Here is a 55,577-nt window from a genome sequence, read left to right on the forward strand (position 1 = left end):
CACCGACCAGCTCGCCGTCTCGGTCCTGCCGAACATCAGCATGGGTTCGAACAAGAAGGACCCCTGCAGCATCGCGAAGAAGTTCGCCACCGCGATGATCGGACATCTCCAGGGGGCGTCGTGATCGGCACTCGACCTCTGCGCGGGCTCAGGCGGGAAGCTCAGCTTGTCTTGTCCATGTCGTGGCCGGAGGGGATCCAGCGGTTACGCCTTCCGCTCGGCGGCGTCCGGCTTCTGGTTGCCCCGATGCGCTGATTCGACCAGCCCGATTGCCAATCCAGCCCTGTTACGCGCTGGGCGGCTTCGGGTACGAGGAGCGCGGATGCCCGCGTTCGCCTCCGCTGATGCGAGAGCGGGGAAGCTGGCTCTTGTCGTCGGAGCGGGCTGGCCCAATGTGGTTGGCGGCTAGGCGGCTTCGTCCGTTGCGGTGGTCTTTGTGGACGGTCGGTACGACGGCGTTATCGGCTGGCGGGCGCGATCGATGCCGAGGGTGAGTTGCCCGGGTGACCGGCGTAGTCTGGTCGGTTGGTCCGGCACCTCGGCGGCGCGCTGGTTCGCGGCTGGTCGCGGGGTGCTCGCGGTCAGTGATCGTGGGTGACGGGCGAGGTAGTGGAGTTTGCGGAGGTTTCGCTGGACGAGCCCGGCGCGGCGCGCTTCCTCGAAGAGAACTCGGGCTGCTCGGTTCCGCGTTCGCCGGCTGGGACTGGGACGGTCGGACATAGGGGTTCCTGGCGTGGGTGAGCTGGCTGAGGGCAAGATCACGAGTGCGGCTCAACCTGATTGAGGCGTCGTGATGCCGAGTGGCGGCGGGGTGCTTCTGGACGGGCGGGAGTGCCGACTCGGGGCAATGCCTTGCCGGAGACGTCGGATGCGCTTCGACCGCGTCCGGCAAAGGTATGGGCCGGCTGATTTCCGGCCTTCGGCCGGGCCTGGCCAGGGATTCCCCTGACCAGGCCGTTTGTGCCCCCGGCAGGACTCGAACCTGCGACCTAGAGATTAGAAGGCTCTTGCTCTATCCAGCTGAGCTACGAGGGCCCGGGTGGCTGACAGCTGCTGACCTCCAGCATGGGCAGCTTAGTCATCGCCAATCTCTCGATCGTTCGACACCGTCGAATCGTTTCAGCTTCCGTTCGTCGGATTTGCGGGTCTTCGGGGGCGGAATGCCACAGCGTGCGACGGTTCCGGTACGCACTGCGCGGGGGAGCGGCCCGCTGCTGCGGCTGGACTGGGGTTTGTGCAGCTTGTGCACCTGGATCTCCTGAGCGGGGCGGCGGGACGGGGTTCGGGGGCGGGCGGTGCGGCTGGGCAGACTGTGGCGATCTTGTGATGTACGGCGTCTGACCCGAGCGGGGGCGATTGGGCGGTTCGGCGGTTGCGGTGGGGCTCCAGGGTGTTCGAGCGGGGCTGGACCACCTCGGCTCGGCAGGTGGGGGCGCACGAACTCGGGCATCACGTCCGCGCACGTCAGGTCGGTGTGTGAGCTCCTGCCGTCAGGTTCCGCGCGGGGATCCTGGCGTCAGGTCGGAGCGCGAACGTTGCTGCCAGGTCCGGGCGACAGGCGGGTCCTGCTGAGAGCAGCGGCAGCCGCAGAGCACAGCAGACCTGCACCCGAACGGCACCGAACCTCCTGGGCCGCGGTGGAGGACAGGGAGCCTCGCCTCCCGCCCCCGGGTCGGGGGCCGGGAGCGGGAGGCGAGGGGCCCGTGGGCGCGATGGTTCCGGGCTGCGCGCCCACGGGCCTGGGGCCGCTCGGGGGTGCGGCCCCCGGGACAGGCGGCACTAAGGCTGCGAGTCGACTCGGCCTGGAGCTGCCTCGTTCGCCTGGCCCGGTCTCGGGAGGGCGGGGCTTATTCCCACACTTTCAGGGCACGCACCGCGAACGGGGACTGCGGGACGTACGTGCCACCGCCCGGATAGGTGATGAAATCGCCTTCGGTGGAACAGTCCGCTCCTTGGTAGATGGTGACGTCGCGGGTCATCCGGTTGACGAAGGAATGGCCTGAGAATCCCTCGGGCAGGGGAATGCAATCACCCGGATTTGCTGTGCGCAGGTCATAACTCTGCACGCCCCCGGAATAGGTTTCGGTGTCCCACAGGCAGAACTCGCCCGCACCGCAGGCGGGAGCGGGCGGAACGGCCGGGGCGGCTTGGGCCAGGCCGGAAGTGGTCAGGAGACCGGCGGTGACCAGCAGCAATACCCCGGGCAGGCGGGACGCGGCGGCGGGCCGGGAGCGGCGGCCGGGGAACGGCAGGGACGGCAGCAAACGGCGGAACATCGTGGGAACTCCCCCTCAATCGAAGCGATGCCGGGCGAAGGAGCCGGCGGGTATCCCGGGAAACCGGGCATGTCTCCACCTTGGCGGGTTCCCCGCGATTTGTCTGCCCGCATTCCTACGTCTGTGGACAAGTAGTTTCGCGTCACCCGGACGAGACCTAGTTGTCCACAGATCGCCGAGCGGTCTTGCTAAATCGCGGCCGTGCTTTCCCGGACGGCCAGCGAGACCGGTAGCTCGACAGGCGGCGGAACCGGGGCGGCGGCGAGGAGGTCCATCACCAGTTCTCCGGCCACCCGGCCCTTGCCTGCCAGGTCTTGCCGCACGGTGGTGAGGGGTGGTTCAGACCACGCGGCTTGCGGGGTGTCGTCGAAGCCGACGATCGAGATGTCGGCAGGCACCCGCAGGCCCAGCCGGTGGGCGGCGGCGATCGCGGCGAAGGCCAGCTGGTCGGACATGCACAGCAAGGCTGTCGGACGCAGGGAAGCGGTGAGCAGGTCCGTCGCGGCGGCGCGGGCGGTCGAGGCGGAGAGCCAGGGGGCCTCGGTGATGGTGACGTCGGTGATTCCGGCGGCGGCCAGCGTGTCGAGGTATCCGGCGAGGCGTTCGCGGGTGCCGTGGAAAGGGCTGGTCACCGCGGAAAGGCGCGGGGCGGCCAGGATTCCGAAGCGGCGATGCCCTAGCTCCACTAAATGGCGGGCGGCCAACGAAGCGCCGCCGCGGTCGTCGCAGCCGACTCGGGCCGTGTCGGGGAGGGGCGGCTGGTCGATGACCACCAGCGGCAAACCCCGGGTCCGCACGGCTTCCAGCGCGGGAGTGCCGTCGGCGAGGGAGTACGCCACGGCGATATCCGCTTGTGCGGCCAGCACTCGCGACGCGAGCGGGCCTTCCTGGGCCTCGCGGCCGGGCAGCAGCAACAGCGCGTTCCCGGTGGGTTCCACGGTTTTCGCGAGCGCGTCCAGGGTGATCGACAGCGCGGGGTCGGAGAAGGCCGCCGACAGCGACGAATCCAGCAGGAAAGCGATCGCGCCGGTGCGGCTCGTGGCGAGGCTGCGGGCGGTCGGGTTCGGGCCGGGGTAACCGAGTTCACCCGCCACCCGCAGAATCTGCTCCCGCAACTGCGCCGACAGCTGGTCAGGCCGGTTGTAGGCGTTCGACACAGTGGCGCGCGACACCCCGACCGCCTCCGCGACGTCGTCCAGCGTCGGGCGGCGGCGACGGCTGCTGGTCATCGGCGGAGCATAGAGGAAAGCGTTGCCGTGCACCGGATTCCGTCCGGCAACCCGCCTCGACCAGCGCAAACACCGCAAGCGAGCGTTCCGGCGCGAAACCCGGCGAGCGTCCCGCCCCGCGCACCGCCGCGTGCGCGACCGGCCTACTCTCGTACCGTGAGCTCGGAACCTGTGACGAAACCCGCCCCGAACCGCGGCCGCAAGACGAGCGTGCTCCCGCTGCTTTCGGTCGGAGTCGTGCTCGGCGCGGTCGTCGCGGTCGGGCTCGTCGCGCTCACCGGCGGCGCGGGCTACGTCATCGCCGGGCTGCCGGACCCGGGGCTCGTCACCCGTTATGGCGTCACGGTCGTCCGAGTGCTCGCCGAAGCGGCGTCGGTCGTGTGCGTCGGCGGGCTGCTGCTGGCCGCTTTCCTCGTGCCGCCCCAGAAATCCGGCACGCTCGCGCCCGAGGGGTACGCCGCGGTCCGCACCGCCGGGATCGCCGCGTGGGTATGGTTCGCCGCCTCGATCCTGTCCGTCGCCTTCACTGCCGCGGACAGCGCGGGCAAGCCGTTCGGCGACGTCCTGTCCCCGGACACCCTGCTGAGCCTCGTCGGCGCGATCGAACAGCCCAAGGCGTGGCTGTGGACGGCGCTGATCGCGATCCTGCTCGCCCTCGGCTGCCGCCTGGTGCTCAGCTGGGGCTGGACGGCGGTGCTGTTCTTCCTGTCCGTCGCCGGGCTCGTCCCGGTCGCGGTCACCGGGCACTCGGCCAGCGGCGGCTCGCACGACCTGGCCACCAACAGCCTCCTGTTCCACCTCGTCGCGGCCGCGCTGTGGGTCGGCGGGCTGCTCGCCGTGCTCGCGCTCGGCTGGCGCCGCGGCAGGAACCTCAGCCTCGCCGCGCAGCGGTTCTCCAAGCTCGCGCTGGTCTGCTGGGTCGTGATGGCGGTGTCCGGCATCGTCAACGCGCTGGTCCGGATCAACCTCGGCGACCTCTTCACCACCGACTACGGCCTGCTCGTCGTCGCCAAGATCGTCGCGCTGCTGCTGCTCGGCGTCTTCGGCCAGCAGCAGCGCAGCCGCGGCGTGGCCAACCTCGTCGACGGCAAGGGCGGCAGCCAGTTGCTGCGGCTCGCCGCCGTCGAGGTGCTGATCATGTTCGTCACCATCGGCATCGCCTCCGGCCTCGCCCGCACGCCGCCGCCGGCCGACGCGGTCACCCAGCCGGGCACTGTCGAACTCCTCATCGGCTACGACCTCCAGGGCCCGCCGACGTTCTGGCGGCTGCTCACCGACTGGCGGTTCGACCTGATCTACGGCACCCTCGCGATCGTTCTCGCCGGGCTCTACCTGGCCGGCGTGCGGCGGCTGCGCAAGCGCGGCGACACCTGGCCGGTCGGCCGGACCGTCGCGTGGCTCGCCGGCTGCCTGGTGATCCTGCTGGCCACCTCGTCGGGCATCGGCCGGTACGCGCCCGCGATGTTCAGCGTGCACATGGGCACGCACATGCTGATGTCGATGGTCGCGCCGGTCCTGCTGGTGCTCGGCGGTCCGGTCACGCTCGCCCTGCGCGCGCTCCCGCCGGCCGGCCGCGAAGCCCCTCCCGGACCGCGCGAATGGCTGCTGGCCGCCGTCCATTCGCCGGTTTCGCGGTTCCTGACCAACCCGATCGTCGCCCTGCTGCTCTTCGTCGGGTCGTTCTACGCGCTGTACTTCTCCGGCCTCTTCGACAGCGCGCTCAACTACCACTGGGCGCACCTGGCGATGAACGCGCACTTCCTGCTCGTCGGCTACGTCTTCTACTGGCCGGTGATCGGCGTCGACCCTTCGCCGCGGCGGCTGCCGCCGATCGGGAAGCTCGGGATGATGTTCGGCGCCATGCCGTTCCACGCGTTCTTCGGCGTGATCCTGATGAACATGCAGACCGTGATCGGCCGCGAGTTCTACACGGCGCTGAAGCTGCCGTGGGTCGGCGACCTGCTGACCGACCAGCGCCTCGGCGGCGGCATCGCGTGGGCTTCGGGCGAGGTGCCGGTGCTGCTCGTGCTGATCGCGCTGCTGGTGCAGTGGGCCCGCCAGGACGAGCGCGAGGCGAAGCGGCGCGACCGGCGCGAGGAGACCACCGGCGGCGAAGAACTCGCCGCCTACAACGCGATGCTGAAGAACCTCGCCGAGGGCAAACGGGCGGAATGACTCCCCGGATTTGATATCGCCGGAGTGAGGACGACCTGACCCTCGGTAGCGCGGTGGTAACCGCCGTCAGGCCGCCGGAGGAGCCACTCTACGATCGGTGGCATGGCCGAGTTCATCTACACCATGAAGAAGGTGCGCAAGACCGTCGGGGACAAGGTGATCCTCGACGACGTGAGCACCGCGTTCTACCCCGGAGCCAAGATCGGCGTCGTGGGCCCGAACGGCGCCGGCAAGTCGACCGTTCTCAAGATCATGGCGGGGATCGAGCAGGCCAGCAACGGCGAGGCTTTCCTGCAGCCGGGCGCGAGCGTCGGCATCCTCATGCAGGAGCCGGAGCTGAACGAGGAGAAGACCGTCCGGCAGAACGTCGAGGAGGGCCTCGGCGAGACCAAGCAGAAGCTCGACCGCTACAACGAGATCGCCGAGCTGATGGCGACCGACTACAGCGACGCGCTGATGGAGGAGATGGGCCAGCTCCAGGAGGAGCTGGACCACGCCGACGCGTGGGAGCTCGACTCGACCGTCGAGCAGGCGATGGACGCGCTGCGCTGCCCGCCGCCGGACGAGCCGGTCACCCACCTCTCCGGCGGCGAGCGCCGCCGCGTCGCGCTGTGCAAGCTGCTGCTCTCCGCGCCCGACCTGCTGCTGCTCGACGAGCCCACCAACCACCTGGACGCCGAAAGCGTGCTGTGGCTGGAGCAGTTCCTGGCCACCTACAAGGGCGCCGTCCTCGCCGTCACCCACGACCGGTACTTCCTGGACAACGTCGCCGAGTGGATCATGGAGCTCGACCGCGGCCGCGTCGTCGGCTACGAGGGCAACTACTCCACCTACCTGGAGAAGAAGCGCGAGCGGCTCGAGGTCCAGGGCAAGAAGGACGCCAAGCTGGCCAAGCGGCTCAAGAGCGAGCTGGAATGGGTGCGGTCCAACGCCAAGGCGCGCCAGACCAAGTCCCGTTCCCGGCTCGACCGCTACGAGGAGATGGCCGCGGAGGCGGACAAGCACCGCAAGCTCGACTTCGAGGAGATCCAGATCCCGCCGGGCCCGCGGCTGGGCAGCGTCGTGGTCGAGGTCGAGAAGCTGCGCAAGGGCTTCGACGACCGGGTCCTCATCGACGGGCTCTCCTTCGACCTGCCGCGCAACGGCATCGTCGGCGTGATCGGCCCGAACGGCGTCGGCAAGACCACCCTGTTCAAGACCATCGTCGGGCTCGAGGAGCCGGACGGCGGCTCGGTCAAGATCGGCGAGACGGTCAAACTGTCCTATGTGGACCAGAGCCGCGGCGGGATCGACCCGAAGAAGACCGTGTGGGAGGTCGTGTCGGACAAGCTCGACTACATCCACGTCGGGCAGACCGAAATGCCCTCGCGCGCTTACGTGAGCGCGTTCGGCTTCAAGGGCCCGGACCAGCAGAAGCCGGCCGGCGTGCTGTCCGGCGGCGAGCGCAACCGGCTCAACCTCGCGCTGACGCTCAAAGAGGGCGGGAACCTGATCCTGCTGGACGAGCCGACGAACGACCTGGACGTCGAAACGCTGGGCTCGCTGGAGAACGCGCTCGAGCAGTTCCCCGGCTGCGCCGTCGTGATCTCCCACGACCGGTGGTTCCTCGACCGGGTCGCGACGCACATCCTCGCCTGGGAAGGCACCGACGAGGACCCGGCGAAGTGGTTCTGGTTCGAGGGCAACTTCGAGGGCTACGAGAAGAACAAGGTCGAGCGCCTCGGCGCCGAAGCGGCTCGTCCGCACCGGGTCACCCACCGCAAGTTGAAGCGCGACTGACCGGCGCGGGGGTCCCGAGTGGAAACCAGCAGGCACAACCGGCCCAGCCCGTTCGCGACCGCGGACGGGCGGCCCGCCGTTGCCAGTGGCGGGACCCTCGCCGACCTCGGTCGGCTCATCGACCGGGCGGAATCGCTCCGCTTCCGGGCGCCCGAGCTTTCGCTGGTCCTCGGCGAACGCTCGGCCGCGCTCGCGGAGGCGGCGGGCGCGGACGGGCACTGGATCCGGGCGGAAGCGCTCGTGGTGTCCGCGCGCGTGCGGACCGGGGCGCGGACGTCCACGGTCGGCCGCGCGGTCGCGGCTTTGCGCGCGGCCGAGCACGCCGGATACGCCACGACGGCGGCGCGGCTGCGCGTCGACCTCGCGGTGTGCTCGCGCAGCCTCGGCGTTCCGCTGATGGGGCTGGCCGCGCTGCGGCCGGTGCTGTCCGAGGACGTGCCGCCGTCGCTGCGCGCGGAAGCGCTGTGCCATCTCGTCGGGTGCCTCGCCCCGTTCGGCCGCAAGGCGGAACTGGACCGCGTGCTCGTCGAGGCGGACCGGCTGCTGGTGGCCGACGATTCGCTCGACGCGGACGACCGGCTGCTGATGCGGGCGTTGCTGCGCAACGGGACCGCGGCGCACCGGCGCCGGCACGGCGACCTCACCGCGGCCGCGGACGCCGCGCGGACCGGGCTCGGGTTCCTGGAGAAGATGGACCGGCCCGGCGACGACGGCGGTCTCGTCCGGATCCGGCTCGTGCTGCAGCTGGTCAGCACGCTGCTCGACCGCGGCGACGCGGACATGGCTTACGACATCGCCGAACCCGTGCTGCGGGAGCCGGTCCGGGCCGCCGGGGTCGCGCCCGCGGCGTGGCTGCGGCTGGCGGTGGCGACGCGCATTCATCTGCCTTCCGGCGCCGGTGACGCCGCCGCCGAGCTGGTGGGGGAGGCCGTCGCGGCCACCGACCGGCACGGGCTCGCGGCGGTCACCGCGCGGCTGTGGCTGGAACTGGCGCAGATCGAGGAACGGTTCGGCAGCGCGGAAGAGGCCATCGGATGCCTGCACCGCGCGCGGGCCGCGGAACACGTGCACGCGCGGGCCCGGCGCCAGGCGTGCGGGCTGATCGCGGGCGAGCTGGGCGCCGAGTCGGTCGCGTCGATGGACCTCGACGACGTCCTCGCCGCATCCGCCCCGCGCGACGGCCGCCCGGTGTCGATGGAGGTCGAGCCGAGGGTCGCGGCCGAGGAGACCTCGGTGATGCCGGCGATCCGGGACGTCCCCGCCGAGCGGCCGGACCCGGTCGCGGCTCCGTTGCCGGTCGTTCCGGCGCAGGTCGAGGTGCCCGCGGCGCCGGTTTCGGCCGCGGCGTGGGTCGAGGCGGCGGAGAAGAAGCCGGCGTGGTCGTTCCGGCGGGCCGCGGCGGAGACGGAGGTCGAGCAGACCTCGGTGCTCCCGGCGATCCGGGAAGAGGCCGAGGAGGCTCCGCGGACCGGCGGACGGCGGCGGGCCGAGGACCGCAAGTCGCCGGTGCTGCCGGGATGGGCGCGGCCGTTCGGGCGGAAGAGCGCCGACGCGCCCGCGCCGCGGAAGCGGGCGGCTGCGGAGCCGGTCAGCCGGACGGAGGCTTCGCGAGCGGCGTCGGGACGTCCGGCGCAGGTCGCCGAGAGCGCTGGGGCACGGCCTGCCGAGGTCGCTGAGGCCACGCCGGGTCGTCGCCGGGCGGAGACGGCGCAGCCTGCCGAGGAAACGGCGGTGCGCTGGCCGGAGAAGCCGCCTGCCGCGCGTCGGTCGGCGGAGGACGCGCCCGCTCGTCGGGAAGAGAAGACGAAGTCCGAGGAGCCGGTGCGGGCGGCTGCTGAAACGCGGCCCGAGACTCCTCGGCGCGCGGCGGAAGCGCAGGCTCCGGCCGAGGAGGCGCCGCGGTTCTCGCTGCGGATGCCGGATCTGTCGGACATCCTGCCGGAGCTTCCGCTCGCCCCGGCTCCCGCGGACGAGCCCGCCGCGCCGTTGTGGGAAAGCGCCGAGTGGGCCAAGGAGGAAGCGGCCCGCCGCGACACCCGCGGCCGCAAGACCCGGCACGACGCCGAACACGGCTCGGTCGCCGCGAAGTCCGTGCTGGACCGGCTGGGCATCACCGCGAGCGGCGGAGGCGGCGGACGGCGCCGGGCCGACGAGCCCGGACGTTCCGAATCCGCCGAGGCGGAACCGGAACCCGCGGCGAAGGACAAGGCGAAGGACAAGCCGGAGCTGGCCCCCGCGCCGCGTCCGGAGGAACCGGAGCCTGCCGAGGAGCCCTGGCTGCCGCGGCTGCGGATGCCGCCGGCGCTGGACCCGCTGTCCGACATCGACGCGTGGACGCCGTCGGAGCAGCCGTTCCCGGAGGGCTACGCGCGAGCCATCGCGGAGGACGAACCGCCGCCGGACGCCGGACTCGCCGAACTGCTCGCCCGCGCCCTCGCCGAACACCAGGCGGGCACCGCGAGCGCGGCCGCGCTGGTGAAACGCCTCGGCCCGAACGACGAGCCGAAGCCGATCAACGGCCGCGCGACCGCGGACCGCCACCGCAACAACGGCGACTGACGCGCGCCGGAAAGTTCTTGCACCGCACGGGAAACGCTGGCCCGGCCGGGCAGATTCCGCAGCGGGACAACGATTCACGCGGACGCGACCTCGAGTGGTCCGTGAAGGACTCCTTGGGGGAATCAGATTCCCTCAAGGAGTCTTTCACGGACCGCTGCGGGAGGGCAGCCTGCTGGCGGAAAACCTCGCCGACGCGGAGAATCCCGCGGCTTCGGCATCGAGAGGTACGTGAGGGCCACCCTCACGTACCTCTGCGGGAGTGCACCGCGCCGGAGCGGAAGATCGTCCCGTTTCCGCGCTGCGCCAAGCGGTTTTCCCACTCACTGGTTGGACGCGCCGCGACGAAGCAGCACAAGCCACTCCGTCCGCCGATCTGCGGACACCTCGCGGGCGCCTCATCCTGAAACCCCGGCTCCCTCCGCAGCAACGGAAGAATTAGCCCGTACGGGTGGGAATTCTCGCAGGGGAGGGACGCAACCTTTTCCGTTCCCGCCGCGGGCGATACAGCCACTGAACCGATCCCGAAGCGGCCGCCGCGGCCGCGAAACCGGCGCTCCGGCCTCGTGCCAAGCCTTTTGCCGGAAACCGCCCGTGCCGAACCCGCCGGTAGCTGAACCGATCCCGCGCGAGCGCGGCGCCGGGGACCCCTGAAACGAACCTTAAGTCTTTCCCCGCCGCGCACAGGGGCGTCTCCGGGCGGATTAGGGTGAGGGATGTCCGGCACGTTGTGGTGACGGACGCATCTCGGTCTCGCATACTGGAGAGTTGCTCAATGAGCTCGACGGGAGTTTCGTCCCCGCCCGATGTCGGCACCGAAGCCGGCGCCGCCCGCCGCACGACAGCCAGCCCGGAGCAGATCCGGGACGAGCTGATCGACACCGCCGCGGCGCAGGCGCCGGAGATCGCGGACCTGATCCGCTTGTACTACCGGCACATCCCGGCCGACGAGATCGTCGGCGACGATCCGGTAGCGCTCGTCGGCGCGGTGCGGTCGCACCTGCAGCTGGCGAAGCAGCGCATACCCGGGCGCCCGGCGGTCCGGCTGCTGAACCCGACCACCGCCGAGGACGGCTGGACGCGCGACGCGACCGTCGTGCAGGTCGTCACCGACGACATGCCCTACCTCGTGGACAGCGTCACCGCGGAGTTCGCCCGCGACGGCGTGCAGGTGCAGCGCATCGTGCACCCGATCGTCGTGGTGAGCCGCGGCCTGACCGGCGAGCTGGAGGGCCTGCACCTCGACGCCGACCCGGCCGATCCGCCGGCTGGCGCGTCCGCGGAATCGTGGATGCTGGTGGAGATCGACCTCGTCACCGACCCGCAGCGGGCGCGCGAGCTGGACAACCGGCTGACGTCGGTGCTCGGCGACGTGCGCGAGGTCGTCGAGGACGCCGAGAAGATGGCGCAGACGGCCTGCTCGCTCGCGGAAACGCTGGAGCAGCACCCGCCGAAGCTGCCCAGCGACGACGAGGTCACCGAGGGCGCGCGCCTGCTGCGCTGGCTCGCCGACGGCCACTTCACCTTCCTCGGCTACCGCAAGTACGAGCTGGTCGACAGCCCGCAGCCGGACAGCGACGAGCCCGCCCTGCGCGCGGTTCTCGCGTCCGGGCTGGGCGTGCTGCGCCAGGACAGCCTCGCCGCGCGCAGCCTCACCGCAGGCCCGGACAGCTCGGTCGACGCGCTCGCGCCGTCGCTGCTCGTGCTCACCCAGGCGAGCGCGCCGAGCACGGTGCACCGTCCGGTTTATCCGTATTACGTCGGCGTGAAGACGTTCGACGAGCACGGCAAGGTCTCCGGCGAGCACCGCTTCCTCGGCATGTTCACCACCACCGCGCTGCACGAGAACGTGCTCGACATCCCGGTGGTCGGCCAGCGCGTGCGCGAGGTGATCCACCGCGCCGGGTTCCCGATGGAGTCGTTCTCCGGCCAGCGGATGCTGGAGGTCCTGCAGAACTGGCCGCGCGCGGACCTGTTCTCCGCGGACACCGATTCGCTCTTCTACACCACCACCGGCGCGATCACCCTGTCCGACCGCCGCCGGCTGCGGCTGTTCCTGCGCCGCGACCCGTACGGCCGCTTCTACTCCTGCCTCGTCTACCTCCCGCGCGACCGCTACACCACGCGCTCGCGGCTGGCGATGCAGGAAGTGCTGCTGGAAGAACTCGAAGGCACGCAGCTGGAGTACAGCGCGCGCGTCGGCGAAACGCTGCTGGCCCAGGTGCATTTCATGGTGCACACCGACCCGTCGAACGCCCTCGAGCCGGACACGCTGCGGATCCAGGAACGCCTGAACACCGTCGTGCGCAGCTGGGACGACCGGCTGGTCGAGGCGATCATCGCCGAACGCCGCGAGCGCGTCGGCGACGGCGGCCCGATCGGGATGATGGGCGAGGAGTCCGCGGTCGACCGGGGCCAGCGCTTCGGCGCGGTGTTCCCCGAGGCGTACAAGGAAGACTTCACCGCCGAGGACGCGCTGGCCGACCTGGCCAAGCTCGACACCCTCGCGGACGAGGGCGACCTCGCGCTGTCGTTCTACCTGCCCGCCGACGCCGAACCCGGCGAGCGGCGGTTCAAGCTCTACCTGCGCGGCGAGGGCGTCACCCTGTCCAAGGTGCTGCCGGTGCTGCAGGCGATGGGCGTCGAGGTGGTGGACGAGCGGCCGTACGAGCTGTTCCGCGAGGACGGCGGGGCCAGCTGGATCTACGACTTCGGCCTGCGCGTCGACAAGAAGGGCCTCGAGGAAGCCGACGAGGCGGCGGCGGTCGAGGTGCGCGAGCGGTTCCAGGACGCGTTCCACGCGGCGTGGCGCGGCGACGCCGAGGTCGACGGCCTCAACGGGCTCGTCCTGCGCGCCGGGCTCACCTGGCGCCAGGCCGCGGTGCTGCGGGCGTACTCGCGTTACCTGCAGCAGGCGCGCAGCCCGTTCTCCCAGTCCTACATCCAGAACACGGTCGTCAAGCACACCGAGGTCGCGACGAAACTGGTGCGGCTCTTCGAAACCCGCTGCGACCCGCAACTGTCCGATGTGGACCGGAAGACGCACGAGGAATCGCTGACCGCCGAGATCTCCTCGATGGTCGACGAGGTCACGAGCCTCGACGAGGACCGGATCCTGCGCCGGATGCTCGCGGTCATCAACGCGACCCTGCGCACGAACTACCACGTGCGCGACGCCGACGGGAACCCGCGGCCGTACCTGGCGCTCAAGCTCGACCCGAGCGGCGTGCCGGAGCTGCCCGAGCCGCACCCGAAGTACGAGATCTTCGTGTACTCGCCGCGCGTCGAGGGCGTGCACCTGCGGTTCGGCGAGGTCGCCCGCGGCGGCCTGCGCTGGTCGGACCGGCAGGAGGACTTCCGCACCGAGATCCTGGGCCTGGTGAAGGCGCAGGCGGTGAAGAACGCGGTGATCGTGCCGGTCGGCGCGAAGGGCGGCTTCGTGGTGAAGCGCCCGCCGCGGCCCACCGGCGACGCCGGGGTCGACCGCGACGCCCAGCTCGCCGAGGGCATCTCCTGCTACCGGATGTTCATCTCCGGCCTGCTGGACCTCACCGACAACCGCGTCGAGGGCGAGACCGTGCCCGCCCCGAACGTGGTGCGCCACGACGCCGACGACAGCTACCTGGTCGTCGCGGCGGACAAGGGCACCGCGAAGTTCTCCGACATCGCCAACGAAGTCTCGGCGCAGTACGGCTTCTGGCTCGGCGACGCGTTCGCCTCCGGCGGTTCGGTCGGCTACGACCACAAGGCCATGGGCATCACCGCCAAGGGCGCGTGGGAAAGCGTGAAGCGGCACTTCCGCGAGCTGGGCAAGGACACCCAGACCGAGGACTTCACGGTCGTCGGCATCGGCGACATGATGGGCGACGTCTTCGGCAACGGGATGCTGCTGTCCGAGCACATCCGGCTGGTCGCGGCGTTCAACCACATGCACGTCTTCCTCGACCCGAACCCGGACGCCGCGTCGTCCTACGCGGAGCGGCGGCGGCTGTTCGACCTGCCGCGCAGTTCGTGGGACGACTACGACCGTTCGCTGATCAGCGAGGGCGGCGGGATCTACCCGCGGTCGGCCAAGACCATCCCGATCACTCCGCAGGTCCGCGAGGCGCTCGGCCTCGACGAGGGCGTCACGAAGCTCGCGCCGATGGACCTGATCCAGGCGATCCTGCTGGCCCCGGTCGAACTGCTGTGGAACGGCGGCATCGGCACCTACGTCAAGGCCGAGAGCGAAAGCCAGGCCGCGGCGGGCGACAAGGCCAACGACGCGATCCGCGTCAACGGCAACCAGCTGCGCGTGAAGGTCGTCGGCGAGGGCGGCAACCTGGGCCTGACCCAGCTCGGCCGCATCGAATTCGCCCGCGCCGGCGGCAAGATCAACACCGACGCGCTCGACAACTCGGCCGGCGTCGACTGCTCCGACCACGAGGTCAACATCAAGATCCTGCTGGACCACCTGGTGGCGGGCGGCGAGCTGGAGCACGCGCGGCGCAACGAGCTGCTCGGCGAGATGACCGACGAGGTCGGCTCGCTCGTGCTCGCGGACAACTACCGGCAGAACGCGGTGCTCGGCGTCAGCCGGGCGCACGCCGGGCCGATGGTGTCGGTGCACGCGCGGCAGGTGTCCGCGCTGGTCGCGAAGGGCGCGTTCGACCGCAAGCTGGAGGCGCTGCCGACCCCGTCGCAGTTCCGCGCGCTGGAGAAGGCGGGCGAGGGCCTGACCTCGCCGGAGCTGGCGACGCTGCTCGCGCACGTGAAGCTCGACCTCAAGGACGAGCTGCTCGCCTCCGACCTGCCCGAGTCCGAGGTGTTCACCCGCAGGCTGCCGGAGTACTTCCCGGCCCCGCTGCGGGAGCGGTTCGCCGCGGCGATCGCGCAGCACCCGCTGCGCCGCCAGATCATCACCACGCTCATCACCAACGAGCTGGTCGACGGCGGCGGCATCTCGTTCGTCTACCGCCTCATGGAGGAGATGAACGCGACCGCCACCGACGCGGTGCGCGCGTACGCGGTGGTCACGCACGTCTACGACCTGCCGAAGCTGTGGGCCGAGATCGACGCGCTGGACAACGTGGTGCCGACCGAAGTCGCGGACGGGATGGTGCTGGAGACGCGGCGGCTGCTCGACCGGGCCGCGCGCTGGTTCCTCACCAACCGCCCGCAGCCGCTCGCGCCGCTGGCCGAGATCAACCGGTTCGGCCCGGTGCTCGCGGAACTCGGCCCGAAGCTCGGCGAGCTGCTGCGCGGGCGCGAGCTGGAGTCGGTGGAGCAGGACGCGGCCGCGCTGGTCGACCAGGGCGTGCCCGCCGACCTCGCCCGCCGGGTGGCGCTGCTGCTGCACAGCTACGGCCTGCTCGACGTGGTCGAGGTGGCGGAGCTGGCCGAGCAGCAGGTCGGGCTCGACGCGACGCACACCCCGGCGGACACCGCCGAGCTGTACTACGCGCTGTCGGACCACCTGGACATCGACAAGATGCTCACCGAGATCAGCGCGCTGGAACGCGGCAACCGCTGGCACGCCCTCGCCCGGCTCTCGCTGCGCGACGACGTGTACGGTTCCCTGCGCGCGATCGCGCTCGACGCACTGCGGCACAGCGACCAGGACCTGTCCGTCGACGAGCAGATCGAGCAATGGGAGAAGGCCAACGCGTCGCGGCTTTCGCGGGCGCGCGTGGCGCTGGACGAGATCACCCGTTCCGGGCGGCTCGACCTCGCGACGCTGTCCGTGGCCGCGCGCCAGATCCGGAGCACGGTGCGGTGACATTCGTTTCCCACGTCCAGCCGCGATGGTCGGACATGGACGTGTACGGGCACGTCAACCACGCGAACGTGGTGACGCTGCTCGAAGAGGCCCGGGTGCCCGTGCTGTTCGGCGAAGCCGAGCGCGCGGGGCTCACCGAACTGCCGAAGGGCGTCGTGGTCGTGAAGCTCGGGGTGCACTACCGCGCGCCGATCGTCGCGGCGCCCGGCCGCTCGGTGCGCGTGGAGATCACGCTCACCGAGCTGAAGGCCTCGACGGTGACGCTCGGGTACGTCGTGCGGACCGGTCCGGACGCGACCGATCCGGTCGCGGTCACCGCCGAGACCGTGCTGGCCCCGTACGACACGGCCAACCTCCGGCCGCGCCGGCTCAGCGACGAGGAATCCGAATTCCTCAAGCGGGTGCTGGCCGATGCCTGAGCTGCGGATTCCCGATCCGGGCGACCGGGAGACGCTCAGCGCGTTCGTGGCCCGCGCGGTGCGGCTAGACGGCACGACCGCCGTCCGGCTTCGCCGCCGGGGCGACGACGTCGTCGAGGCGTGGACGGCCACGCCGTTCGAGGTCCTCGCGACCCGTGCGGTGGCGGGGACGGTGACGCCGTCGGACGTCACGGTGTCCGGCAACGAACTGCTCGCGGCGCTCGCCGTCGCGGGCGGCGAGGTGATGGACCCGGGACCGGCGCGCGACCTGCTGTGGCACGCCGAACTGCCGGTGTCCGACCGGTGGCAGAAGGTCGACGAGCTGCCGGTCGGCGTGGTGTCGGACCTGGCCGACCGCGGCGTCGCGCTCGCCCGCGACAACGCCGGGCCGCACGGCACGCCGCCCGCCTCGCTGATGGACCAGGCGGTGCTGACCGTCACCGGGGGAGACCTCGAGGTCAAGGTCCAGATGCGGTGCCTGTTCGCGCTGTCCGGGATGGGGTTGTTCGATTCGTCGATCGACGGCGACGTGGTCCGGGTGACCGCGACTGATTCGTGGCTGCGCCTCGATGCCCGTTACGGTGCGGTGCTGAAGCGGCGCCAAGCGTTGCTGCCGCTGCTGTTCTGACGATTCTGCTGGCGGGAGCCGTCCGGCGATGTCATCGTGAACCGCATGACCGAACCGGACGGCGACCCGACCGCGGACTTCCTCGCCGAGGTCCGGCCCGAGGAGACGCCGTGGCGCACCGACCGGCCCGCGGACGCCGATCCCGCGCCGGAAGCCGAACCCGCGCCAGGGCGTGCGCGGTCGGTGGTGCGCGCGGTCGGCGAGGCCGCACCGTACGTCCAGGCGGGGTTGTTCGCCGCGTGGGTGGCGACGTCGATCGCGGAGTCGGCCGACGGCGGCGATTTCGGCGGCCAATCGGGCTGAACCCGGCTGTCCTCAGTGGACAGTGTGCCGGGCCGATCGCCACGTCGAGCAAGGATTTCGCCTGCGGACGCGGCCGATCGAGCGATTTCCGCGGCGGCCAGACGGGTTGATCTCGGCTGCGGGCTTGTCCCAGCGGGTAGAGTCGGAGTCCGGTCCAGCTGCCGGATGCCCGATCCGGTGCGACCCCGATCATCGCGACCGCCGGCCTTCGCGCGAGGCGAAACCCCGGTTCGCTTGCTGCGCGAAGCGGAAGCGGCGGCGGAAGAGGAGACCCATGCTCCTGTCCGGTCCGGAACGCCCGATGTCCCTGCCCACCGCCGACGATCCGCAGGTCCTGCGGCAGGCGCTGGCCGCGTACGTGCGCGAGGTCGCCGCCGCGGTCGGAGTGTCGGTGGAGTGCACGTCGTGCGAGGTCACCGACACGATCACCGCGTACGTCGCGCTGAGCGGCCGGTCCCCGCGTTTCCCCGGCCGGGATCTGATGCTGTTGTGGACCATGCGGCAGGGCTGGTCGGTGGCGGTGGAGACGACGCCCGCCGAATCCCCGCAGCCGGTGGCCCAGCTGGGCGGCGACGTCACGCCCGCGCCGGAACGGGTGCGGCGGTTCGTCGCGGAGGTCGTGAGCTCGGCCGAAACGGCCGGGAAGCCGGGGCCGGTGCTGGCGGTGTCCAGCCACGGCGACCTGCGGACCCGGCTCGAAGAGCGAGTCCGCAGGTCCTGACTGGCCCGCGACGCGAAGATCAGCGGTCCGTGAGGGAATCGGATCCGTCCGGGTTCCCCTCACGGACCACAAGAGACGGACGCTCAGGCAGCCTTGAGCTTGCGGGCGAGGCGTTCGGGTCGGGGCCAGCGCACGTGCGAGGCCCAGCGGAACTTCTCGAACATCCAGATCAGCCGCGCGGAGATGTCGAGCTGGCCGCGGCCGACGCCGTGCCGGGCCCCGGTCGGGTCGGCGTGGTGGGAGTTGTGCCAGGACTCGCCGAAGGACGCGATCGCCAGCGGCCAGAAGTTCGCCGACCGGTCGCGGGCCTCGAACGGGCGCTCGCCGATCAGGTGGCACAGCGAGTTGACCGACCAGGTCACGTGGTGCAGCGCGGCGACCCGGACCAGCCCGGCCCAGAAGAACGCGGTGAGCGCGCCCCACCAGGTCATCGTGATGAGGCCGCCCAGCAGCGCGGGACCCAGCAGCGTCGCGACGGTCAGCACCGGGAAGAGCCGGTCGATCCGCTTCAGGTCGGCGTCGTCGAGCAGGTCGGGGGCGAAGCGGCGCGGGTTGGTCCGGTCGCGGCCGAACAGCCAGCCCATGTGCGCGTGCCAGAAGCCCTTCGCGAGCGCGGCGGGCGACGTGCCGAAGCGCCACGGCGAATGCGGGTCGCCGTCGCGGTCGGAGTAGGCGTGGTGGCGGCGGTGGTCGGCGACCCAGTCGATCACCGGTCCCTGCATGGCCATGCTGCCCGCGACGGCGAGCGCGATCCGCAGCCCGCGGCGGGCGCGGAACGCGCCGTGGGTGAAGTACCGGTGGAAGCCGACGGTGATGCCGAGGCCGCTGACGCAGTAGAACGCGGCGGCGAGGCCGACGTCGAGCCAGCTCAGCCCCCAGCCCCAGGCGAGCGGGACCGCGACGGCGACGGCGAGAAGGGGGACGACCGCGAAGAGCTTCACCAGGAAGGCCTCGGTGCCGGTCTTGTGGCCGGCGAGCATGGGCTGCGGCGATTTCGGGGGACGCTGGACGGTGCTCTGGGTGTCGATGGGTAACGCTCCTACTCGAGCTGGTCCGGCCGCCGCGCTCTGCGGGGCCGAGGCCGATGCCGCGGCGCGGACCAGGCGGAAGGGGGCCGCCTCGGGGGTGCGCCGTGCGTTGCGTACTGGCCAGGCAGGGGAGGGCCTCGAGGCCAGTCGCGACCTGCCCTGGTCAACGGGTGATCTCGCGTCCGGGTTCCCGGAACGCGGAAGACCTTGTGCGGCCGGGAAAACTCACCGGGCTGCACCGGGGTGCCGAGCTGTTTCGGCTGCCGTGGGCGGAAAAGTCCGCTTCGGCGCGGGTCCCCCGGTGCGGAAAGCCTTCCGCACCAGGGGAAACACCGGGGAAACTCAGATGGCGCGAACGCCAGTGGCCTGCGGGCCCTTCTGGCCCTGGCCGACCTCGAACTCCACGCGCGCGTTCTCCTCAAGGCTGCGGAACCCGTTGCCCTGGATCTCGGAGTAGTGCACGAAGACGTCGGCGCTGCCGTCGTCCGGGCTGATGAACCCGAAGCCCTTTTCGGCGTTGAACCACTTCACGGTGCCTTGCGTCATAAAAACGATCTCCATCGGACTCACAACAGATGCCACCTCGGCATCCGGGCCTGGCAACCGACGGTGTGCCTTCCGAAAAGAGAAACACCACGCCCGCTACATCTTGCGAGCGTGGCTGCGGGACGTACCCACCGCACGAACACAAAACACGACCGTCTTCAGTAAAGCACGCCCGGGCCGGTCTCACCAGGGCCGTCGCCCGAAGGGTCCACTGTGGACGTCGCGATGCGCGCGGCGGGGACGGCTCGCGGGCAGGTCGGAGGCGGGGAGTAGCGTCAGCACCGTCGAGAAGTCTCATCGTGCGCCGGCGTTCGAGCCGGCGTCGTCCCCGGCGGGCCCGCCCCCGCGGTGCCGCCGGTGGCCCCTTCCACCTCGACGAGGAGCGACATGCGCTCGGAACGACGTCCGCTGTCCGCCGAAACCAGTGAATTCGCCCGTGCCCGGGTGTCCGCCGAACAGGACCTGCGCGTCCAGCAGGAGCACGCCGCCCGCACCGTCGCGGGGCACGCGCACGATGTCGATGACCTGCGGGGATTGCTCGCGATGCTCGGTCTGGAGGCGGGTGCTCGCGTCTGACCTGACCGGGGCGGCCGCCGGGTTCGGGCTATCCGAGCCAGGCGGCTGAATCCGGGGCGAGTCTGCCGTCGATCAGCGGGCTGCTGGTGAGCAGCACCTCTCCCGGCGGGAGGGCGATCGAGCTGGCCGAGGTGTTCAGCGCGCAGATCAGCCCGCCCCGGCCGAACAGGATCTGGGCGTCCCTCAGGAGCACCTTGCCCGCCCTGCCGAGATGCCGATGACCTGTGGGGATTGCTCGACTTGCTCGGGCTGGACGCGGGTGCGCGTCTGACCTGGGCTACCCGAGCCAGGCGGCTGAATCGGGCGCGAGCCTGCCGTCGATCAGCGGGCTGCTGGTGAGCAGCACCTCTCCCGGCGGCAGGGCGATCGAGCTGGCCGACGTGTTCAGCGCGCAGATCAGCCCGCCCCGCCCGCGGCGGAACGCGAAGCAGCCCGCGGGCGCGCCGAACCACTGCAGTTCGTCGCCGCCGCGGAACGCCGGGTGATGTTTCCGCAGCTCCACCGCGCGCCGGTACAGCGACAGCGTCGATTCCGGGTCCTCGAGCTGCCGTTCCACGGTCAGCGACGCCCAGTCCGCGGGCATCGGCAGCCAGGTCTGCGCGGTGCGCGAGAACCCGTAGGGCGGGAGCGTGCCCTCCCACGGCAGCGGCACGCGTTCGCCGTCGCGGCTGAATTCCGGGCCCTGTGAGCGGGCGCGCGGGTCGGTCAGCGCTTCCAACGGCAGGTCGGCGTTCGGCAGGCCCAGCTCTTCGCCCTGGTACAGGTAGACCGCGCCGGGCAGGGCGAGTTCCACCAGCGCCATCGCGCGCGCCCGGCGGACCCCGGCCGCGCCGCCGCCGTAGCGGCTGGCCGCGCGCCAGACGTCGTGGTTGGAGAGCGTCCAGGTCGCCGGTGCGCCCGCCGAACGCGGCACCGCCAGCGAGCGCTCGATCGACGTGCGCACGGCGTCCGCGTCGAAGTGGGTGAGCACCAGGCGAAAGTTGAACGCCAGGTGAAGTTCGTCCGGCCGCAGGTAGCGGGCCAGCCGCTCCTCGTCCTGCACCCAGATCTCGCCGACCGCCATCGCGTCCGGGTACTCGTCGAGCACCTTGCGGATCAGCTGGTGCACCTCGTGCACGCCGTCGTCGTCGAAGCGCGGGTCGCCCAGCACGCCGCCGCCGTGCGCGGGCGTGTCCGGGTCCATGTCGGGCAGCCCGGCGGGTTTGGCCATCCCGTGCGCGACGTCGATCCGGAAGCCGTCCACGCCCCGGTCGAGCCAGAACCGCAGGGTGCGCTCCAGATCGGCGCGGACGTCCGGATTGGCCCAGTTCAGGTCCGGCTGCTGCGGCGCGAAGAGGTGCAGGTACCACTGCCCGTCCGGCACCCGCGTCCACGCCGGGCCGCCGAACACGCTGATCCAGTTGTTGGGCGGCTCCGCGCCTCCGGGACCGCGGCCGTCGCGGAAGTGGTAGCGCTCCCGCTCCGGGCTGCCCGGCCCGGCGGCCAGCGCGGACTTGAACCACGCGTGCCGGTTGCTCGTGTGGTTCGGCACGACGTCCACGGTGACCCGGATGCCGCGCCGGTGCGCCTCGGTGAGCAGCACGTCGAAGTCGCCGAGGGTGCCGAACATCGGGTCGACGCCGCGCGGGTCCGCGACGTCGTAGCCGTGGTCGGCCATCGGCGAGGGGTAGAACGGCGTCAGCCACAGCGCGTCGACGCCCAGCAGCTCCAGGTAGCCGAGCTTGCTGCGGATGCCCTCGAGATCGCCGATGCCGTCCTCGCCCGAATCGGCGAAGGACCGCACGTAGATCTCGTAGAACACCGCGTCCGACCACCACGACGGCCGCGGAAGGCGGTCCGGCCGCCGTCCCGCGACCTTGCGTCTCATCAGACGAAGCTGTTCATCATGCTGTGCGCGGCCATTTCCAGGTACGCCCACAGCTGGCTGAGGTACGGCTCGGGCAGGTTCTCCTCGTCGATCGCGATCCGGATGCAGCGCAGCCACGCGTCGCGCTCGATCGGGCCGATCTTGAACGGCGCGTGCCGCATCCGCAGCCGCGGGTGGCCGCGCTGGTCGGAGTAGGTGTGCGGACCGCCCCAGTACTGGATGAGGAACAGCCGGAACCGCTCCTCCGCCGGGCCGAGGTCCTCCTCCGGGTAGAGCGGGCGCAGCACCTCGTCGCGGGCCACTTCCTCGTAGAACCGCTTGATGATCCGGCGGAAGGTCGGTTCGCCGCCCACCGCCTCGTACAGGTTCGCCGGTTCCGGCTCGCTCACAGTCGACACACCTCCATCTTGCCCTGCCTCAGCTGCGCGGCGCGCCCGACTGCTTGTCCTGCATGGACGACAGCAGCCGGCCGAGCGGCGGTTCGAAACCGGCCTCCTCCAACGCGCCGAGCAACTGCCCGCGCAGCTTCCGCTGCACCGCCCACTGCTTGCCCGGTCGCACCTTGACCGTCAGGCGCAACACGATTCCCTCGGGCGTGACCTGTTCGACGCCGAGCATCTCCGGCGGCTCCAGCACGTTCACCGAGAGCGCGTCGGATTCGACCGCCTTCGTGGCGGCGCCGCTGAGCACCTCGGTGGCCTTGTCGACGTCCGCGGAGTAGCTCAGCGGGACGTCCACCACGGCATAGGCGAAGCCCTGGCTCGAGTTGCCGACGCGCAGCACCTCGCCGTTGCGGACGTACCAGACGGTGCCCTTCAGGTCGCGCAGCGTGGTGATGCGCAAGCCGACCGCCTCGACGGTCCCGGTGGCCTCGCCGATGTCCACGACGTCGCCGACGCCGTACTGGTCCTCGATCATCATGAACATCCCGGAAAGGAAGTCCTTGACCAGGTTCTGCGCGCCGAACCCGAGCGCGACGCCGACGATGCCCGCCGAGGCGATGATCGGGGCCAGGTCGATGCCCAGTTCGCCCAGCACGAGGATGAACGCGAGGCCGTAGATCAGGAACGTCGCCATCGACTTCAGCACCGAGCCGATGGTCTTGGCGCGCTGCCTGCGGCGTTCCACCACGGCGGTGCCGAGCATCTCCGGCGCCCGTTCGCGCAGCGGTCTCAACAGCGACGGGATCTTGCCGTTGCTGCCCGAGGCCGGGAGCGTGGTGACCCGTTCGATGAGCCGCTTGGTGAGATAGCGCACCACGAACGCGATGACGAGGATCATGATGATCTTCAGCGGCTTGGTGACGAGCCAGCCCGCCGACGCGGCGAGCCACTCGTTGTGCGTGACCGAATAGACCTGGGCGCACCACGACCCGGTCTCGGAGATGCAGCTGGGCGGAGCGCTGAGCACGGCATTCACTGGCTGAGCTAGTCCTTTCTCGTTGCTTGTCCCGGCGGCGCGCAGGCGGCCGGCGAGTGGCCGCCGGGTCGCGGGTATGTGACACGGCACAGAACACGCGTGCGCCGGGGCCCTGATGTGTGGTCGACTATGCCTGCACCGGTGGAGGTGGTCGAGTGCCAGACCGACAACCCGTCCCCCTCGGCGGCGCCGGCCAAGCCATGGCCGAGCTGCCGCCGGAGGCGATCCTGCGTGCCTGCCCGGGAGGGTCCGCATCCGGCGGCTCCGTCCCGTCCGGGCCGGGGACCCGTCCAGGGGGAGCATCCCGTCCGCCCGGACAGCGTAGAGCCCGCGATCCGGTCGCCCCGGCGTGGGGGCGGCGCCGGGTCCTCCTGCTCAACGCCACTTTCGAGCCGCTGACCGCGGTGCCCATGCGGCGCGCGGTGGTGCTCGTCATGTGCGGCAAGGCGGAGGTCGTCCACGGCGATCCGGGCGGCGTCGAACTGCACGCCGCGACGGTGTCGCTGCCCGTTCCCTCGGTGATCCGGCTCAGCACGTACGTGCGGGTGCCGTATCGGGCGCAGGTGCCGCTCACCCGGGCCGGGCTGATGCACCGCGACCGGCACCGCTGCGCCTACTGCGGCGGCCGCGCGGAGACTATCGACCACGTCGTCCCGCGCAGCAAGGGAGGTCCGCACAGCTGGACCAACTGCGTCGCCTGCTGCGCGAAGTGCAACCACCGCAAGGCCGACCGGCTCCTGTCGGAGATCGGCTGGCGGCTGCGCGTGGTGCCGCGCGCCCCGCACGGCCCGCACTGGCGGCTGCTGGCGCATTCCAAAGAGGCCGATCCGCTGTGGCGGCCGTATCTCGGGTCGGCGGCCTAGCCGTCCGTTCCCGGACACGCCGGCGCCCCGGCTGCCTGTGCGGCGGCCGGGGCGAGCCGATGGACCGTGCTCGACGTCCCTGTTCCGGTGCTGGCGGTGCTCAGGCGGCGAGGCTGTAGTCGGCCTGGCAGGTGACGCGCGTGCCCATCGTGACCCGGGTGCCGCGCGTGACGCGAGTGCCGCGGGTGACCCGGGTGCCCATGGTGACGCGGGTTCCGGCGGTGACCCGGGTGCCGCGGGTGACGCGCGTGCCCATCGTGACGCGCGTGCCGCAGGTGACGCGGGTGCCTGCCGTGACGCGCGTGCCGCAGGTGACGCGGGTGCCTGCCGTGACGCGAGTGCCCCGGGTGACGCGGGTTCCGCGGGTGACGCGGGTGCCCATCGTGACGCGAGTTCCGGCCGTGACTCGGGTCCCGCGCGTAACGCGGGTGCCCCTGGTGACTCGAGTTCCCATGGTGACCCGGGTACCCATTGTCACGCGTGTGCCCGCGGTGACCCGGGTTCCGCGGGTGACCCGAGTGCCGCGCGTAACCCTGGTGCCGGACGTGACCCGCGTTCCGGGCACGAATCCGGTTTCGCTGGGTGACGAAATGGTCTCGGTGATCGCCTGAGCGGGGGGCTGGACGCTCTGCATGAGGTGTCCTCCTGGGACCGGTGCGTGACGGGCTGGGGCTGGGGAGGCGGGCACAAGGCCCGTACAGGTGAAAAAGCTACGAGGATTTCAAGGTTCGGACAAGCCGCTATCGCCCGGTACGGCCGCCTGTACGGCGAGTTGCCATCTTTCGGCCCGCAGCCCTTCGCCCCAACGTTCCAGCGGACGCGGGCCAAGCGGCGGACGGCGCCTCGGCGGCGACGAACGGTCGCCCCCGGTCGCCGGTGTCGCGCGGTGGCTGCCGGAGGCATCCGATACGCTCACCGGCGTGAACGTTGTCGAGACGATCCTGGTCTACGCGGTCATCCCCGGGGCCATTTACTTCGTGGTCGGCGCCGCGACCTTGCGGAAGAAGTTCTCGGGGACGCCGCGGTACCGGCCGGGGCAGCCGTGGGAGTACCCCGCTATGTGGTGGACCGCCAACCCGGACGGCGTAGGAGCCGGCCACGGCCCGGCGGTTGACGTGAATGCGGCGCCCGCGGGCGCTTCGACGGCCGCAGGAGGCGCTCGTGGCAAGTGGTGAAGTGACCCAGACCGCGGTCGCGGAGAAGGACCTGGCCTTCGGCGAGGTCATCACCAACAGCGGCAGGCTGTCCGCGGCGAAAATGTACGAGCCCGAGGCCCCGACGAGCCCGTTCACGGTGCAGCAGCTCGCCCGCCTGGACGAGGCCCTCACCTTCGCGACGCGCGAAACGGGCCTCGACTTCAGCATCTACCTGGGCGACCTGGGCGAAGACACCCGGGCCGGCGCGGAAAAGCTGCACGCCGCCACCGACGACCCGACGAACGCGGTGCTGCTCGGCGTTTCCCCCGCCCAGCGCGCGATCGAGATCGTCACCGGCGAACGCGCCCACTCCCGACTGCCCGACCGAGGCGCGAACCTGGCCGTGGCGAGCATGGTGGCGTCCTTCAAGGAAGGCGACCTGACCGGCGGTCTCGTCAACGCCCTGCGCATGCTGAGCGACCAAGCTGGCCCCGCGCCGAAGCACTGATACATCCCACGCCAGAGCCGTCCCGCACTCAGCGGGACGGCTCTTTTACGTTCTGCTCCCGCCGCCGCCGCCGTTCGTGAGGGCCACCCTCATTGACTCTGATTCCCTCAGGGTTCCCCTCACGACCCGCCCCCGTGTGTGAGGGGCTCCTTCACGGACTTGGATTCCCTCAAGGAGCCCTTCACGGCCCGCCCGCCCGCCTCGCAGCCGCCGGATTCCGCCCCAATGTGGCATTGGGTGCATCCCACGCACCGAACGCCACATTGGGTGCGTCAGACGCACCCAACGCCACTTTGGGGCGCAGGCCCCAATCCCCATCAGCTCAATCGCACCTGCCGCCGGAACGCACCGAACGCCACATTGGGTGCATCCCACGCAACGAACGCCACATTGGGTGCATCTGACGCACCCAATGCCACTTTGGGGCGCTAGCCGCACACCGCGAACCCCACCGCCACTAGCCCCAAACCGCGAACCCCAGCCGCACCGGTGCACCCAACCATCGAGGCACCCAGCCCTACCGCAGCTGATGCACCCAACCATCGAGGCACCCAGCCCCTCCCGCGCACCCCGATACGAAGCCTCCCTGCGGTTCGGGGGTGCTTGTCAAGGCATCTTTCCCGCCTTGACAAGCACCCCCGAACCGTCAGCACAATCAACCTTCGGGGTGCCCCACGCAACCAGGGGCCGATGTCGCCGCCAGGCGACGAGAAGTCAGACCTGACTGTCAAAATCCCGAGCAGCCAACGCCCGGACAATCCCAGCCCGCCCCTCGGAAACAAGCCGCCGCAACGCAGCCGGATGATCCCCTGCAAGCCACTCATCCGAAGCATTCACCGTCGCAGGCTCAACCGCCCAAGACGGATACAACCCAATCGCCGTCGGCTGCGCCCGCTCACTGGACCGCCGAGCCCAGACATCGTCAATAACCTCGAAATACCGCTCAATATAATCCCCGAGCAAATGCTTCTGCCCGGGATGCGAGAACCCGGAAATCAACGCGTCAGAAACCGCATTAGGAATCTCGTCATCGTAAATAGCCCGCTGCCAAGTATCCGCCTTAGCCTCAGCAGTAGGCTGCAACGCCCGAGACCGCTCCGCATGCCGCCGCCCAGCCGCAGTGTCGTCCCGCGCCTGCTCGGCATTGATCTCGTCCGCACCAGCCTTGCCGTGCGCCACCAGCGCCTGCAGCAACCGCCACCGCAAATCGGTGTCGACAGTGAGACCCGGCAACGGCGCGGACCCGTCCAGCCACCCGGCGATCTCCGTCAGCATGTCCTCGCTCAACACCCCGCCGGCCAGCGAGTTCACAAACGCCAGCTGATGGTCCGACCCAGCCTCCGCGGTCCGGGCCAGCTCCAGCAACCGGCCGCTGAACGCAGGCCAGCCCTCCGCCGCGGCCCACTTCTGGTCCGCATAAGAGTTGAGCGCCGTCTGCGCCTGCAGCAGCAACCGCTGCACGACCCCGACCTCGCTCTCGGCGTGAATCCCGCGCGCCACGAGCGTCACGAAGTCGCGAGCCTTCAGTTCGGCCTCGCGCGTCATCTCCCACGCGGCCGACCAGCACAGCGTGCGCGGCAGCGATTCGGTGATGTCGCCGATCCGGTCGATCAGCGTGGTCAGCGACGCCGGGTCGAGCCGCATCCGGCAGTAGGTCAGGTCGTCGTCGTTGACCAGCACGAGCTTGCCCGCGGCCTGGCCGACCAGGTCCGGCACCTCGGTGCGCTCGCCGGTGACGTCCAGCTCGACGCGGCGGGTGCGGACGATCTTGCCGTCGCTGTCCTCGTCGTACACGCCGACCGCGACGCGGTGCGTGCGCAGTTCGCCGGCGCCCGGCTTCGCGCCGGTCTGCACGACGGCGAACGACGCGAAGGTGCCGTCGGGCGCGATCTCGTAGCGCGGGCTGAGCGAGTTGAGGCCGGTGGTCTCCAGCCATTCCGCGCTCCACCACGACAGGTCGCGGCCGGACGCTTCCTCCAGCGCCGCCAGCAGGTCGGCGAGCGTGGCGTTGCCCCACGCGTGCTTGCCGAAGTACACCTTGAGGCCGTCGAGGAAGTGCTCGATGCCCACGTAGGACACCAGCTGCTTCAGCACGCTCGCGCCCTTGGCGTAGGTGATGCCGTCGAAGTTGACCTCGACCGCGTGCAGGTCGACGATGTCGGCCGCGATCGGGTGCGTCGAGGGCAGCTGGTCCTGGCGGTAGGCCCAGGACTTCTCGATGTTCGCGAAGCTGGTCCAGGCGTTCTTGTACTCGGTCGCCTCGGCCTGGGCGAACACGCTCGCGAAGGTCGCGAACGACTCGTTCAGCCACAGGTCGTCCCACCAGCGCATGGTGACCAGGTCGCCGAACCACATGTGCGCCATCTCGTGCAGCAGCGTCTCGGCGCGCCGCTCGTAGGCGTAGCGGGTGACGCGGCTGCGGAAGACGTAGTCCTCGAGGAAGGTGACCGCGCCGGCGTTTTCCATCGCGCCCGCGTTGAACTCCGGCACGAACAGCTGGTCGTACTTGGAGAACGGGTACGGGGTGCCGAATTTCTCGTGGTAGAAGGCGAAACCCTGTTTGGTTTCGACGAACAGCCGCTCGGCGTCCATGTGCTCGGCGAGCGACGCGCGGCAGTAGATGCCGAGCGGGATGGTGCGGTGCTCGTCGCGGAACTCGTCGGTCCACTCCGCGTACGGGCCGGCGACGAGCGCCACCAGATAGGTGGAAATTCGCTCGGATTCGGCGAACTGCGTGCGGCGCGCGCCGTCCTCGGTGTCCTCGGCGCTTTCGACGAGCGCGTTGGACACGACCTTCCAGTCTCGCGGGGCGTGCACCGCGAGCCGGTAGACGGACTTGAGGTCCGGCTGGTCGAAGCAGGCGAACATGCGCTTCGCGTCGGCGGTCTCGAACTGGGTGTAGAGGTAGACGCCGTCGTCGACCGGGTCGACGAACCGGTGCAGGCCCTCGCCGGTGTTCATGTAGCGGCAGTCCGCGGTGACGACGAGTTCGTTCTCCGCGGCAAGGCCGGGCAGCGCGATGCCCTTTTCCTCGGCGTAGCCGCTGACGTCGAGCTCAGTGCCGTTCAGCACGGCGGAGCGGACGCCTTCGGCGACGAGGTCGATCCACGACGCTTCGCCGGGACGGCTGCTGGAGAACCGCACCGTGGTGGTCGAGCGGAACGTCTTCTCCCCGGGACGGCCGCTGCCGTCGGTCAGGTCCAGCTCGATGTCGTAGGACGACACGTCCAGCAGGCCGGAGCGCTGCTTGGCTTCGTCACGCGTCAGGTTGGGGGCGGGCACGGGCACCTCTGGTCTTCGGATCCGGTGGGCACGACGTTCAGCATCCAATCATGACGGGCCGGGAAGGGGCGACCAGGGAACAATGCGGAGGGGCCGCCGCGTTGGCTCGCAGTGCGGGGGTTGGCCCCGTCCCCGGCGCGCGCCGGGGAGCAGCCTCGCCGAGGAGCCCGTGAAAAATGACTGACTCGTCCCAGCCCACCACGGTGGACTTCTACTTCGACCCGATCTGCCCGTTCGCGTGGATCTCGTCGCGGTGGATCCTGGAAGTCGAGAAGCACCGCGAGCTGGACCTGACCTTCCGGGTGATGAGCCTGTCGGTGCTGAACGAAGGCCGCGAAGACCTGCCCGAGCGGTACAAGGAGCTGCTGAGCGAGGGCTGGGCTCCGGTCCGCGTCGCGACCGCGCTGGCGCAGACCCAGGGTCAGGAAGCCGTGCGCGACTTCTACACCGAGTTCGGCACCCGCTACCACAACCAGCACAACGAGGACCGCAAGCTCGTCATCAAAGAGGCGCTGGCCGCGATCGGCGCGCCCGCCGAACTCGCCGAGGCGGGCGAATCGACCGAATACGACGAGGCGCTGCGCAAGAGCCACCACGAGGGCATGGACCCGGTCGGCATGGACGTCGGCACGCCGACCATCCACGTCAACGGGAGCGCGTTCTTCGGCCCGGTGCTGTCGTCGATCCCGCGCGGCGAGGACGCGCTGAAGGTGTTCGACGGCGCGGTCGCGCTGGCGAGCTACCCGGACTTCTTCGAGCTCAAGCGCACCCGGACCGGGGACCTGAACTTCGACTGACGCGCGTTCGCGGGTGCTGGTCGCGTTTCTTCCGCGATCAGCACCCCAGCGCGGCTCTGGTGACGTCCTCGGGATACGGCGAGGTTTTCACCGCTTCCTCGAGCGGCGTCTTGGCGGTCTTCAGCTCGTGCAGCCGCAGCAACCCGTCGCGATGCGTCCGGACGAACGCCGCATCCACCGGGTCGCCGTGGCCGGGCACGACGACGCGCGGTTCGAGGGCGAGCAGCGCGTCCATTGCCGCGGCCCACGCGTCGAGGTGGTCGTCCGGGCCGAACGAGTACGCGGTGAAGCCGTGCGGACCGTGTTCCACGACGTCTCCGGCGAAGACGACATCCACGTCCGGCACGTGCACCAGCAGGTCGTGGTCGGTGTGCGCAACGCCGGGGTGCACGAGCGTGACGGTGCGGCCGCCGAGGTCGAGTTCGGCGCGGTCGGGAACCAGACGGTCCGGCGGCATGAGCCCGGTTCGCTCGATGGCGTCGGCGATCTCCGGCTTGCCCTCTTTGCGGTAGTGCGCGGCCCAGGTTTGCTTGTCAGCTTCGCCGTTTTTCAGCATGGCCTGCAGACAGCCGGGGTGGGCCCAGACGTCGCAGGGCAGGAACGGCGTGGTGCCGAAGGCGTGGTCGAAATGCGCGTGCGTGTAGACGACCGACCACGGCAGTTCGGTCAGCTCGCGGACCGCGGCGGCGAATTCGGCGCCCTGGTCGACGTCGCCGCGGGTGTCGATCACCAGGCACTTCTCCTGGCCGAGCACCAAGCCGGTCGTGAGGTCCAGTTCGTTGTACCGGCGGGCGAAAACCCGGTCGGCCACCTCGGTCCAGCTCATTGCCCCTCCAGGATTCCGCGCGACAGCCTCGCCACGCTAGCGCTGACGTCCTGCTGCGCGGCGAGAACGACGTCGTTTCCGTGGCCGGTCGCGGCGAGTTCCCGGCCGGAGGTGCAGGTGCGCAGCGCTGCCGGAACATCGGTGGCCGCGTAGGCAGCCGCGGCGAGCGCGGCTTCGGCGGACCACGAGCCGGGCAGCGCGCTGACGATCGCACCCGCGCCCAGCTGGTCCTCGACGCACGGCCGCAGCGGACCGAATTCAGCGCCTTCTCCGAACATGTCAACGCCCCAGCGTTCCCCGGCGGGAATGACGCCGATCGGCCGTCCGTCGGCGATTTCCCTGGCTTTCGCCGCGGTCGCCGACGCATTCCGCAGGCAACCGGCCAATACGTGCGCGCCGGTTTTCGCCGCGGCCGCGCAGAGCGTCGCACCATTGGGGGAGGGGAGGGCGAGCAGCGTGCCGGACGGGATCTCCGTCACAGAAGACGGCCGGAGCGTCCATTCCTCTTCGCCCGCGACCACCGCTCCCGCTCCGCGCGCCTCGGCGATCCCGCGTTCGTCGCGCCACTGCACCGGAAGCACGCGGCCGCCGCGGCCGACGACGAGATCCGTTGTGGTGCTGAAGGAAAGCACGTCGACGACGATCAGCACGGCGCATTCCGGGCCGAGGATTTCGACGCCTTCGCCGCCCCATTCGAGTCGCACGTCCGTGCCGTGCTGCGCTGCGATGTCCACCCCCGGAGCATGCCGGGTCGGCGGCGAGATGGCACACTCCCGCTGTGCGTGTCTACTTGGGATCCGACCATGCCGGTTTCGAGCTGAAGAACCACCTTGTCCGCCACCTCGGCGAACAGGGGCACGAGGTGACCGACATCGGTCCGTTCGTCTACGACGCGGCCGACGACTACCCGGCGTTCTGCGTCGAAACCGCGCGCCGCGTGGCCGCCGACGAGGGCAGCCTCGGGATCGTCATCGGCGGGTCCGGCAACGGCGAGCAGATCGCCGCGAACAAGGTGCCGGGCATCCGCGCCGGGCTCGGCTGGAGCGTCGAAACCGCGCAGCTGACCCGCCAGCACAACCACGCCCAGGTGCTGGGCGTCGGCGCCCGGATGCACACCGAGGAGCAGGCGACCGAGATCGTCGAGGCGTTCCTGGCCACGCCGGTGGACCCGGCCGAACGCCACACGCGGCGCGTGCAGCAGCTGCTCGACTACGAGCGCACCGGCACCCCGCCCGCCCTGCCGGAGGCCTGATGCCCGAGGGGCACACGCTCCATCGGCTGGCCCGTCTCCACAAACGCCGCTACGCAGGCGGACCGGTCGCGGTCAGCAGCCCGCAGGGCCGGTTCGCCGCGGAGGCGGAGAAACTCGACGGGCAGGTGCTCGTTTCCGCTGAGGCGTACGGGAAACACCTGTTCCACGACTACGGTCCGGCGGGGACAGTCCATGTCCACTTAGGTCTGTACGGCACCTTCGGCGAAGCGCCGCTGCCGGAGACCGAGCCGGTCGGCCAGGTGCGGATGCGGCTCGTCGGCCGCACCCACTGGACCGATCTGCGCGGACCGACCCGGTGCGAACTGCTGGATCCGGCGCAGGTCGACGCGATCAAGGCCCGCCTCGGCCCGGACCCGCTGCGCCGCGACGCGAAGCCGGATCGCGCGTGGGAGCGGATTTCGCGCTCGCGGACGACGATCGCCGCGTTGCTGATGGATCAGGCTGTGCTGGCCGGGGTCGGGAACGTTTATCGCGCGGAAGTGCTGTTCCGGCACGGGATTTCGCCGATGGTCCCCGGTCGGTCGCTGGACCGCGCGCTGTGGGACGACATGTGGGCAGACCTGGTGACGCTGATGCGCGCGGGGGTCCGGGTCGGCCGGATCGACACGGTCGCGCCCGAGCATTTGCCCGCGGCGATGGGACGCGCTCCCCGCGAGGATCGGCACGGGGGCGAGGTTTACGTGTACCGGCGGGCCGGGATGCCGTGTTTGATTTGCGGGACGCCGGTGGCGCAGAAGGAATTGGCGGCGCGCAATCTTTATTGGTGTCCGACCTGTCAGCCTGCGTGAGTTCGGCGGTTCGAAGCGAGAGCAGCTCTCGTGTTTCTGCCCGCTTAGTGTTCGTCAACGTTCGATCGAGCGCAGGGCTTCCTGCGGTGTGCGGCCGGTCGCCTCTGCGAGGGCGGTGACCGCTCTCGCAGCCAGTGCGACCAGATACAGCGCCGCTCGCAACGCGTCCTGGCGGACGGCGGCGTCGGTGAGGTTGTAGGTATCCGCGTCCTCGTCGGCGAGGTAGGCCGCCACGGCGTCCACCGTGGTCCGGTGCAGGTTCGACTGCTTCTTCCGTTCGCTGTCGGGCATCCGGCCAGTTTCCTCCTGCGGGAACGACAAAGGCCCCGCGGCACGCCTGCCACGGGGCCTTTCACCGGAGTCACCGGTCAGAAGTCGAAGCCTCCGCCGTCAAACCCGCCGCCATCGAAGCCGCCTCCGTCGAAACCTCCGCCGAAGTCCTGGCTTCCGTCGAATCCGCCGCCGTCGAAGCCCCCGCCGTCGAAGCCGCCGTCCGCTCCGTCCATGCCGCCGGCGTCCAGGGCGTCCGCCTGGCCCGCGTCGTAGCCGGATTCCCAGGCCGACGCGCTGGCGATGCCGCTCATGCCGGAGAACATGGCGCTGAACAGGAACATCGAGCCGAGGCCCCACGCGCCCGCTACGAGCGCGGGCTTCCACCACGGCTCGCTGTACCAGCCTTGCGGCACCGGGCGTCCCGCGACGCGGCCGCCGGGGTAGTAGTACGGCGTGTCCTGGCCGGGGTCGGGCGAGGCGGCGTAGCGCTGGCCCTCGACGTCCACCTCGCGGTGTTCGGTGACCTTGCCCGCGCGTTCGCGTTCGGCCTCGTCCGGCAGCGCCGGGCCGGGGTCCATGCCCATCGCCACGCGCGCGGCGCGCACGTAGTACAGGCCCTCGACGGCGGTTTCCTTCACCAACCGGGCCTGTTCGACCGTCTTGGCCTGCTCCAGCTGCGAACCGGCGGCGTTGTAGCGCTCGCTCGCGTCGGCCATCGCCTGCTGGGAGGCGGTGTCGGTGCCGGTGATGTTGAGGACCTGGCCGCCGAGGCGTTCGACGAGGCGGCGCGCGTCGGCCTTGGCGTCCTCGAGCTGGCTCTGCTTGGCCGCGGCCTGCTTCCTGGCCAGGTACAACCCGCCTCCGACGATGACGACGACCAGCACGATCAGGAGGATCGCGGTGCCCATGGGTCACTCCGTGTCTCGATCTGTCGCGACGGCCGGGCAGCCGTCTCTGAAACGGACAACGCGGACCGTGCGCGGAGAGTTCCCGGCGGCGCCGCCGATCGGGCGGTGGCCGACAAAACTAGAACACGTTATAGTCCGCGGCATGAAGTTCTCCTTGTCGATCGCGATGAGCCCGCTCGACCAGCTGACCGGGCTGGCCCGCGCCGCCGAGGAGGCCGGGTTCTCCTCGATCGTGCTGCCCGATTCGCTCTTCTACTCCGAGAAAGTGTCCGCCGACTATCCCTACACGCCCGACGGCAGCCGGTTCTGGGACGAGAACACGCCCTGGGCGGATCCGCTGGTCGCGACCGCCTCGATGGGCGCGGTGACCGAGCGGCTCCGGTTCTACACGTCGGTGCTGAAACTCGGCTCGCGCAATCCGGTGCTGCTCGCCCGGCAGGTCAACTCGGTCGCCGCGCTGACCGGCGGGCGGTTCGGCCTCGGGCTGGGGATCGGCTGGTCGCCGGAGGAATTCGAATGGTGCGGCGCGCCGTATCAGCGGCGCGGCAAACGGTTCGACGAGGCCATCGAGGTGCTGCGGCTGATCCTCAGCGGCGACATGGTCGAGTTCCACGGCGAGTTCTTCGACTTCGACAAGCTCAAGATGAGCCCGGCGCCGCCGTCGCGCGTGCCGTTCTACATCGGCGGGCACACCGACGTCGCGCTCCGCCGGGCCGCGCGCGTGGCGGACGGCTGGTCGTCCGCGATGATGACGCTCGACCAGCTGCGCGACACCATCGGCAAGCTCAAGGGCCTGCTCGCCGAGCGCGGGCGCGCCGACGACCCGTTCGAGTTCCAGGCGGTGTGCGTCGACCGGTTCGGGCTCGACGGGTTCCGCGAACAGGCCGAGGCGGGCGTCACCGACGCGATCACCATGCCGTGGGTGTTCGAGGGCCACGGATTCGACGCGGACCTCGGCCCGAAGGTCGACGCGATCCGCAAGTTCGGCGACGAGATCATCGCGAAAATCGAGGAGTGACATGGGAGTCGAGGTCTGCTGGGACCCCGCGGCGAAGCAGCCGCCCGCGCGGGAAGCGGCGTTCAAGTCGATGACGGCGGCGACCGCCGGGGACAAGGACGGCTGGCTCGCGCTGTTCGCCCCGGACGCGGTCGTCGAGGACCCGGTCGGCCCGTCGATGTTCGACGAGGAGGGCAAGGGCCACCACGGCCCCGACGGCCTTTCCGCGTTCTGGGACAAGACGATCGGGAACGTCGAGAAGTTCGAGTTCGTGATCCGCGATTCGCACGCGGCGGGTTCGGAGGTCGCGAACGTCGGCACCATCACGACGTACTTGCCTGGTGGCTATCGCGTCGACACCGACGGGGTGTTCGTGTATCGGGTGAACGAGGACGGGTTGGTCGTTTCGATGCGGGCGTTCTGGGAGACGGAGCGGGCGATGGCGACCGCGCGGCAGGTTTGACGTCAGGCTGGGTCTGTTTCGGCGACGTCGAGAACGTGCGTGGTGATGAGGTCGGGCTGCTGAAGCGTTAGCGCGTGCGTGGTTCTCGGCACGATTTCCGTGCTGATCCGGGGATTCAGCTTCGCGACCCGGGCGGCGACCTCGGACGCGCGGTGGATGTGGCTGCGTTCGCCGAGGACCAGGCGGACGGGGACTTCGATCGCGCGGAGTTCGTCGTCGGTGAAGACGTGCTGCGGCGGCAGGTGCGCCTTGTACTTCAGGCTGGCGAACAGCGGGGGCCGCAAGGTGCGCCGCACCGTCGGATCGCCGGCGACGATCCGGCGCTGGATCGCGGCGGGCAGCAGCCAGCGGAAGATCTCCCGGAAACTCCACAGGAGGAATTTCGGGACGCTGATCTCCGCGAAGCCGGCCGGTTCCAGGCCGATGACGCCCGCGATCCGGTCGGCGGAACGGGTCGCGAGGTTCAGCGCCAGGTACCCGCCGCGCGAAACCCCGGCCAGGTACGCCTTTTCCTGGCCGAGCGCGGCGAGGAGTTCAGAAAGCCATGCGGCGAGGTCGTCGTCGGTGCTGACGGAGACGGTCTCGACCGAGTGGCCCGGTTCGCCGATCGAATCGACGGCGTAGACCGGATGGCGGGCGGCCAGTTCGGCGAGGTGCGGGTACCAGGACAGGGACGAGCCCATGATGCCGTGCAGCAGCACGATCGGAGTGCCGTGCCCGGGACCGCTGCGCCGGACGCGCGTGGGGCCGAACTTCGTCGGGATGTCCAGTTCCTCGGACGGAACCGGCCATTCTCGCAGGACTCGCGCGTAGACGGCGAAGTAGCGTTCTTGTGCTTTGCGGTCGGTGAAAGCTCCCGGCATCGTCCCTTCCCGAGACAGGTGCGCTTCCACCGTAGCAGCCCGGCAAGGGCCCCGGTCAGGAATTGTCCAGGCGCAGCAAGGTGTTCAGCAGGCTTCCGCCGGGCAGCCCCTCGTCGCCGAAGATCCGGTGCTGCACCTCGATCACGAGCGGCATCGCGGCGCGCAGGGCGGCTCCGCCGGAGTCGGTGACCTCGACGCGTTTGGCGCGGACGTCCTCGGCGCTGCGCGCGCGGGCGACGAATCCCTTGCGCTCCAGCGTTTTCAGGATCTGCGACACCTGCATCGGGTGGATGTCGCCGGACGTCGCGAGCCCGGACTGGGTCACCGGGCCGCCGGTGCGGTTGAGCCAGCCGGCGAGCGCGAGCATCTGGAACTGCAGGTGCGTCAGGTCGAGCGGGGCGAGGGCCTGGTCGACCTCGCGGACGTAGCGGTGCACGACGCGCCACATGACGAATCCCACCGCGTTCTCGGGGGCGCCGAGCGAGGCGGTGGCGAAGAGTTCGGCGAGCGCGTACTTGTCCATCGGGAGGCATCGTAGCGGTTGCCCGCAGATAGTAAACGCGTTTAGTATGAGACGGGACGGAGAGGAGCACGTGATGACCGACCTGCGGCTGGACTTCGGCCTGTACCGCTACGACAACACCCGCCCGCTGTTCGACGGCCGGGTCCGCTTCGAGGGCGTCGACGCGACCCTGCACACCGCCGACATCGTCTCGGACCTGTTCGAGCGGATGGTGCGGGGCAGGGAGTTCGCTGTCGCCGAACTGGGGCTCACGTTCTATCTGCGCACCCTGGACCTGCCGGATCCGCCGTTCGTCGCGCTGCCGGTGTTCCCGAACCGGCAGTTCCGGCATTCGGCGATCTACGTCAACGCGCGCAGCGGCATCCGGGCACCGCGCGATTTGATCGGCAAGACGATCGGCGAGTTCGCGACTTACGGGCACGACGCGGGCGTGGTCGCGAAAGGCATGCTGTCCGACGAGTACGGCGTGCGGCCGGAACAGAGCCGGTGGGTGATCGGCGGATTCGACTGGCCGATGGAGTGGTTCGATTTCGTTCCGCGACTGCATCCCGCGGAAGTGGAGGTGCGGCAGGCTCCGGCGGGGAAAGCGCTCGGGCCGATGCTGGAGAGCGGGGAGATCGACGCGTTCATTACCGCGGATCCGCCGCGCGGCATCCGGGAGGATTCGCCGGAGGTGGCGCAGTTGTTCCCGGATTACGTGCGGGTGGAGCGCGAATATTACCGGCGGACCGGAATCCGGCCGATCATGCATGCGGTGGTCGTCCGGCGGGATCTGCTGGCGGAGCAACCGGGTCTGGCGGAGCGGCTGTATCGGGGATTTGTCGAAGCGAAGGAAGTCGCGATGGCGGATTACCGGCGGGGGCGCATTTTCAATCACATGGGCGATGCCGGGATGGTGCCGTGGTTCAGTGCGTTGTACGACGAGAACCGCCGGTTGTTCGGGGAGGATTGGTGGCCGTACGGGATTGAGAAGAACCGGCGGTCGGTCGAGGCGTTCTTGCGGTGGCACTTCGAGCAGGGATTGTCGAAGAGGCTGATGAAGGTGGAGGAGATTTTCGTTCCGGAATTGCTGGATACCTAGTCGTTGCGCTGGCATGCTTCCGGAGGTGGCGGACGAATGGTTCGAATACGACGGCGAGCTCGGCGAGACTGAGCGCCGCTTTGTCGAGGCGCTGCGGATTCGCGCGGCTCATTGGCGCGCGAGCCCGCTCGACAGCCGAGTGGATCCGCCCGACGCGGAGCTTCCGCTGATCGCTTCCCTGGACCTGTCCGATCCGGTCGCGCGCTGCGTACTCATGACCCTCGGGGTGCATCTGGACGGCCGGACCCTGCGCGGCGACGAGGTGCACAACCAGTTGTTCACCCTGCCGGACGAGCCGACCAAGCTGGCGTTCGCCGCCACCGGCGGGCCGGAAGAATTGGCGACGCGGGCGGCGAACTGGTTCGAAGCTGTTTTGCGTCGGCCGGTCGTGCGCTGCGAATGGACGCTCACGCGGCAGATCCACCTGTTCGCGGACACCGGGGAGATCGTCGGGGGCGGGGACGGCCGCAGGTTTTGCTCGCCTGGCCAGCTCGACCGGGTGGCCGCCACCGGTCGCCTCGACGGCGGACGCTGGGTCGACGCCGGAGGGTTCCGGCAGCCGGATCTCGTTGTCCGCGTCCGGTGATCAGGGCGGCCGCTGGGTCAGGTGCCGCGGCGCTCCGCGGTCAGCAGGTCGACCGCGCCCGGCCGGATGCTCACCGTCCATCCGTCCAGGGGAAAGCCGCTCGCGACGTTCACCTTCCGCGGCGGGCGGGTGCCCGGCTACGACCGTGACCGGTGCGCAGACGCTGGCCGAAGCGCTCGCAGCGCATCCTGGCGATCACGCCCGGGCTTTTCAGGTCTACGAGGCGAAACACCGGCGGCAGGTGGACCCGAAGCATCGGCGCGTCAACCTTGTCGCCGCGCTGCTCGTTCCGCGGACTCGGCACGGGCTGGCACTGCGCAATACCGTCGGCAGAGCGGTCGGCCTCGTCACCCGAAACGCCGTGACTGCCAAGGAGAACAGCTGCCGGGACCTCGGTCAGGCGAGGCCCAGTTCCTCGCGCAACCCTTCCCACGCGATGACGTCGTCCTCGTTCCCGGTGTGCGGCGCGGAAAACCAGTCCGCGTACTCGCGCAGTTCGGAGAGCCGCCAGTCGAGGGCGAACAGTTCCAGCATTTCCGGGTCCAGACCCGGGGTGCCGGGCAGGTCGGCGTAGTCGCGTTCGCGCGGGGCGACGGCGAGGGTTTCCCAGTCGACCAGGCGCAGGCCCTCAGGAGTGGCGACCTGGTTGCCGTGATGGGGTTCGCCGTGCGTCGGGACCCAGGATCCGCGCTGGGAGGCGGCTAGCGCGGCCAGTTCGAGGTAGCGGTCGTTCCAGCGTTTGATCGCATCGCCGCGGGACGCGAGGGCGGTGCGGGCTTCTTCGGCCAACGGGCCGGACGTCCAGGGTTCGGCGGTGCGGGCGCGCAGTTCGTCGGCGAAGCCGGGGCCGACCGTTGGTGCCCACTCGCGCAGTCCGGCGGGCGGCGGGGTGCGGTGCAGGGCGTCGAGCGCGGCGAGGATTGCCGGTTTGTCGACCTCGTCTTCCGCGGGGCTGCGGCCGTCAAGCATCGGGGTGACGCTGAGCGCGCCGGCTCCGGTGTCGACGGTGAACCGGCCGGACCGCGTCGGCACCGGGGCGCAGACGAACTCAAGCCCGGCTGCGGCCAGTTCGGCGGCGCTCGCATAAGTGCTTTCCAGTGACGCCGCGGTGTGCCGGGGTTCGAGCTGGTCCAGCGTGACGAACAAGGAGCCGGCGCGCCAGTGGTGCGCGCCGAAACCCCAAGGCAGGTAAGCGATCTCGGAGACGGGCTGCCACTGTTCGGTGAGTGCGCGGGTGATGGTGTCGTCGGTGGGAAAGGCCGGTCGGGATCGCACAAAACGGATACTAGGCAGCGCTTCGCGGTGGGAGCAACGGAGTTTCTAGAACAGCTCGGTCCGGTAGTTTTCGTCGACCACGTCGTACAGGCCGCCGTTCACGAGGTCGCCGAGGCTGTTGTTGATTTTCTGCGCCTGTTCGGCGATGGAGAGGGTGTAGAAATCGCCGCCGAGGGTCGCCGCCTCGGCGAGTCCGCGGGTGTCACCCTCCCACAATTTCGCTCGGATGACGGCTTTTCCGCACTGCCCGAACACTTCGCGCACGCGGACGACCGTCGCGAGGACTGCGGGTTTGTTGTCCGCGCTGAGCATGCTCAGCAGTTCCGGATCGTCGGTGACGAAGGCGTCACCGTTGACGCGGATCACCTCGCGCAGGCCCGGCACGAAGAACACGAGCCCGATCGACGAGGTGGCGGTGACGTTCTCGAAGGTGTCGGCGAGTTTGTTGCCGGGACGGTCGGGGATGGCGAGCGTCCACGGGTCGAGAACCCGCACCGAACCGGGCGGGTCGCCTTTCGGGCTGACGTCCATCAGGCCGTCCGCGCCGAAGGTGGCGGCGCAGAAGAACGGGCTGTGCGCGATGAACCGCATGGCGAATTCGCCGAGCTGCGGTTCCTTTTTCTCGGCGATGAACTGGTCCGGGAAACCGATGATCTCCCGGATGCGCGCCATGGTGATCGGCGCGTACGCGTCGGCTGCGGTGGTCATGGGCTCTCCCGTCACAGGTCGAGGACGAGGCGTGGGGTGCGGGCGCGGGACACGCAGACGAACATCCGGTCGCCTGCCGCTTGTTCGCTCGGGGAAAGGATGCCGTCGCGGTGGTCGGGGACGCCGTCGAGCACCTTGGTCTCGCACGAGCCGCAAATTCCGGACCGGCACGAGGTCACCGGGCGGATGCCGGCCTTTTCCAGTGCGCTGACAATGCTTTCGTCAGCGGCGACGGACACGGTCTTCTTCGAGGCCGCGCATTCGACCTCGATCGGCTTGTTCTCCGCGGGAGGAGCCTGCGGGGCTTTGAAGCGTTCCAGGCGCAGTGCTTCGGCGGGCCAGTTCTCGGCCGCGGTGTCCAAATCGGACAGCAGCGAAGCCGGTCCGCAGGCGTAGACCTTCGCCCCGGCTTCGACGGGCTTTTCCAGCGCGGACAACGAAATCCGGCCGATGGTGTCCGACGGATGGCAGTGCACGCGCTCGCCGTAGCCGCGGAGTTCGTCGAGGAACGGCATCGACGTGCTGGTGCGGCCGCCGAAGTACAGCTGCCAGTCGGCGCCCTTGGCCGCCGCGGTGCGGACCATCGGCAGGATCGGGGTGATGCCGATGCCGCCCGCCACGAAGACGTACGACTGGGCGGCGTGGAAGCCGAAATTGTTCCGCGGGCCCTTGATCGCGACGCGCTGGCCGGGGCGGAGAAACGCGTGCACGTATTCCGAGCCGCCGCGGCTCGCGCGTTCCCGGCGGACGCCGATCCGGTAGTACGCGCGTTCGCCGGGCGGACCGCAGAGCGAGTACTGCCGTTCGACGCCGTTCGGCAGCACGAGGTCGATGTGCGCGCCGGGATCCCAGCTCGGCAGCGGTTTCCCGGTGGCGGCGGCCAGGTCCAGCGAGACGACGCCGTCGGCTTCCCAGCGCAGCTGCCGGACGAAGACGTCCAGCTGCCCGGCGGTTCCGGCGTTCGAGGTCATCGGCTTCCCTCCCTTTGTTAACGTTGTTACTCCGCGCCTCGCCGAGAGTATTGGTAACATCGTTAACATGTCAACCGACACGAAACGGGCGGGAATCGCCGCGACGCGCGCCGAGCGGGCGGTGGCCGAGGCGCTGGACCTGGTCGACGCGGGCGGGCTCGAGGCGCTCACCATGCGCCAGCTGGCCGACCGGATGGGGTTGCACCTGCCCGCGATCTACCGCCTGTTCGACGGCAAGGACGCGCTGATCGACGAGATGGCCGAGGCGATCCTCGCCGGCGCGGTCGCGAAGCTGCCCGCCGGGGACGGCGACTGGAAGAGCCGCGTGCGGAGCATGGCCGCCGGATTGCGCACGGCGCTGCTCGCGCATCGGGACGGGGCGCGGATCGTCGGCGGGAACTACGCGGCGAAGCGCAGCAATCTGACCTTTGTGGACAGTCTGCTCGGCGGCCTGCTGGCGTCCGGGCTGCCGCGCAAGCACGCGATCTGGGCGACGAGCGCGGTTTTCTGCTTCGTGCTCGGCGAAACGCTCGAAGAACAGGGCGCGACCGGCGACGAGGTCGAGGTGCTGAAGGGCGTGCTGGGGGCGCGGAAGTACGTGCACCTGGAGGCGGGGCCGGTGGAGTCGATGCTCGATTTCGAGGAGCGGTTCCAGTTCGGGCTGGAGCTGCTGCTCGCCGGGGTGGACGCGGTGGCGGGGCGGCCCTAGGTTTCCCGCGGACGGCGGATCCCGTCCAGCAGGTAAGCGGTGCGCCGGTCGTAGGCGTCCCGGGCAGGCCGTTCGCCGTGTTTGAGGGCGAGGGCGTTGTCGACGACGAGCGCGTGGAGGTCGCCCGCGGTGAACTCCGGCCGCACCGCGCCCGCGGCCCGCGCCGCCGCGACCAGTTCTTCGTTCGCCTCGCTTCCGACCCGGCAGATCTCCATGAGCTGCGGCGAGTGCGGATAGATCTGCAACAGGACGTCGTTGACGGCGGGCTGGCGGTACTGGAGGTCGCGCAGTTCGGTGAGGTAGCAGGCGATCTGCTCGCCGGCGTCGTCGATGGCCCGCGTGCGGTCGATGACGGCGAACAGTTCCGTCGCGACGACCTCTTCGATCACCGCCTCGATGAGCCCGATCCGGCCGCCGAACCGGTTGAAGATCGTGGCCTTGCTGACCCCCGCCGCTCGTGCGACCTCCTCCAGCGGGACCGTGAGGCCGCGGCCTTGGAAGGCGCCGATCGCGGCGGCGCGGATCTGCTCGGAATTGCGCCTGGCGTCGGCGCGCAGCCCGGACTCCGAAGGCACTGCGCCCTCCCTCTCGCTGTCGCCTCGCGGCGTAAGTTGACTCGCTTGGTCAGCTTACCTAAAGTCGGGAGAGGAGAAGTTGACCAGTGGGGTCAACTTAGATCTAGGGGCAGAAATGATCGTTGTCACCGGCGCTACCGGCGGGCTGGGCGGCACCACCGTCGAGCACCTCCTCAAGCGCGTACCCGCGGACCAGATCGGCGTCAGCGTCCGGGATCCCGCGAAAGCGCAGCACTTCGCCGACCGTGGGGTGCGCGTGCGACAGGGTTCCTACGAGGATCCGGCCGCGCTGCGCGACGCGTTCGCCGGTGCTGAGCAGGTCCTTCTGGTGTCCGGCAACGACCCGGCCGCCGACATGGTCAGCCTGCACCGAGGCGCCGTCGACGCGGCTGTGGCGGCCGGGGTCCGGCGGATCGTCTACACGAGCCAGCACGGAGCTGTCCCCGGAAACCCGTACAGGCCGTCGGACATCCACGTCGCCACCGAAGCGATCCTCGCCGACTCCGGAGTCGCCTGGACCGCACTGCGCAACGGCGCCTACGGCCCGCTCGACCAGGTGCTTGGTCCGTGGCAGCGGACCGGCGAGATCGCGCAACCGGCAGACGGGCCCGTCCCGTACACCGACCGTGCGGACATCGCCGAGGCCACTGCGGTTGTCCTCGCTGGCACCCGCGTCATCGACGGCCCTGTCACGCTCGCCGCTCCGGCCGCGGTCACCTTCGACGACTTCGCCGAGATCGCTTCGCGGCTCACCGGTCGTAGCGTCAAACGTGTTGTCGTGGAAGACGAACGGTGGGTTGCCGACCAGGTCGCGCTCGGCGTCCCGGAACAGCTGGCCCGGCTGATGCTGACCTGGTACCAGGCTTCCCGCGCGGGCTATTTCGCCGAGCCCGGCACCCTGCTGGCGGAGCTTCTCGGCCGCGAGCCGCGCACGGTCGCGGACCGGCTCGCCGTCAGCCTCGACCCGGCTGCGGGCTGATTCCCGCCACCGCGATCCGGAACAGCCGGCTGGCTTCGGCGGCCGGTTCCGGATGGCGTTCGGTCGTCAGCGTGATGCCGACGATCAGCGCGATCAGATCGCCGACCGTCACCTCCGGCGAGACGGCCCCGTCGCGAGCGGCGCGGGCCACTAGCGGTGCCGCGGACTCCTCCAGTGTCATCGAGCAGGAGTTTCCGTGCGTCGGATCCGGCACGTCGTACGCGAGTGCGGCGGCGAGGCCGCGCGCGGTCACGCAGTAGCTGACTACGTCGTCCAGCCATTCCAGGAGCGCTCGGCGGCTGTCGGCTTCCCCAGCCAGTTCTTGGGCACGCGCGGCCAGTAGCGCGATCCGTTCCTGTGAAACGGCTTCCAGCAGCGCGTGCCGGGTGGGGAAGTGCCGTCGCACGGTCGCGGAGCCGACCCCGGCAGTGCGCGCGATCTGCTCCAGTGACGCGTTCGCCCCGTGTGCGGCGACCTCCGCTTCGGCCACCTCGAGAATCCGCGCGTAGTTGCGCCGCGCGTCCGCGCGCTGCTGGCCGGGCATGGCGTGACCTCCGGGTTTGCTAAGTGGCGGGCCCCGCCGTATCGTAGCGGACACGAAATGGCGGGCCCCGCCACTTAGCGTTCCCAGGGAGAATCATGAGTGAGGCAGCACCGGTACTGGTCGTCGGCGCGACGGGACGGCAGGGCGGCGCGACGGCGCGCGAGTTGCTGGCGGCGGGAGTTCCCGTCCGCGCGCTGGTCCGCGATCCGGCGGCGGACCGGGCGAAGGCGGTCGAGGCGGCGGGCGCGGAGCTCGTCGTCGGGGATTTGCTCGATCGGGACGGGCTGGCCCGGGCGGTGAAGGGCGTGCGGGCGGTGTTCAGCGTGCAGATGCCGGACATGAGCGGGGCCGAGCCGGATTTCGCCGGGGAGGTGACCCAGGCGGTGAATCTCCTCGATGCGGCGAAAGACGTCGGCGTGCCGCAGTTCGTGCACACCTCGGTGAGCGGCGCGGGATCGCCGGAACTGGCCGACGAGCGCTGGGCGTTCCTGGCGCCGGCGATGGAGGCGAAGGCGGCGATCCAGGATCGGCTCCGGGCGGCGGAATTCCCGCGGTGGACGTTGCTCAAGCCGGGGTTCTTCATGGAGAACTTCCTGCCGTCCACGCAGTACGTCTTCCCGCGCGGCATCGAGGGCGGGCTGGTGACGATCCTGCGTCCGGAAACCCGGCTGTCGCTGGCCGCGACGCGGGACATCGGCCGGGCGGCCGCGGCGGCGATCGCGGAACCGGAGCGGTTCCACCGGGTCGAACTGGAACTGGCGAGCGATTACCGGTCGATGGCCGAGATCGCGCCGGTCCTGTCCCGGGTGCTGGGCGTGCCGCTGCCGGTGCCGGACATGACCGTCGAGGAGGCGCTCGCCGCGGGGATGCCGCCGATGGGCTTTTCGCATGCGATGCTGAACGCGCTCGGGCAACCGGCGCGGCCCGAGTTCGCGCGGGAACTCGGGATTCCGCTGACCAGCTTCGAGGAATGGGCTGAGACGGCTATGCGGGCCTGAACGCTTGGCGCAGCAAGAATTTCAGGTCCGGACGGTGCACGGGTCGTCGGTGTTGAGTGCGCAGGACCCTCGTCGCCGTTCTGGCACGGCGGGCTGCTTTCCCGGTAGAAAGGAAAGATCATCGGGGAGGGAGTACCCAGTGAAGGTCCTTCTGCGTAAATTTGTCCCCATCGCGGCAGCCGCCGTCTTGGCAGTCACCTTGGCGCCGTCGGCAGCGGCGAGTCCGGCAGCTTCGCCCGAATGGCGCGTCGCCGACGGCCAGTTGCTCTGGACCGCGCCGAAGCCGCTGTTCGGCGACGGTGCGGTGGAGTTCTGGTCCGGCGGCAAGCTGCTCGGCCGCGCCCAGCCGCGGGCCGACCTGCGGACGTTTTCGCTGCCGGCCGGCGGGATCCGCGATCTGCGCGGGCTGGAGGTGCGCGTCGGCGGCCGTTCGCTGACCAATCCGCCTCGCGCGACGGCGAAGCAACCGGCCGCGGCGCCGCTGCCCGAGCTGCCCGCTAATGCGGTGGATCCCGGTAAACCCGGGCAGTTCTCGACGGTCAAGGGCGAGTATTCGCTCGACCCGGTGCGGCTGCCGGGGCTGGACGGGCCGATCGAGATGCAGGGCCTGGTCGTCGCGCCCCGGCACGCGCCGGGGAACCGGCCGCTGGTGGTGTTCCTGCACGGCCGCCACCAGCCCTGTTACCACCCGGCCGATCCGGACGACTACTCGACGGCTTGGCCGTGCAAGGCCGGGATGCTGCCGATCCCGAGCTACCGCGGCTACCTGCAGACCCAGGAATTGCTGGCGTCGCAGGGATTCGTGACAGTGTCCGTTTCGGCTGACGCGATCAACGCGCTCGACCACGCGGTGCAGGACGGCGGCGCGCAGGCCCGGTCGTCGCTGGTGCGGCTGCACCTGGCGCACTGGGCGGACTGGTCCGGCATCGACCGCGCGACCGCACCGCAGATCGTCCGCGATTCGCCGGCCGCGGATCTGTCGAATGTGGTGCTGGTGGGGCATTCCCGCGGCGGCGAGGGCGTCAACCGCGCGGCGATGGACAGTCTGTATCCGCCGCCGGGCGACACCGGGTTCTCCGGTCCGGTCCGGTGGAAGATCCGCGGCGACGTGCTCATCGCACCGACCGTGTTCGGGTTCAACCCGGTGCCGGACGTCCCGTCGGTCACCTTCCTGCCCTCCTGCGACGGCGACGTTTCGAGTCTTCAGGGGCAGCAATACGTCGACGGTACGCGCGGCGTCAGCCAGGGCACGGCTCTGCACAGCGCGCTGTACATCTCGGGCGCCAACCACAACTACTTCAACTCGGAATGGACGCCTGGCGTCGCGGTGGCTCCGGCGCAGGACGATTTCTTTTCCCCGCAGCCGGATCCGTACTGCTCGCCCGGCATGCCCGCGAGGCTGACGGACGCGCAGCAGCGAGCGGTCGGCGCGACCTATGTCGCCGCTGCGGCGCACCTGTTCCAGAAGCACGATCTGCGCATGGAGCCGCTGCTGGACGGTTCCGGCGTACGCGCGCCGTCCGCCGATCCGGCGCACGTGCTGGCGCACGCTCTCGGCGGTGCGCGGACCCCGGTGCTGGTCCCGGATTCGTCGACCAAGGTCACCGGGAGCGGCGACATCTGCCAGCAACTGGGTCCGGACCGGCGGTGCCTCGTCGACTCCGGCGCGTCCAAATCGCCGCACTTCGTCGGGCTGGACGATGCTCCCGATCCGTCGCGGACCGCCGTGCACGTGCGCTCGGCGACGGCCGGGGTTCCGGCGAAAATCCAGCTGCCGCAACCGGTTTCGCCGAACGGCGCGCGGGCGCTGGCGATGCGGCTCATCGCGCCGGAGAACGTCCCGGCCGAGTCGTTCGACGTCGCGGTCTTCGACACGCGGGGCAAACGCACGAAACTGGGTGCGGTGACGGTGGCCGGACTGGCCGGGAACGAACGCACGAAATCCTTCTGGGGCCAGGAAGTCCGGGTGCCGCTGCCGCCGCAGCTGGAGGTGGCCAGCCTGGAGCTGACGCCGCGGACAGCGGGCGGCGAGGCGTGGCTGCTGGACGCGTACGCCTGGCGTCCCGGTCTGCCCGACCCGAATCCGGCCCCGCTGACCCGGATCGACCTCGGTTCGATGACGGTCAAGGAAGGCGATTCCGGCTCGAAGACGTACCAGATCCCGGTCACCGTGACCGGCGACGGCGGCGGTTCGCTGCGCGTCTTCCGGGCGGACACGGTCTCGCCGATGTCGGTGAAGTGGACCTATCAAGCGGTCGCACTCGCGCCGGGACAGCACACGCTCGACCTGCCCGTGACGCTCGCCGGGAATACCCGGTGGAGTTGGCCGTACCGGATGCTGGCCGAGGTGCAGGCCACCCGCGGCACGGTGATCGGGTCGGCGGAGGGCTCGCTGAACGTCGAGAACGATGACCCGGCTCCGAAGATCAGCGTCGGGCAGTCCGAGGCGTCCGCGGTGGAGGGCAGTGCGCTGACGTGGCCGGTCCGGCTGTCCACAGTGGCCGATTCGGACGTCAGCGTGCTCGGGCAGGTGAAGGCGCCGAAGACCGGGCCGGAACTGATGACCTCGGACGTCGATCCGGAGTGGCTGATCGAGCACGGCCTCGATCCGGCGAAGAAGCAGCCGTTGTCGGAGACCGGGTTGACGGCGGTGGTGCAGATTCCGGCGGGGAAGACGAGCGGTGAGCTGACGATCCCGACTGTGCGGCACGACGGGGCGGACCCGGCGAAGCACGTGCTACTGCAGGTGACGGGCGAGCCGAGGGAATCCGGCCCGGACGTGGACGTCACGGGGACGGTGACGGATGCGGGCTGACGCCGGACAGCTCGGTCAATCCTCCTGGTCCGGGTGTCGGGCCAGGAGGATTTTCCGTCCGCGCCTGCCGGTTTCGCGGAAACCGTGCCGCAGATAGAACGCGTGTGCCCGGGGGTTGACCTCGAGGACTTCGAGCACCAGCGGCTGTTTCCGCTCCGCCGCGACGTCGATCAGCCAGCGGAGCAGGCCCGCGCCGTCGACCGTGATCATCTGCCACATGCGAGGAGAGAAGGCGCGGTCGTGGTAACGGCGCTGGTTTTCGTCGTCCCAGCCCCAGATCGCGGCGACATGCTCGCCCAGCGCGGCCTGGTGCACGCGGAACAGAAATCGCTGTCCGCGGCCGGTCACCGGTCCTGGTTGCGGACCTTCGGCAGGATCCGCAGCATGGCCGTTCCCGCTGCCAGCAAAGCGAATCCCGCCAGCAGCAGCCACAGGACGTTCACTCCGGTGAACGCGAGTCCGCCGGTCATTCCCGCGGCCGAGGCCGCGCCGATTTTCTGGTACATGGGGGTTCCCTCTTCCGTCCGGGTGTTCACCAGTTCTTGCGGGTGCGCAGGAGCGCGTCCGCGTATGCCTTGAGATGGCAGGCTTGCAGGAAATAGTCGAGCACCAGCTCGTACATCGACGCGGCGAGCAGCATCCGGCGCCAGCCGCGGTAGCGCACGGTCACTACCCGCTCCACCACGAAGATCGCCGAGATGCCGAGCCACCACGGGTTGAGGTGCAGGCCGCCGTGGAACAGGGCGATCGCGAGGGCGGTCAGGTAGACCGCGCTGACCAGCACGCCCGCGATCGTCATCAGCTGCCTGCCCCAGTACCGCCACGTGACGCGGGTCAGTCCATATTGGACACAGTTCTCCACCGCGCCGCGCTTCCACCGCAGGCGTTGTGTCCACAGTGCACTCCAGCTGGTCATGACCTCGGTTTCCAGCGTGCACGCGCTGGGCGAGATCACCCGGTGGCCGAGGTGCAGCAGGGCGAAAGTGAGTTCGTTGTCCTCGGTGAGCACGGTGGTGTCGTAGATCCCGCCGCGGCCGTCGCCCGCGGGCAACCGTTCGGCGAGCCGGGCAGCGGAGACCTCGCGGAGGGTGCGGACCCGGAACATCGCCGCGGTTCCGGTCAGCACCAGGCATTTTCCGCGCAGCCGGTGCACGTCGCGGGCGTATTCGTTGCGCTGGAGGTGTCCGACGAAACCGCCGCCTGGGCCGCCGCGGAAGACTCCGCCTACGCCGCCGTATCCGTGGTCGAGGTGGTGCAGTGCGGTGCTGACGAACTGCGGGTCCAAAGTGGAATCGGCGTCTTGGACGAGGATCACGTCGTCCTCGTCCAGGCGCGGCAGCAGCCAGGCGAGCAGCTGGTTGAGGGCGCCGGCCTTCTTGTGCGTGTTGTTTGTGGACGGTCGCACCCGGGCGCCGGCGATCGAAGCTACCGCGGCGGTGTTGTCGGTGCAGTTGTCGGTGACGACGAAAACCTCGTCGACGCTCCGGTCCTGTCCGCGCAGTGCGGCGACGGTGTGTGCGATCTGGGCTTCTTCGTCGTGCGCGGGGATGACGGCGACGACGCGCACGCTGCCGGAACGGTGCCGTCCGGTTCGTGGTTCGGCGAGCGTGGGTGCGGACATGAGCGGGGGTCCTCTGCGCGGAACTGCGACGTGGTGCGTCGCGCTTGACCCTTACTCTGTCGGCGGTCACGGAACGCTACATGAATCGTCCAGAGACCACCCGCGCGGGGGAGAATTTCCGCGAAACCTGTGTACTGCCTAGGGATTCTCAGTCTGCCGACTGGTCACTGTGCGTACCTGCTACTGAGACTGACGGTGCGTCCGCGGGGTCATCAGGCGGGCGATGAGCGGCGTCGAGCCGAGCCCGTGCAGGACGACGCTGCCGAGGACGCAGACCACTGTCAGGGTCAGGACGAGGTCGCTCTCCTCGCCGGTCAGGCCGTTGATCGCCAGCAGTCCGAAGACGACCGACGTCGTGCCGCGCGGGCCGAGCGCGCCGACGAGGAACCGGTCCCGGTGCGGCATCCGGGTCCGGCTCAGGGACAGCATCACCGGGACGATCCGCAGGACGGTCAGCGCGAGCAGGCAGAACACGACCGGCTGCCACGCGATGCCGAGGGACGCCACGACGACCGCGGCGCCGCCGACGACGAACCACATCGCCATGGTCAGGATCCCGGTGACCTCTTCGAGCAGTTGCAGGTCCTCCGACGGCCGGGCGAAGTGCTCGCGGGCGTGGCTGTCCGAGATGCGGAGGTGCCGTGCGGCGAAGGCGCGGTAGACGTAGCGGAAGGCGATCCCGCTGACGAAACAGGCGACGAATCCGTTGCCGTCGATGGCGACTGTCGCCGCGTAGGTCAGCAGGGGAGTCGTGAGGAGGGCGATGCGCCGTCCCTGTCCGGAAGTCCAGCCGGCGCGGACGGCGAGGAACAGCAGGATGCCGATCGCCGTGCCGACGACGGCTCCGGCGACAATGGCTTTGATCGCGAACGGCAAAGCGGTCGCGAGCGCTTTTCCGGCGGTATTCGCCGTATTGTCGCTGCGCGCGAGAATCAGCGCGAAAAGGAACAGCGGCGAGACCAATCCGTCGTTGTAACCGCTTTCGACATTCAGCACGCTGCGCACTTGCGGCGTCAGGGTTCGGTCGCGCACGACGCGTTCCGCGGCGGCGAAATCGCTCGGGATGACGATGCACGCGACGATCAGCAGCAACGGCCACGACAGACCCGGGAAGAACGCCCAGCCGGCCAGCATGGCCAGGCCGAGGCTCAGTGGCAGCGCGAAGAACAGCACCCGTGCGACGAGGCCCGGCGCGTGTCCCCACAGCCGTCCGCCGCGCACCTCGGTGGCGTCGACGAAAAGCAGCATCGCGAGAATGAGTTCGGCGACGTGCTGCGCGATTTCGGTGTCGAAGACGTCGAGCAGTTTCGCCGGACTCGCGAACAACGCGGTCGCGGCCCCGCACAGCACCATCAGCACGGGCGCGGCGATGTTCCACCGGTCGAGTCGTTTGGCCGCGAGCGCGCGCAGCAGAACCGCGGTCGAGAGGACCAGCAGTGCGGTAATCATCGTTCGTGAGGCTCCACGGCTTTTGGTCGCGCCCAGCCGTCTTCGGCCGCTGACGCTCCACAGTGTACCGGCGGGGGCCGGCCGGGCCCGGCATTCCGGGTGTACGTCACGTCCACCCGGATTCGGTCGATGGTTGGACGATTCTGCGGGCTCCGCTCCCTAGCGTCGGGAACGCGGGTGTTCCGGCCCGCCCGACTCCGGAAGAAGGCCGTGATGACTGACGCTCTCATCATGGGCGGGATCCTGCTCGCCCTCGTTCTTTTCACCCAGGTGGGCCGCCATCGGCACAACCTGCTCATGGGCATCATGCCGTTCGTTTCGTGCACCGTCATCGGGGTCCTGTACTTCACCGGCGGCATCTCGCTCACCGCGCCGAACCTGACGGCCGGCCTGGCCGGGGCTGTCGTCGGCGGGGTCGCCGGCGCGGGGCTGATCGCGACCACGCGGGTGGAGCGCAGCCCGGACACCGGGCGCGTGCAGACCTGGGCGGGCTGGCCGTACCTGCTGATCTGGCTCGCCGTGCTGGGCGGGCGGCTGGTGTTCGTGTGGGCGGTGGAGAACGTGCGCCCGTTCGCGGTGAAGGTCGGCGAATTCCTGGTCAGCGCGCATCTGGACAAGGACGGTGTCGGCCTGTTCTTCGTGCTGATGGCGCTGGCGATGGTCGCGGTGCGGGCCGGCGGGGTGCTGTGGCGGTCCCGGCAGCTCGAAGCCGTCCGCGATGGGCAGCCGGTGCGGGCCTGACTACGCTGAGCAGCGAAGAAGCCCAAGGGGAGGGACGCGATGACTCGGCTGCCGCTGGTCCTGATGCGGCTGCTCACGCCGGTCGCGTTCGTCGCGATTCTCGTCACCGCGCAGCCCCTGGCGGAGTGGGAGTGGGTGCCGCTGTCCGCTTCTGTGGCGAGCGGCCTGGCGTTCGGGGCGCTGGACCTTCGCTGGCCGCGGGCGGCGGTCGTGCTGCTTTCGCTGGCCGCGCTGTTCGGCACGGTCGTGGCGGTCGCGGACCCGAGTCTCACCGGACCGTCGCTGGTCTGCCTGTCCTTGCTCGTGTTGTCCTCGCTGGCCGCGATCACCCCGGCGGAGATCATCACGGTGGCTGCGGTCGTGGGGGTCGCAGCCGCTGTCGGCGGATGCCTCGCCGGGCAGCCGGGCGAGCTCGTGGCGGGGAACGCGCTCGCGGTGGCCGTGGTGGTGCTGCTCGGGCTCAACCGGCGGCAGTACCGGGTGCAGGCTCGGCAGGCCAGGGACCTGCTGGACCAGACGCGGCTCACCCAGGAGGCCGTCGCCCGGGGCGCGACGCTGGAGGAACGCGCCCGGCTGGCCAGGGAGGTCCACGACATCCAGGCGCATTCGCTCTCGGCGCTTTCGCTGCATTTGCAGGCCGCGGCGCGGTTGGTGGCCGAGTTGCCGTCCCCGGACGAAAAACTCGCCGCGTGCGTGCAGAAAGCCGGGCAGCTGGCGCAGGAAGGACTGATCGAGACGCGGCGGGCGGTGCACGCGTTGCGCGGCGATCCGATGGCGTTGCCGGAGTTGTTCGGCTCGCTGCCGGACAACGCGTCGATACAGGTGACCGGCGAACCGCGCGAACTCCCCGCGGACGTCACCCTGCTGCTGTACCGCACTGTCCAAGAAGGACTGTCCAATGCGCGCAAGCACGCGGCGGGTGCGCCGGTGTCGGTCGAACTGTCCTATCTGGACGGCGAAGTGACGATGACGGTGGTCAACCGGACGGGATCCGGCAGCGGCCTGCCCGGGGCCGGATACGGGCTGACCGGTCTGCGCGAGCGCGCGGAGCTGGTCGGCGGCGAGGTGACCGCGGGCCCGGATGGCGCGGGCTGGCGGTTGTCGGTGAGGATCCCGGCATGACGATCGTGCGCGTGCTCGTGGCCGAGGACCAGCCCGCGGTGCGGGAGGGTCTGGTGCTGCTGGTCGGGTTGCTGCCGGAGATCGAGGTCGTCGGACAGGCGGGCGACGGGATCGCGGCGATCGAGGAGACCCTGCGACTGCAACCGGACGTCGTGCTGATGGACCTGGACCTCCCGCGCTGCGACGGGGCGGCGGCGACCCGGCGGATCGTCGCGGACCTGCCGGGCACCCGGGTCGTGGTGCTCACGACCTACGCGGACAGCGCGTCGATCGTGCGCGCACTGGACGCGGGCGCGGTCGGCTACGTGACCAAGGCGGCGAACGGCGACGAGATCGGCCGCGCCATTCATGCGGCGGCGGCCGGGCAGACCGTGATGGACCTGTCGGTGCAGCGGACGTTGCTGGCCGCGGCCCGGCGCCCGGCCGCACCGCCGGAGGACGGGCTGACGGCGCGCGAGGTGGACGTGCTGAAGCTGGTCGCGGCGGGCCGGGGGAACCGGGAGATCGCGCGGGAACTGCAGGTCAGCGAGGCGACGGTGAAGACCCATGTGAACCGGATCTTCGCGAAGACCGGCTGCGGGACCCGGGCGCAGGCGGTGCGTTACGCGCATCAGCACGGCTACGCGGACTGAGCGACGACCTGGGTTCGCGGACAGTCAGCGGGCGAACCAGCCGGAGCGGAAGACCCGGGCCTCGCCCGCCACGGCGCGGCGGCACCAGTCCGCGACCGCCTCGCCGACCTCCGCCGGGCCGAGGGAGGACGTGTCGATCACGGTCATCGCCCAGTCCGGGCCCGGCACGCGCCCGACCCAGCGGTCCCAGCGCATCTCCGGCCAGGCGTCCGTCGTGACGGCTTCCGGGAGATGACCCGGGTTGTGAGCGTGCGCGCGCAGCCACGCCGCGAATGCTTGGTTCGCGGGGCTCGGCTCGCCGCGGCGGGCGAGCCGAGCCAGGTGGGCCTCGTCGCTGAGGTCGAGCAGGCAGCCAGCGATGTCGATCCGGTCCGCGCTCGGCGCCGCCAGTGCTTCGCCGACCGGTATCGGATCGCCTGCCAGCAGCAGGTGCCTGCCTTCGGCTTCGAGCGCGATCGCGCGCTGCACCGCGATTTCCACCTGCTCCTGCCGCCACGCGACGGTCGGCACGGCCGGGATCGGGCCCAGCGTGCTCAGTTCGGCGGTCTCGTACGTGTCGTCGAGCAGATGCCGCGCGTGCAAGCGAGCGGTGGTTTTGCCGACGCAGGACGCGCCCGAGACAACCAGCAACATTGCCCTGACGCTAGGGCCTACTGCCCGGAACTCTCCACCGAATTTTCCCGCACGTACCGCGAAAGCGTCGCCGCGCCAACGCGTTCCACCGACACGCACTCCAGGTGCGCGGGTCCGGTGCCGTCCGGGAAAAGGCGGGTGCCGTGGCCCAAAATGGTGGGGAAGGTCAGCAGCCGGTACTCGTCGACGAGGTCCGCAGCCATCAGCGTGTGCACCACGCTCAGGCTGCCGGTGACGACGACGTCCCGCTCTTCCCGTTTCACCGCGTCGACCAGGTCGCCGTCGAGGACCGACGAGTTCTGCCACGCGCTGGTGTCGGTCAGCGTGCTGGTGGCGACCAGTTTGGGCACGGCGTTCATCCGCTGCGAGAACGGGTCGTCGCGGTGCGGCCACAGGTGCGAGAACAGCTCCCAGGTCTTGCGCCCGAGCAGCAGGACCCCGTCGTCCAGCGTGGCGCCGAGGCGGAATTTGTCGCCCGCGACGGACTCCGGGCCGTGCCGGAAAGCCCAGCCGGCGTCCGGGGCACCGGAGGAGGCGTCCGGGTCGGACGAAATGCCGTCGAGGGTGGTGAAGGCGATGACGATGACGCTCATGGCGGAGATCCCTTCAATCGGTGTCGCCAGTACTTACCGGCGGCCCCGGCCGAACTCATCGGCGAATCTCAAAAAATCTTCGCCGGCAGGTCGAACGCCTGGAAAACGCGCGGATCGGCGAACACGGCGTTGTGCGAAATCCGCCCGCCGGCCACGGTGAAGACCTGGAGAGTGTGCAACTGGCCGTCGGGGGTGTAGGCGGCGAGCGCGGGCTGCCCGTTGGCGGTGAGGCCGCGGACGGTCCAGCCGACGCCGCGCATTTCGAAGACCCGGTGCATGAACCGGCCGTAGTCGCCGCTGCCTCGGAACCAGAGCGGGACCGGCGGCATTTCCAGGATCGCGTCGTCGGTGAGCAGCCGGACGAGCGCCTCGACGTCGGCGGCCTCGAAAGCTTGCGCGTACCGGTCGATCACGGCCTGGGTTTCCGCGTCGTCCGGTTCGGCGATCTCGTCCATCGCGCCCGCGTCGGCGAGCGCGGCGCGGGCTCGTTGCAGTGCGCTGTTGACCGCCGGAACGGTCGTCTCCAGCTGGGTGGCGACCTCGGCCGCGCTGAACTCGAGCACCGACCGGAGCACGACGACCGCCCGTTGCCGCGCCGGGAGGACCTGGGTCGCGGCGACCCACGCCAGCCGCAGCCCGGCGCGGGTGTCGGCATCGCAGCGGGCGTCGGGGAACGGCTGCAGCCACGGGATGTCCGTCGCCGGTTGCAGCGGCGCGCCCGGATCGTCGCTGGCGGCGCCGAGACCGGACGGCAACGGGCGCCGG

The 55,577-nt window shown here is 70.3% G+C and carries 55 protein-coding genes and 1 tRNA gene (1 of these 56 running past the window's edge); 27 read left to right on the forward strand and 29 right to left on the reverse strand.

Going from position 1 to position 55,577, the window contains the following annotated elements; translation table 11 throughout:
• Positions 1-961: 961 nt before the first annotated feature.
• The 3 genes from PUT80_RS24330 to PUT80_RS24340 form a co-directional block, all read right to left on the reverse strand.
• Positions 962-1,035: transfer RNA gene (locus PUT80_RS24330), tRNA-Arg, on the reverse strand.
• A gap of 812 nt (positions 1,036-1,847) precedes the next feature.
• Entirely contained in the window at positions 1,848-2,276 is a 429-nt protein-coding gene (locus PUT80_RS24335) for a peptidase inhibitor family I36 protein (protein WP_275293608.1), read from the reverse strand.
• Positions 2,277-2,464: 188 nt separating this feature from the next.
• Positions 2,465-3,505 (reverse strand): LacI family DNA-binding transcriptional regulator, encoded by a 1,041-nt coding sequence (locus PUT80_RS24340; protein ID WP_275293610.1) that lies wholly within the window; start codon positions 3,503-3,505, stop codon positions 2,465-2,467.
• 156 nt (positions 3,506-3,661) lie between these two features.
• On the opposite strand from PUT80_RS24340, the gene PUT80_RS24345 reads away from it, so the two are divergent.
• The 8 genes from PUT80_RS24345 to PUT80_RS24380 all read left to right on the forward strand — a co-directional run bounded on the left by PUT80_RS24345 (position 3,662) and on the right by PUT80_RS24380 (position 17,844).
• Positions 3,662-5,680 carry a cytochrome c oxidase assembly protein gene (locus PUT80_RS24345; RefSeq protein WP_051729016.1) on the forward strand — a complete coding sequence of 673 codons (2,019 nt, stop codon included), beginning with the start codon at positions 3,662-3,664 and terminating at the stop codon, positions 5,678-5,680.
• Positions 5,681-5,782: 102 nt separating this feature from the next.
• Entirely contained in the window at positions 5,783-7,459 is a 1,677-nt protein-coding gene (gene ettA / locus PUT80_RS24350) for an energy-dependent translational throttle protein EttA (protein WP_037814074.1), read from the forward strand.
• An 18-nt stretch (positions 7,460-7,477) separates the two neighbouring features.
• Entirely contained in the window at positions 7,478-10,018 is a 2,541-nt protein-coding gene (locus PUT80_RS24355) for a hypothetical protein (protein WP_275293612.1), read from the forward strand.
• Between the two features lie 772 nt (positions 10,019-10,790).
• Entirely contained in the window at positions 10,791-15,773 is a 4,983-nt protein-coding gene (locus PUT80_RS24360) for an NAD-glutamate dehydrogenase (protein WP_275293613.1), read from the forward strand.
• On the forward strand, positions 15,770-16,192 hold the full coding sequence (locus PUT80_RS24365) for a thioesterase family protein (RefSeq protein WP_037814068.1): 423 nt from the start codon (positions 15,770-15,772) through the stop codon (positions 16,190-16,192). Before PUT80_RS24360 ends, PUT80_RS24365 begins: the two co-directional genes overlap by 4 nt.
• Positions 16,185-16,820: a hypothetical protein gene (locus tag PUT80_RS24370; RefSeq protein ID WP_275293614.1), complete on the forward strand. Its 636-nt coding sequence runs from the start codon at positions 16,185-16,187 to the stop codon at positions 16,818-16,820. Before PUT80_RS24365 ends, PUT80_RS24370 begins: the two co-directional genes overlap by 8 nt.
• Before the next feature lie 45 nt (positions 16,821-16,865).
• Positions 16,866-17,123 (forward strand): hypothetical protein, encoded by a 258-nt coding sequence (locus tag PUT80_RS24375; protein WP_037814249.1) that lies wholly within the window; start codon positions 16,866-16,868, stop codon positions 17,121-17,123.
• Positions 17,124-17,397: 274 nt separating this feature from the next.
• Positions 17,398-17,844, forward strand: coding sequence for a DUF6292 family protein (locus tag PUT80_RS24380; protein ID WP_199817689.1), 447 nt, complete (start codon positions 17,398-17,400; stop codon positions 17,842-17,844).
• A gap of 83 nt (positions 17,845-17,927) precedes the next feature.
• On the opposite strand, the gene PUT80_RS24385 is transcribed toward PUT80_RS24380, so the two are convergent.
• Both PUT80_RS24385 and PUT80_RS24390 read right to left on the reverse strand, forming a co-directional pair.
• A complete protein-coding gene (locus tag PUT80_RS24385; protein ID WP_043829466.1) occupies positions 17,928-18,824 on the reverse strand; it encodes a fatty acid desaturase in 897 nt (298 codons plus the stop codon).
• A gap of 390 nt (positions 18,825-19,214) precedes the next feature.
• Positions 19,215-19,418 carry a cold-shock protein gene (locus PUT80_RS24390; RefSeq protein WP_037814060.1) on the reverse strand — a complete coding sequence of 68 codons (204 nt, stop codon included), beginning with the start codon at positions 19,416-19,418 and terminating at the stop codon, positions 19,215-19,217.
• A gap of 387 nt (positions 19,419-19,805) precedes the next feature.
• Here PUT80_RS24390 and PUT80_RS24395 point away from each other — a divergent pair, with 387 nt between their 5' ends.
• Entirely contained in the window at positions 19,806-19,994 is a 189-nt protein-coding gene (locus PUT80_RS24395; RefSeq protein ID WP_009081303.1) for a hypothetical protein, read from the forward strand.
• Between the two features lie 28 nt (positions 19,995-20,022).
• On the opposite strand, the gene PUT80_RS24400 is transcribed toward PUT80_RS24395, so the two are convergent.
• The 4 genes from PUT80_RS24400 to PUT80_RS24415 all read right to left on the reverse strand — a co-directional run bounded on the left by PUT80_RS24400 (position 20,023) and on the right by PUT80_RS24415 (position 23,280).
• Entirely contained in the window at positions 20,023-20,187 is a 165-nt protein-coding gene (locus PUT80_RS24400; RefSeq protein WP_158714500.1) for a hypothetical protein, read from the reverse strand.
• 84 nt (positions 20,188-20,271) lie between these two features.
• A complete protein-coding gene (locus tag PUT80_RS24405) occupies positions 20,272-21,861 on the reverse strand; it encodes a glycoside hydrolase family 13 protein (protein ID WP_275293615.1) in 1,590 nt (529 codons plus the stop codon).
• The gene (locus PUT80_RS24410; RefSeq protein WP_037357233.1) at positions 21,861-22,259 is read right to left on the reverse strand and encodes a globin; all 399 of its coding nucleotides are present in this window, start codon (positions 22,257-22,259) and stop codon (positions 21,861-21,863) included. Before PUT80_RS24410 ends, PUT80_RS24405 begins: the two co-directional genes overlap by 1 nt.
• Positions 22,260-22,278: 19 nt before the next feature.
• Positions 22,279-23,280 carry a mechanosensitive ion channel family protein gene (locus tag PUT80_RS24415; protein WP_167754160.1) on the reverse strand — a complete coding sequence of 334 codons (1,002 nt, stop codon included), beginning with the start codon at positions 23,278-23,280 and terminating at the stop codon, positions 22,279-22,281.
• A 410-nt stretch (positions 23,281-23,690) separates the two neighbouring features.
• Here PUT80_RS24415 and PUT80_RS46320 point away from each other — a divergent pair, with 410 nt between their 5' ends.
• The gene (locus PUT80_RS46320; protein ID WP_050788293.1) at positions 23,691-24,143 is read left to right on the forward strand and encodes an HNH endonuclease; all 453 of its coding nucleotides are present in this window, start codon (positions 23,691-23,693) and stop codon (positions 24,141-24,143) included.
• Positions 24,144-24,243: 100 nt separating this feature from the next.
• Here the strand turns inward: PUT80_RS46320 and PUT80_RS24425 are convergent, their stop codons facing one another.
• On the reverse strand, positions 24,244-24,525 hold the full coding sequence (locus tag PUT80_RS24425; protein ID WP_275293616.1) for a hypothetical protein: 282 nt from the start codon (positions 24,523-24,525) through the stop codon (positions 24,244-24,246).
• 55 nt (positions 24,526-24,580) lie between these two features.
• Here PUT80_RS24425 and PUT80_RS24430 point away from each other — a divergent pair, with 55 nt between their 5' ends.
• The 3 genes from PUT80_RS24430 to PUT80_RS24440 all read left to right on the forward strand — a co-directional run bounded on the left by PUT80_RS24430 (position 24,581) and on the right by PUT80_RS24440 (position 25,787).
• Positions 24,581-24,754, forward strand: coding sequence for a hypothetical protein (locus PUT80_RS24430; RefSeq protein ID WP_235146640.1), 174 nt, complete (start codon positions 24,581-24,583; stop codon positions 24,752-24,754).
• Positions 24,755-25,063: 309 nt separating this feature from the next.
• Positions 25,064-25,318: a hypothetical protein gene (locus PUT80_RS24435; RefSeq protein WP_037814055.1), complete on the forward strand. Its 255-nt coding sequence runs from the start codon at positions 25,064-25,066 to the stop codon at positions 25,316-25,318.
• Positions 25,305-25,787, forward strand: coding sequence for a DUF5130 family protein (locus tag PUT80_RS24440; protein ID WP_037814052.1), 483 nt, complete (start codon positions 25,305-25,307; stop codon positions 25,785-25,787). Before PUT80_RS24435 ends, PUT80_RS24440 begins: the two co-directional genes overlap by 14 nt.
• A 714-nt stretch (positions 25,788-26,501) precedes the next feature.
• Here the strand turns inward: PUT80_RS24440 and pepN are convergent.
• Entirely contained in the window at positions 26,502-29,069 is a 2,568-nt protein-coding gene (gene pepN, locus PUT80_RS24445) for an aminopeptidase N (protein ID WP_134663132.1), read from the reverse strand.
• Positions 29,070-29,245: 176 nt separating this feature from the next.
• Between pepN and PUT80_RS24450 the strand changes: the two genes are divergently transcribed.
• Positions 29,246-29,866 (forward strand): DsbA family protein, encoded by a 621-nt coding sequence (locus PUT80_RS24450; RefSeq protein WP_037814050.1) that lies wholly within the window; start codon positions 29,246-29,248, stop codon positions 29,864-29,866.
• Positions 29,867-29,903: 37 nt separating this feature from the next.
• Here the strand turns inward: PUT80_RS24450 and PUT80_RS24455 are convergent, their stop codons facing one another.
• Both PUT80_RS24455 and PUT80_RS24460 read right to left on the reverse strand, forming a co-directional pair.
• Complete coding sequence (locus PUT80_RS24455; RefSeq protein WP_275293617.1) at positions 29,904-30,692, reverse strand: MBL fold metallo-hydrolase; 789 nt, start codon at positions 30,690-30,692, stop codon at positions 29,904-29,906.
• Positions 30,689-31,426, reverse strand: coding sequence for a 2-phosphosulfolactate phosphatase (locus tag PUT80_RS24460; RefSeq protein ID WP_238605052.1), 738 nt, complete (start codon positions 31,424-31,426; stop codon positions 30,689-30,691). The genes PUT80_RS24455 and PUT80_RS24460 overlap by 4 nt, the downstream gene beginning before the upstream one ends.
• A gap of 44 nt (positions 31,427-31,470) precedes the next feature.
• Between PUT80_RS24460 and PUT80_RS24465 the strand changes: the two genes are divergently transcribed.
• Positions 31,471-31,944 (forward strand): ribose-5-phosphate isomerase, encoded by a 474-nt coding sequence (locus PUT80_RS24465; RefSeq protein ID WP_275293618.1) that lies wholly within the window; start codon positions 31,471-31,473, stop codon positions 31,942-31,944.
• A complete protein-coding gene (locus tag PUT80_RS24470; protein ID WP_134729574.1) occupies positions 31,944-32,753 on the forward strand; it encodes a DNA-formamidopyrimidine glycosylase family protein in 810 nt (269 codons plus the stop codon). The genes PUT80_RS24465 and PUT80_RS24470 overlap by 1 nt, the downstream gene beginning before the upstream one ends.
• Before the next feature lie 54 nt (positions 32,754-32,807).
• On the opposite strand, the gene PUT80_RS24475 is transcribed toward PUT80_RS24470, so the two are convergent.
• On the reverse strand, positions 32,808-33,044 hold the full coding sequence (locus PUT80_RS24475) for a hypothetical protein (protein ID WP_051729013.1): 237 nt from the start codon (positions 33,042-33,044) through the stop codon (positions 32,808-32,810).
• Between the two features lie 77 nt (positions 33,045-33,121).
• On the reverse strand, positions 33,122-33,934 hold the full coding sequence (locus tag PUT80_RS24480; RefSeq protein ID WP_037814038.1) for a hypothetical protein: 813 nt from the start codon (positions 33,932-33,934) through the stop codon (positions 33,122-33,124).
• Positions 33,935-34,076: 142 nt separating this feature from the next.
• Between PUT80_RS24480 and PUT80_RS24485 the strand changes: the two genes are divergently transcribed.
• Positions 34,077-34,952 carry a TIGR03619 family F420-dependent LLM class oxidoreductase gene (locus tag PUT80_RS24485; RefSeq protein ID WP_275293619.1) on the forward strand — a complete coding sequence of 292 codons (876 nt, stop codon included), beginning with the start codon at positions 34,077-34,079 and terminating at the stop codon, positions 34,950-34,952.
• Between the two features lies 1 nt (position 34,953).
• Entirely contained in the window at positions 34,954-35,394 is a 441-nt protein-coding gene (locus PUT80_RS24490; RefSeq protein ID WP_037814033.1) for a nuclear transport factor 2 family protein, read from the forward strand.
• A 2-nt stretch (positions 35,395-35,396) separates the two neighbouring features.
• On the opposite strand, the gene PUT80_RS24495 is transcribed toward PUT80_RS24490, so the two are convergent.
• On the reverse strand, positions 35,397-36,257 hold the full coding sequence (locus PUT80_RS24495; RefSeq protein ID WP_275293620.1) for an alpha/beta fold hydrolase: 861 nt from the start codon (positions 36,255-36,257) through the stop codon (positions 35,397-35,399).
• A 55-nt stretch (positions 36,258-36,312) separates the two neighbouring features.
• Positions 36,313-36,780 carry a MarR family transcriptional regulator gene (locus PUT80_RS24500; RefSeq protein WP_275293621.1) on the reverse strand — a complete coding sequence of 156 codons (468 nt, stop codon included), beginning with the start codon at positions 36,778-36,780 and terminating at the stop codon, positions 36,313-36,315.
• A 73-nt stretch (positions 36,781-36,853) separates the two neighbouring features.
• On the opposite strand from PUT80_RS24500, the gene PUT80_RS24505 reads away from it, so the two are divergent.
• A complete protein-coding gene (locus PUT80_RS24505) occupies positions 36,854-37,861 on the forward strand; it encodes a 4,5-dihydroxyphthalate decarboxylase (RefSeq protein ID WP_275293622.1) in 1,008 nt (335 codons plus the stop codon).
• 25 nt (positions 37,862-37,886) lie between these two features.
• Entirely contained in the window at positions 37,887-38,447 is a 561-nt protein-coding gene (locus PUT80_RS24510; RefSeq protein WP_275293623.1) for a hypothetical protein, read from the forward strand.
• A 396-nt stretch (positions 38,448-38,843) separates the two neighbouring features.
• Here PUT80_RS24510 and PUT80_RS24515 read toward each other — a convergent pair whose 3' ends face one another.
• The 3 genes from PUT80_RS24515 to PUT80_RS24525 are packed head-to-tail and all read right to left on the reverse strand — an operon-like array spanning position 38,844 to position 41,401.
• Positions 38,844-39,722, reverse strand: a complete 879-nt coding sequence (locus PUT80_RS24515) for a hypothetical protein (RefSeq protein WP_275293624.1) — start codon at positions 39,720-39,722, stop codon at positions 38,844-38,846.
• 45 nt (positions 39,723-39,767) lie between these two features.
• Positions 39,768-40,430: an MSMEG_1061 family FMN-dependent PPOX-type flavoprotein gene (locus tag PUT80_RS24520; RefSeq protein WP_037814020.1), complete on the reverse strand. Its 663-nt coding sequence runs from the start codon at positions 40,428-40,430 to the stop codon at positions 39,768-39,770.
• A gap of 11 nt (positions 40,431-40,441) precedes the next feature.
• Entirely contained in the window at positions 40,442-41,401 is a 960-nt protein-coding gene (locus PUT80_RS24525) for a PDR/VanB family oxidoreductase (protein WP_275293625.1), read from the reverse strand.
• Between the two features lie 67 nt (positions 41,402-41,468).
• Here PUT80_RS24525 and PUT80_RS24530 point away from each other — a divergent pair, with 67 nt between their 5' ends.
• The gene (locus PUT80_RS24530; RefSeq protein ID WP_051729012.1) at positions 41,469-42,110 is read left to right on the forward strand and encodes a TetR/AcrR family transcriptional regulator C-terminal domain-containing protein; all 642 of its coding nucleotides are present in this window, start codon (positions 41,469-41,471) and stop codon (positions 42,108-42,110) included.
• On the opposite strand, the gene PUT80_RS24535 is transcribed toward PUT80_RS24530, so the two are convergent.
• Positions 42,107-42,685, reverse strand: coding sequence for a TetR/AcrR family transcriptional regulator (locus PUT80_RS24535; RefSeq protein WP_275293626.1), 579 nt, complete (start codon positions 42,683-42,685; stop codon positions 42,107-42,109). The two genes, PUT80_RS24530 and PUT80_RS24535, sit on opposite strands and share 4 nt — an antisense overlap.
• A gap of 115 nt (positions 42,686-42,800) precedes the next feature.
• Here PUT80_RS24535 and PUT80_RS24540 point away from each other — a divergent pair, with 115 nt between their 5' ends.
• The gene (locus PUT80_RS24540; protein WP_275293627.1) at positions 42,801-43,664 is read left to right on the forward strand and encodes an NAD(P)H-binding protein; all 864 of its coding nucleotides are present in this window, start codon (positions 42,801-42,803) and stop codon (positions 43,662-43,664) included.
• Here PUT80_RS24540 and PUT80_RS24545 read toward each other — a convergent pair.
• Positions 43,639-44,208: a TetR/AcrR family transcriptional regulator gene (locus PUT80_RS24545; protein WP_037814012.1), complete on the reverse strand. Its 570-nt coding sequence runs from the start codon at positions 44,206-44,208 to the stop codon at positions 43,639-43,641. The two genes, PUT80_RS24540 and PUT80_RS24545, sit on opposite strands and share 26 nt — an antisense overlap.
• A 95-nt stretch (positions 44,209-44,303) precedes the next feature.
• Here PUT80_RS24545 and PUT80_RS24550 point away from each other — a divergent pair, with 95 nt between their 5' ends.
• Complete coding sequence (locus tag PUT80_RS24550; RefSeq protein WP_275293628.1) at positions 44,304-45,206, forward strand: NmrA/HSCARG family protein; 903 nt, start codon at positions 44,304-44,306, stop codon at positions 45,204-45,206.
• Between the two features lie 187 nt (positions 45,207-45,393).
• The gene (locus PUT80_RS24555) at positions 45,394-48,021 is read left to right on the forward strand and encodes a hypothetical protein (protein WP_275293629.1); all 2,628 of its coding nucleotides are present in this window, start codon (positions 45,394-45,396) and stop codon (positions 48,019-48,021) included.
• Positions 48,022-48,036: 15 nt separating this feature from the next.
• On the opposite strand, the gene PUT80_RS24560 is transcribed toward PUT80_RS24555, so the two are convergent.
• From PUT80_RS24560 to PUT80_RS24575, 4 genes are all read right to left on the reverse strand, one after another.
• A complete protein-coding gene (locus PUT80_RS24560) occupies positions 48,037-48,369 on the reverse strand; it encodes a hypothetical protein (protein WP_275293630.1) in 333 nt (110 codons plus the stop codon).
• Positions 48,366-48,527 carry a hypothetical protein gene (locus PUT80_RS24565; RefSeq protein WP_158691359.1) on the reverse strand — a complete coding sequence of 54 codons (162 nt, stop codon included), beginning with the start codon at positions 48,525-48,527 and terminating at the stop codon, positions 48,366-48,368. Before PUT80_RS24565 ends, PUT80_RS24560 begins: the two co-directional genes overlap by 4 nt.
• Positions 48,528-48,553: 26 nt before the next feature.
• Positions 48,554-49,642: a glycosyltransferase family 2 protein gene (locus tag PUT80_RS24570; protein WP_275293631.1), complete on the reverse strand. Its 1,089-nt coding sequence runs from the start codon at positions 49,640-49,642 to the stop codon at positions 48,554-48,556.
• A 180-nt stretch (positions 49,643-49,822) separates the two neighbouring features.
• Complete coding sequence (locus tag PUT80_RS24575) at positions 49,823-51,091, reverse strand: cation:proton antiporter (RefSeq protein ID WP_275293632.1); 1,269 nt, start codon at positions 51,089-51,091, stop codon at positions 49,823-49,825.
• Positions 51,092-51,304: 213 nt separating this feature from the next.
• Between PUT80_RS24575 and PUT80_RS24580 the strand changes: the two genes are divergently transcribed.
• The 3 genes from PUT80_RS24580 to PUT80_RS24590 are packed head-to-tail and all read left to right on the forward strand — an operon-like array spanning position 51,305 to position 53,586.
• Positions 51,305-51,832, forward strand: coding sequence for a DUF1453 domain-containing protein (locus tag PUT80_RS24580; RefSeq protein WP_275293633.1), 528 nt, complete (start codon positions 51,305-51,307; stop codon positions 51,830-51,832).
• Between the two features lie 39 nt (positions 51,833-51,871).
• The gene (locus PUT80_RS24585; protein WP_275293634.1) at positions 51,872-52,954 is read left to right on the forward strand and encodes a histidine kinase; all 1,083 of its coding nucleotides are present in this window, start codon (positions 51,872-51,874) and stop codon (positions 52,952-52,954) included.
• Positions 52,951-53,586 carry a response regulator transcription factor gene (locus PUT80_RS24590; RefSeq protein ID WP_037814000.1) on the forward strand — a complete coding sequence of 212 codons (636 nt, stop codon included), beginning with the start codon at positions 52,951-52,953 and terminating at the stop codon, positions 53,584-53,586. The genes PUT80_RS24585 and PUT80_RS24590 overlap by 4 nt, the downstream gene beginning before the upstream one ends.
• A gap of 24 nt (positions 53,587-53,610) precedes the next feature.
• On the opposite strand, the gene PUT80_RS24595 is transcribed toward PUT80_RS24590, so the two are convergent.
• From PUT80_RS24595 to PUT80_RS24605, 3 genes are all read right to left on the reverse strand, one after another.
• Entirely contained in the window at positions 53,611-54,219 is a 609-nt protein-coding gene (locus tag PUT80_RS24595; RefSeq protein ID WP_275293635.1) for a hypothetical protein, read from the reverse strand.
• A gap of 17 nt (positions 54,220-54,236) precedes the next feature.
• A complete protein-coding gene (locus PUT80_RS24600; protein ID WP_275293636.1) occupies positions 54,237-54,812 on the reverse strand; it encodes a dihydrofolate reductase family protein in 576 nt (191 codons plus the stop codon).
• A 68-nt stretch (positions 54,813-54,880) separates the two neighbouring features.
• Positions 54,881-55,577 carry the 3' portion of an RNA polymerase subunit sigma-70 gene (locus PUT80_RS24605; RefSeq protein ID WP_275293637.1) on the reverse strand. It continues 206 nt past the right edge of the window, so the window shows 697 of its 903 coding nt (coding positions 207-903); the start codon falls outside the window, past its right edge; it ends in the stop codon at positions 54,881-54,883.

Origin of the sequence: Amycolatopsis sp. La24 (assembly GCF_029087445.1) — a bacterium.
Classification (GTDB): domain Bacteria; phylum Actinomycetota; class Actinomycetes; order Mycobacteriales; family Pseudonocardiaceae; genus Amycolatopsis; species Amycolatopsis nivea.

Coding starts and splice junctions, on each gene's coding strand:
- PUT80_RS24335 (WP_275293608.1), bottom strand. CDS start 2,276: ATGTTCCGCCGTTTGCTGCCGTCCCTGCCGTTCCCCGGCCGCCGCTCC.
- PUT80_RS24340 (WP_275293610.1), bottom strand. CDS start 3,505: ATGACCAGCAGCCGTCGCCGCCGCCCGACGCTGGACGACGTCGCGGAG.
- ettA (WP_037814074.1), top strand. CDS start 5,783: ATGGCCGAGTTCATCTACACCATGAAGAAGGTGCGCAAGACCGTCGGG.
- PUT80_RS24360 (WP_275293613.1), top strand. CDS start 10,791: ATGAGCTCGACGGGAGTTTCGTCCCCGCCCGATGTCGGCACCGAAGCC.
- PUT80_RS24370 (WP_275293614.1), top strand. CDS start 16,185: ATGCCTGAGCTGCGGATTCCCGATCCGGGCGACCGGGAGACGCTCAGC.
- PUT80_RS24375 (WP_037814249.1), top strand. CDS start 16,866: ATGACCGAACCGGACGGCGACCCGACCGCGGACTTCCTCGCCGAGGTC.
- PUT80_RS24380 (WP_199817689.1), top strand. CDS start 17,398: ATGCTCCTGTCCGGTCCGGAACGCCCGATGTCCCTGCCCACCGCCGAC.
- PUT80_RS24385 (WP_043829466.1), bottom strand. CDS start 18,824: ATGCTCGCCGGCCACAAGACCGGCACCGAGGCCTTCCTGGTGAAGCTC.
- PUT80_RS24390 (WP_037814060.1), bottom strand. CDS start 19,418: ATGACGCAAGGCACCGTGAAGTGGTTCAACGCCGAAAAGGGCTTCGGG.
- PUT80_RS24395 (WP_009081303.1), top strand. CDS start 19,806: ATGCGCTCGGAACGACGTCCGCTGTCCGCCGAAACCAGTGAATTCGCC.
- PUT80_RS24405 (WP_275293615.1), bottom strand. CDS start 21,861: ATGAGACGCAAGGTCGCGGGACGGCGGCCGGACCGCCTTCCGCGGCCG.
- PUT80_RS46320 (WP_050788293.1), top strand. CDS start 23,691: ATGCGGCGCGCGGTGGTGCTCGTCATGTGCGGCAAGGCGGAGGTCGTC.
- PUT80_RS24425 (WP_275293616.1), bottom strand. CDS start 24,525: ATGGGCACCCGCGTCACCCGCGGAACCCGCGTCACCCGGGGCACTCGC.
- PUT80_RS24450 (WP_037814050.1), top strand. CDS start 29,246: ATGACTGACTCGTCCCAGCCCACCACGGTGGACTTCTACTTCGACCCG.
- PUT80_RS24455 (WP_275293617.1), bottom strand. CDS start 30,692: ATGAGCTGGACCGAGGTGGCCGACCGGGTTTTCGCCCGCCGGTACAAC.
- PUT80_RS24470 (WP_134729574.1), top strand. CDS start 31,944: ATGCCCGAGGGGCACACGCTCCATCGGCTGGCCCGTCTCCACAAACGC.
- PUT80_RS24475 (WP_051729013.1), bottom strand. CDS start 33,044: ATGCCCGACAGCGAACGGAAGAAGCAGTCGAACCTGCACCGGACCACG.
- PUT80_RS24480 (WP_037814038.1), bottom strand. CDS start 33,934: ATGGGCACCGCGATCCTCCTGATCGTGCTGGTCGTCGTCATCGTCGGA.
- PUT80_RS24485 (WP_275293619.1), top strand. CDS start 34,077: ATGAAGTTCTCCTTGTCGATCGCGATGAGCCCGCTCGACCAGCTGACC.
- PUT80_RS24490 (WP_037814033.1), top strand. CDS start 34,954: ATGGGAGTCGAGGTCTGCTGGGACCCCGCGGCGAAGCAGCCGCCCGCG.
- PUT80_RS24495 (WP_275293620.1), bottom strand. CDS start 36,257: ATGCCGGGAGCTTTCACCGACCGCAAAGCACAAGAACGCTACTTCGCC.
- PUT80_RS24500 (WP_275293621.1), bottom strand. CDS start 36,780: ATGGACAAGTACGCGCTCGCCGAACTCTTCGCCACCGCCTCGCTCGGC.
- PUT80_RS24505 (WP_275293622.1), top strand. CDS start 36,854: ATGACCGACCTGCGGCTGGACTTCGGCCTGTACCGCTACGACAACACC.
- PUT80_RS24520 (WP_037814020.1), bottom strand. CDS start 40,430: ATGACCACCGCAGCCGACGCGTACGCGCCGATCACCATGGCGCGCATC.
- PUT80_RS24525 (WP_275293625.1), bottom strand. CDS start 41,401: ATGACCTCGAACGCCGGAACCGCCGGGCAGCTGGACGTCTTCGTCCGG.
- PUT80_RS24530 (WP_051729012.1), top strand. CDS start 41,469: ATGTCAACCGACACGAAACGGGCGGGAATCGCCGCGACGCGCGCCGAG.
- PUT80_RS24540 (WP_275293627.1), top strand. CDS start 42,801: ATGATCGTTGTCACCGGCGCTACCGGCGGGCTGGGCGGCACCACCGTC.
- PUT80_RS24545 (WP_037814012.1), bottom strand. CDS start 44,208: ATGCCCGGCCAGCAGCGCGCGGACGCGCGGCGCAACTACGCGCGGATT.
- PUT80_RS24550 (WP_275293628.1), top strand. CDS start 44,304: ATGAGTGAGGCAGCACCGGTACTGGTCGTCGGCGCGACGGGACGGCAG.
- PUT80_RS24565 (WP_158691359.1), bottom strand. CDS start 48,527: ATGTACCAGAAAATCGGCGCGGCCTCGGCCGCGGGAATGACCGGCGGA.
- PUT80_RS24570 (WP_275293631.1), bottom strand. CDS start 49,642: ATGTCCGCACCCACGCTCGCCGAACCACGAACCGGACGGCACCGTTCC.
- PUT80_RS24575 (WP_275293632.1), bottom strand. CDS start 51,091: ATGATTACCGCACTGCTGGTCCTCTCGACCGCGGTTCTGCTGCGCGCG.
- PUT80_RS24580 (WP_275293633.1), top strand. CDS start 51,305: ATGACTGACGCTCTCATCATGGGCGGGATCCTGCTCGCCCTCGTTCTT.
- PUT80_RS24585 (WP_275293634.1), top strand. CDS start 51,872: ATGACTCGGCTGCCGCTGGTCCTGATGCGGCTGCTCACGCCGGTCGCG.
- PUT80_RS24590 (WP_037814000.1), top strand. CDS start 52,951: ATGACGATCGTGCGCGTGCTCGTGGCCGAGGACCAGCCCGCGGTGCGG.
- PUT80_RS24595 (WP_275293635.1), bottom strand. CDS start 54,219: ATGTTGCTGGTTGTCTCGGGCGCGTCCTGCGTCGGCAAAACCACCGCT.
- PUT80_RS24600 (WP_275293636.1), bottom strand. CDS start 54,812: ATGAGCGTCATCGTCATCGCCTTCACCACCCTCGACGGCATTTCGTCC.